The 57,671-nt window shown below is 40.3% G+C and carries 52 protein-coding genes (1 of these 52 running past the window's edge); 17 read left to right on the top strand and 35 right to left on the bottom strand.

The genetic code is table 11. The annotated features are described in order from the left end of the window. The 3 genes from FTV32_RS04620 to FTV32_RS04610 all read left to right on the top strand — a co-directional run. Window positions 1-378, top strand: partial view of an efflux RND transporter periplasmic adaptor subunit gene (locus FTV32_RS04620; protein WP_180028065.1) — the 3' portion only. The gene continues 744 nt to the left of window position 1, outside the view; 378 of the gene's 1,122 nt are visible here — the last part of the coding sequence; the start codon falls outside the window, past its left edge; its stop codon occupies window positions 376-378. Between the two features lie 15 nt (window positions 379-393). Then, window positions 394-3,498 (top strand): efflux RND transporter permease subunit, encoded by a 3,105-nt coding sequence (locus FTV32_RS04615; RefSeq protein WP_180028064.1) that lies wholly within the window; start codon window positions 394-396, stop codon window positions 3,496-3,498. 94 nt (window positions 3,499-3,592) lie between these two features. Further along, window positions 3,593-5,308, top strand: coding sequence for a proline--tRNA ligase (locus tag FTV32_RS04610; protein WP_180028063.1), 1,716 nt, complete (start codon window positions 3,593-3,595; stop codon window positions 5,306-5,308). 36 nt (window positions 5,309-5,344) lie between these two features. On the opposite strand, the gene FTV32_RS04605 is transcribed toward FTV32_RS04610, so the two are convergent. The 8 genes from FTV32_RS04605 to apbC all read right to left on the bottom strand — a co-directional run bounded on the left by FTV32_RS04605 (window position 5,345) and on the right by apbC (window position 14,387). After that, the gene (locus FTV32_RS04605) at window positions 5,345-6,304 is read right to left on the bottom strand and encodes a DUF6160 family protein (RefSeq protein WP_257227583.1); all 960 of its coding nucleotides are present in this window, start codon (window positions 6,302-6,304) and stop codon (window positions 5,345-5,347) included. Window positions 6,305-6,336: 32 nt separating this feature from the next. Then, entirely contained in the window at window positions 6,337-8,805 is a 2,469-nt protein-coding gene (locus FTV32_RS04600) for a DUF6160 family protein (protein ID WP_180028062.1), read from the bottom strand. Window positions 8,806-8,830: 25 nt separating this feature from the next. Continuing rightward, complete coding sequence (locus tag FTV32_RS04595; RefSeq protein WP_179999378.1) at window positions 8,831-9,520, bottom strand: hypothetical protein; 690 nt, start codon at window positions 9,518-9,520, stop codon at window positions 8,831-8,833. Window positions 9,521-9,530: 10 nt separating this feature from the next. Then, window positions 9,531-11,003 (bottom strand): hypothetical protein, encoded by a 1,473-nt coding sequence (locus tag FTV32_RS04590; RefSeq protein WP_180028061.1) that lies wholly within the window; start codon window positions 11,001-11,003, stop codon window positions 9,531-9,533. Between the two features lie 251 nt (window positions 11,004-11,254). Next, window positions 11,255-11,824, bottom strand: a complete 570-nt coding sequence (gene dcd / locus FTV32_RS04585; protein WP_004694514.1) for a dCTP deaminase — start codon at window positions 11,822-11,824, stop codon at window positions 11,255-11,257. A 114-nt stretch (window positions 11,825-11,938) separates the two neighbouring features. Then, entirely contained in the window at window positions 11,939-12,532 is a 594-nt protein-coding gene (locus FTV32_RS04580) for a LysE family translocator (RefSeq protein WP_180028060.1), read from the bottom strand. Between the two features lie 272 nt (window positions 12,533-12,804). Further along, window positions 12,805-12,960 (bottom strand): hypothetical protein, encoded by a 156-nt coding sequence (locus tag FTV32_RS04575; protein ID WP_155756999.1) that lies wholly within the window; start codon window positions 12,958-12,960, stop codon window positions 12,805-12,807. A gap of 143 nt (window positions 12,961-13,103) precedes the next feature. Next, on the bottom strand, window positions 13,104-14,387 hold the full coding sequence (gene apbC, locus FTV32_RS04570) for an iron-sulfur cluster carrier protein ApbC (protein WP_180028059.1): 1,284 nt from the start codon (window positions 14,385-14,387) through the stop codon (window positions 13,104-13,106). 376 nt (window positions 14,388-14,763) lie between these two features. On the opposite strand from apbC, the gene FTV32_RS04565 reads away from it, so the two are divergent. Next, window positions 14,764-15,042 carry a hypothetical protein gene (locus FTV32_RS04565; RefSeq protein WP_180028058.1) on the top strand — a complete coding sequence of 93 codons (279 nt, stop codon included), beginning with the start codon at window positions 14,764-14,766 and terminating at the stop codon, window positions 15,040-15,042. Window positions 15,043-15,082: 40 nt separating this feature from the next. Here the strand turns inward: FTV32_RS04565 and FTV32_RS04560 are convergent, their stop codons facing one another. After that, entirely contained in the window at window positions 15,083-15,433 is a 351-nt protein-coding gene (locus tag FTV32_RS04560) for a hypothetical protein (RefSeq protein WP_180028057.1), read from the bottom strand. Window positions 15,434-15,582: 149 nt separating this feature from the next. Beyond that, window positions 15,583-16,389, bottom strand: coding sequence for a hypothetical protein (locus tag FTV32_RS04555; protein WP_180028056.1), 807 nt, complete (start codon window positions 16,387-16,389; stop codon window positions 15,583-15,585). A gap of 184 nt (window positions 16,390-16,573) precedes the next feature. Between FTV32_RS04555 and metG the strand changes: the two genes are divergently transcribed. Further along, window positions 16,574-18,631, top strand: coding sequence for a methionine--tRNA ligase (metG, locus tag FTV32_RS04550; protein ID WP_180028055.1), 2,058 nt, complete (start codon window positions 16,574-16,576; stop codon window positions 18,629-18,631). Between the two features lie 55 nt (window positions 18,632-18,686). Here the strand turns inward: metG and FTV32_RS04545 are convergent, their stop codons facing one another. Then, window positions 18,687-20,279: a DUF6119 family protein gene (locus FTV32_RS04545; protein WP_180028054.1), complete on the bottom strand. Its 1,593-nt coding sequence runs from the start codon at window positions 20,277-20,279 to the stop codon at window positions 18,687-18,689. Window positions 20,280-20,446: 167 nt separating this feature from the next. Here FTV32_RS04545 and FTV32_RS04540 point away from each other — a divergent pair, with 167 nt between their 5' ends. Beyond that, complete coding sequence (locus tag FTV32_RS04540) at window positions 20,447-21,415, top strand: MBL fold metallo-hydrolase (RefSeq protein WP_180028053.1); 969 nt, start codon at window positions 20,447-20,449, stop codon at window positions 21,413-21,415. 75 nt (window positions 21,416-21,490) lie between these two features. Further along, the gene (locus tag FTV32_RS04535; RefSeq protein WP_035267298.1) at window positions 21,491-21,847 is read left to right on the top strand and encodes a hypothetical protein; all 357 of its coding nucleotides are present in this window, start codon (window positions 21,491-21,493) and stop codon (window positions 21,845-21,847) included. Between the two features lie 61 nt (window positions 21,848-21,908). Here FTV32_RS04535 and FTV32_RS04530 read toward each other — a convergent pair whose 3' ends face one another. The 3 genes from FTV32_RS04530 to FTV32_RS04520 all read right to left on the bottom strand — a co-directional run bounded on the left by FTV32_RS04530 (window position 21,909) and on the right by FTV32_RS04520 (window position 24,166). Beyond that, a complete protein-coding gene (locus tag FTV32_RS04530) occupies window positions 21,909-23,027 on the bottom strand; it encodes a DUF6670 family protein (RefSeq protein WP_180028052.1) in 1,119 nt (372 codons plus the stop codon). Window positions 23,028-23,160: 133 nt separating this feature from the next. Continuing rightward, window positions 23,161-23,784 carry a LysE family translocator gene (locus FTV32_RS04525; RefSeq protein WP_180028051.1) on the bottom strand — a complete coding sequence of 208 codons (624 nt, stop codon included), beginning with the start codon at window positions 23,782-23,784 and terminating at the stop codon, window positions 23,161-23,163. Window positions 23,785-23,971: 187 nt separating this feature from the next. After that, window positions 23,972-24,166, bottom strand: a complete 195-nt coding sequence (locus tag FTV32_RS04520) for an NF038215 family lipoprotein (RefSeq protein WP_035267295.1) — start codon at window positions 24,164-24,166, stop codon at window positions 23,972-23,974. A 143-nt stretch (window positions 24,167-24,309) separates the two neighbouring features. On the opposite strand from FTV32_RS04520, the gene FTV32_RS04515 reads away from it, so the two are divergent. Together FTV32_RS04515 and FTV32_RS04510 are read left to right on the top strand one after the other, a co-directional pair. Continuing rightward, the gene (locus FTV32_RS04515) at window positions 24,310-25,170 is read left to right on the top strand and encodes a 1-aminocyclopropane-1-carboxylate deaminase/D-cysteine desulfhydrase (protein WP_180028050.1); all 861 of its coding nucleotides are present in this window, start codon (window positions 24,310-24,312) and stop codon (window positions 25,168-25,170) included. A gap of 102 nt (window positions 25,171-25,272) precedes the next feature. Continuing rightward, the gene (locus FTV32_RS04510) at window positions 25,273-26,472 is read left to right on the top strand and encodes an NAD(P)/FAD-dependent oxidoreductase (protein ID WP_180028049.1); all 1,200 of its coding nucleotides are present in this window, start codon (window positions 25,273-25,275) and stop codon (window positions 26,470-26,472) included. A gap of 120 nt (window positions 26,473-26,592) precedes the next feature. Here the strand turns inward: FTV32_RS04510 and FTV32_RS04505 are convergent, their stop codons facing one another. The 3 genes from FTV32_RS04505 to FTV32_RS04495 all read right to left on the bottom strand — a co-directional run bounded on the left by FTV32_RS04505 (window position 26,593) and on the right by FTV32_RS04495 (window position 29,001). After that, complete coding sequence (locus FTV32_RS04505) at window positions 26,593-26,802, bottom strand: hypothetical protein (RefSeq protein ID WP_035267292.1); 210 nt, start codon at window positions 26,800-26,802, stop codon at window positions 26,593-26,595. A gap of 66 nt (window positions 26,803-26,868) precedes the next feature. Further along, window positions 26,869-28,548, bottom strand: a complete 1,680-nt coding sequence (locus tag FTV32_RS04500; protein ID WP_035267290.1) for a mechanosensitive ion channel — start codon at window positions 28,546-28,548, stop codon at window positions 26,869-26,871. Window positions 28,549-28,749: 201 nt separating this feature from the next. Further along, the gene (locus tag FTV32_RS04495) at window positions 28,750-29,001 is read right to left on the bottom strand and encodes a hypothetical protein (RefSeq protein WP_035267289.1); all 252 of its coding nucleotides are present in this window, start codon (window positions 28,999-29,001) and stop codon (window positions 28,750-28,752) included. A 158-nt stretch (window positions 29,002-29,159) separates the two neighbouring features. Here FTV32_RS04495 and FTV32_RS04490 point away from each other — a divergent pair, with 158 nt between their 5' ends. Next, the gene (locus FTV32_RS04490) at window positions 29,160-29,582 is read left to right on the top strand and encodes a hypothetical protein (RefSeq protein ID WP_035267287.1); all 423 of its coding nucleotides are present in this window, start codon (window positions 29,160-29,162) and stop codon (window positions 29,580-29,582) included. 102 nt (window positions 29,583-29,684) lie between these two features. Here the strand turns inward: FTV32_RS04490 and FTV32_RS04485 are convergent, their stop codons facing one another. Next, window positions 29,685-30,446, bottom strand: a complete 762-nt coding sequence (locus FTV32_RS04485) for a ferredoxin--NADP reductase (protein WP_035267285.1) — start codon at window positions 30,444-30,446, stop codon at window positions 29,685-29,687. A gap of 84 nt (window positions 30,447-30,530) precedes the next feature. Between FTV32_RS04485 and gigC the strand changes: the two genes are divergently transcribed. Next, the gene (gigC, locus tag FTV32_RS04480; RefSeq protein WP_180028048.1) at window positions 30,531-31,409 is read left to right on the top strand and encodes a LysR family transcriptional regulator GigC; all 879 of its coding nucleotides are present in this window, start codon (window positions 30,531-30,533) and stop codon (window positions 31,407-31,409) included. A 28-nt stretch (window positions 31,410-31,437) separates the two neighbouring features. Here the strand turns inward: gigC and FTV32_RS04475 are convergent, their stop codons facing one another. The 15 genes from FTV32_RS04475 to ndhC form a co-directional block, all read right to left on the bottom strand. Further along, window positions 31,438-32,427, bottom strand: coding sequence for a hypothetical protein (locus FTV32_RS04475; protein ID WP_035267282.1), 990 nt, complete (start codon window positions 32,425-32,427; stop codon window positions 31,438-31,440). Window positions 32,428-32,545: 118 nt separating this feature from the next. Continuing rightward, window positions 32,546-33,181: a uracil phosphoribosyltransferase gene (upp, locus tag FTV32_RS04470; RefSeq protein WP_035267277.1), complete on the bottom strand. Its 636-nt coding sequence runs from the start codon at window positions 33,179-33,181 to the stop codon at window positions 32,546-32,548. A gap of 132 nt (window positions 33,182-33,313) precedes the next feature. Then, the gene (gene nuoN / locus FTV32_RS04465) at window positions 33,314-34,870 is read right to left on the bottom strand and encodes an NADH-quinone oxidoreductase subunit NuoN (protein ID WP_180028047.1); all 1,557 of its coding nucleotides are present in this window, start codon (window positions 34,868-34,870) and stop codon (window positions 33,314-33,316) included. Window positions 34,871-34,873: 3 nt separating this feature from the next. Continuing rightward, window positions 34,874-36,493: an NADH-quinone oxidoreductase subunit M gene (gene nuoM / locus FTV32_RS04460; protein WP_180028046.1), complete on the bottom strand. Its 1,620-nt coding sequence runs from the start codon at window positions 36,491-36,493 to the stop codon at window positions 34,874-34,876. 1 nt (window position 36,494) lies between these two features. Next, entirely contained in the window at window positions 36,495-38,390 is a 1,896-nt protein-coding gene (gene nuoL / locus FTV32_RS04455) for an NADH-quinone oxidoreductase subunit L (RefSeq protein ID WP_092766949.1), read from the bottom strand. Beyond that, a complete protein-coding gene (gene nuoK / locus FTV32_RS04450; protein WP_004695395.1) occupies window positions 38,387-38,695 on the bottom strand; it encodes an NADH-quinone oxidoreductase subunit NuoK in 309 nt (102 codons plus the stop codon). The genes nuoL and nuoK overlap by 4 nt, the downstream gene beginning before the upstream one ends. After that, window positions 38,695-39,213: an NADH-quinone oxidoreductase subunit J gene (nuoJ, locus tag FTV32_RS04445; RefSeq protein ID WP_171076777.1), complete on the bottom strand. Its 519-nt coding sequence runs from the start codon at window positions 39,211-39,213 to the stop codon at window positions 38,695-38,697. The genes nuoK and nuoJ overlap by 1 nt, the downstream gene beginning before the upstream one ends. Beyond that, the gene (nuoI, locus tag FTV32_RS04440) at window positions 39,213-39,755 is read right to left on the bottom strand and encodes an NADH-quinone oxidoreductase subunit NuoI (RefSeq protein WP_035267267.1); all 543 of its coding nucleotides are present in this window, start codon (window positions 39,753-39,755) and stop codon (window positions 39,213-39,215) included. The genes nuoJ and nuoI overlap by 1 nt, the downstream gene beginning before the upstream one ends. 18 nt (window positions 39,756-39,773) lie before the next feature. Further along, window positions 39,774-40,784, bottom strand: a complete 1,011-nt coding sequence (gene nuoH / locus FTV32_RS04435; protein ID WP_035267266.1) for an NADH-quinone oxidoreductase subunit NuoH — start codon at window positions 40,782-40,784, stop codon at window positions 39,774-39,776. A gap of 3 nt (window positions 40,785-40,787) precedes the next feature. Then, a complete protein-coding gene (gene nuoG / locus FTV32_RS04430) occupies window positions 40,788-43,466 on the bottom strand; it encodes an NADH-quinone oxidoreductase subunit NuoG (RefSeq protein ID WP_035267264.1) in 2,679 nt (892 codons plus the stop codon). Between the two features lie 11 nt (window positions 43,467-43,477). Continuing rightward, complete coding sequence (gene nuoF, locus FTV32_RS04425; RefSeq protein WP_180028045.1) at window positions 43,478-44,809, bottom strand: NADH-quinone oxidoreductase subunit NuoF; 1,332 nt, start codon at window positions 44,807-44,809, stop codon at window positions 43,478-43,480. Next, complete coding sequence (gene nuoE, locus FTV32_RS04420; RefSeq protein WP_035267260.1) at window positions 44,806-45,315, bottom strand: NADH-quinone oxidoreductase subunit NuoE; 510 nt, start codon at window positions 45,313-45,315, stop codon at window positions 44,806-44,808. Before nuoE ends, nuoF begins: the two co-directional genes overlap by 4 nt. 12 nt (window positions 45,316-45,327) lie before the next feature. Beyond that, window positions 45,328-47,115 carry an NADH-quinone oxidoreductase subunit C/D gene (gene nuoC, locus FTV32_RS04415; protein WP_180028044.1) on the bottom strand — a complete coding sequence of 596 codons (1,788 nt, stop codon included), beginning with the start codon at window positions 47,113-47,115 and terminating at the stop codon, window positions 45,328-45,330. Window positions 47,116-47,203: 88 nt separating this feature from the next. After that, the gene (locus FTV32_RS04410; protein ID WP_035267257.1) at window positions 47,204-47,884 is read right to left on the bottom strand and encodes an NADH-quinone oxidoreductase subunit B family protein; all 681 of its coding nucleotides are present in this window, start codon (window positions 47,882-47,884) and stop codon (window positions 47,204-47,206) included. A 6-nt stretch (window positions 47,885-47,890) separates the two neighbouring features. Beyond that, the gene (ndhC, locus tag FTV32_RS04405; protein WP_035267255.1) at window positions 47,891-48,439 is read right to left on the bottom strand and encodes an NADH-quinone oxidoreductase subunit A; all 549 of its coding nucleotides are present in this window, start codon (window positions 48,437-48,439) and stop codon (window positions 47,891-47,893) included. A gap of 469 nt (window positions 48,440-48,908) precedes the next feature. Between ndhC and FTV32_RS04400 the strand changes: the two genes are divergently transcribed. Continuing rightward, entirely contained in the window at window positions 48,909-49,265 is a 357-nt protein-coding gene (locus FTV32_RS04400; RefSeq protein ID WP_035267254.1) for a hypothetical protein, read from the top strand. Window positions 49,266-49,321: 56 nt separating this feature from the next. Here the strand turns inward: FTV32_RS04400 and bfmS are convergent, their stop codons facing one another. Beyond that, entirely contained in the window at window positions 49,322-50,971 is a 1,650-nt protein-coding gene (bfmS, locus tag FTV32_RS04395) for a sensor histidine kinase BfmS (protein ID WP_373683296.1), read from the bottom strand. Window positions 50,972-51,018: 47 nt separating this feature from the next. Next, window positions 51,019-51,735 carry a response regulator transcription factor BfmR gene (bfmR, locus tag FTV32_RS04390; protein ID WP_035267251.1) on the bottom strand — a complete coding sequence of 239 codons (717 nt, stop codon included), beginning with the start codon at window positions 51,733-51,735 and terminating at the stop codon, window positions 51,019-51,021. A gap of 602 nt (window positions 51,736-52,337) precedes the next feature. Here bfmR and FTV32_RS04385 point away from each other — a divergent pair. From FTV32_RS04385 to FTV32_RS04365, 5 genes are all read left to right on the top strand, one after another. After that, entirely contained in the window at window positions 52,338-55,163 is a 2,826-nt protein-coding gene (locus tag FTV32_RS04385; RefSeq protein ID WP_179999432.1) for a ribonucleoside-diphosphate reductase subunit alpha, read from the top strand. Between the two features lie 348 nt (window positions 55,164-55,511). Beyond that, window positions 55,512-55,778, top strand: a complete 267-nt coding sequence (locus tag FTV32_RS04380; RefSeq protein WP_179999435.1) for a hypothetical protein — start codon at window positions 55,512-55,514, stop codon at window positions 55,776-55,778. 29 nt (window positions 55,779-55,807) lie between these two features. Then, a complete protein-coding gene (locus tag FTV32_RS04375) occupies window positions 55,808-55,939 on the top strand; it encodes a preprotein translocase subunit YajC (RefSeq protein ID WP_179999438.1) in 132 nt (43 codons plus the stop codon). Window positions 55,940-56,084: 145 nt separating this feature from the next. After that, on the top strand, window positions 56,085-57,368 hold the full coding sequence (locus FTV32_RS04370; RefSeq protein WP_035267248.1) for a ribonucleotide-diphosphate reductase subunit beta: 1,284 nt from the start codon (window positions 56,085-56,087) through the stop codon (window positions 57,366-57,368). A 153-nt stretch (window positions 57,369-57,521) separates the two neighbouring features. Beyond that, the coding region (locus FTV32_RS04365; RefSeq protein ID WP_149959308.1) for an IS1 family transposase at window positions 57,522-57,671 on the top strand (150 nt) is incomplete at its 3' end.

Genomic DNA, 57,671 nt, shown 5'->3' with positions numbered 1-57,671 from the left:
ACCCAAAATTATACTGCCAAGTTAACACGCATTTCCCCTATGGCCGATCAAATCAGTCGTCAGGTTGAGTTTTTTGCTCAACCGAATGAATCAATCAATTCACTGAGTATTGGTGCTTTTGTCGAAGGTTTCATTTTAGATGACAAACAAATTCAGGGGCAAAAAATTCCTCTTGATACTATTCAAGATGCAGATGGCAAACCTTATCTGTGGATCATCCGTGATCAGAAAATTCAGAAAGCCAATATTCGAATTCTGGATCGACAACCCAACGAGAATATTGCAATGATCAGTGGTCTTCAGCCAACGGATTACATCAGTAGAATTAAGTTTAATAATGATGACTTAAATAAAACAGTCTCAATTGCTTCAAAGTAAGACAGGATCTGAACTATGTGGTTAACTCGAATCAGTGTGAAATATCCTGTCTTTACGATCATGATGATGCTATGCCTGATGGTATTGGGCTTATCATCATGGCAACGAATGGGAGTTGAAGAATTCCCTGATGTCGATTTCCCATTTGTGGTCGTGTATACCACTTACCCAGGTGCTTCTCCTGAAACTGTTGAATCTGAAATTACCAAAAAGATGGAAGATCAGATCAATACGATCTCAGGTGTTAAACAAGTGATATCGCAGTCGAGTGAAGGACTCTCTACAATTATCACTGAGTTTAATTTGGATGTTCCTTCAACCGTTGCAGCTCAAGATATTCGAGACAAAATTGCGCCAGTGACAGCTGAATTTCGTGATGAAATTACTGATCCTATTGTTGAGCGCTATGACCCTTCCGCAGGTGCCATCATGTCGGTGGTATTTGAGTCTGAGAATATGTCACTCCGAGAGCTCAGCTCTTATTTAGATCAAAAAATTGTTCCTCAATTGAGAACTGTTCGTGGGGTAGGTACAGTTAATCTGCTAGGTGACTCGCAGCGTCAAATTCGTATTGAAGTTAATCCACAAAAATTACAAAGTCTTGGTGTTGGCGTTGATCAAGTCATTAACACACTAAAAGGCGAAAACATTGAAGTCCCTGGGGGCACACTCAAACAGTCAAATTCAGAGCTGGTTGTTGAAATTAAATCAAGAGTAATTCATCCCCAATCCTTTGGGGATCTCATCGTCGCGAGTAAAAATGGCACGCCAATCTACTTAAAACAAGTAGCTGAAATTTACGACAGCCAAGCTGAACTCGAGTCGAGTGCATTCATTAACGGTCAAAATGCTGTCGCGTTGGATATTCTCAGAAGCTCTGATTCAAATGTAATTGATGTTGTAGATGCGGCTTATAAAACACTAAACCGTATAGAACAACAACTCCCGAAAGGGACAACATTGAAAGTAGTTGTCGATACATCTCGAGGCATACGAGCAAGTATTGGTGATGTTGCCCGTACAATTATTGAAGGTGGTGTACTTGCGGTTGTCATCGTTCTACTGTTTTTAGGTTCATTTAGATCGACGATTATTACAGGCCTTACCCTGCCAATCGCCTTACTTGGTACATTAACGTTCATTTGGGCTTTTGGTTTTACCATCAATATGATGACTCTTCTTGCCCTGTCTTTAAGTATTGGTCTTCTTATTGATGATGCAATTGTGGTACGTGAAAATATTGTCCGCCATGCTGATATGGGGAAAGATCATGTGACTGCTGCTTTAGATGGAACCAAAGAAATTGGGCTGGCAGTTCTCGCAACCACTTTGACTATTGTTGCGGTGTTCTTACCAGTTGCATTCATGGGCGGTATTATCGGTCGTTTCTTCTACCAATTTGGCGTGACAGTGAGTACCGCCGTACTGATCTCAATGTTTGTCAGTTTTACGCTCGATCCAATGCTCTCAGCTCACTGGGCTGAACGTCATCATCCAAATAAAAAACCGAACGCATTGAAACGCTTCTTCAATGGGATCTCAAATAAACTTGATTCATTAAATGAAGTGTACGAGAAGCTGCTAAAACTGGCACTAAGATTCCGCTTTCTAACAATTGTCGTTGCTGTTGCTTCACTGTTTGGCGCGCTCGCGCTATCGAAAATGGTGGGAACAGAGTTTGTACCTGTTCCAGACAAAGGTGAAATTCGGATCAAATTTGAAACACCCGTAGATGCTTCACTCGAATACTCTCAGGCAAAGTTAAAACAAGTTGAATCTATTATTCGACAGCATCCAGAAGTTAAAGGAACGTACGGCGTTATTAATGGGGTGACTGATCGCGGGAAAAACCACGTAAGCATCCGAGTCAGTTTGAGTCCTCGCCAAGAGCGCTCTCAGACACTGACTGATTTAACCAATGAGTTTCGTGATCGACTACAAACAGTGGCGGGTATTACCCTCACCTCTATTGCTTCAGCAGATGAAACTGTGTCTGGTGGTCAAAAGCCTGTCATGATTTCCATCAAAGGACCTGAGCTAGATGAATTACAAAAAATTTCTGATCGCTTCATGGTGGAAATGGCAAAAATTGATGGTGTCGTCGATTTAGAAAGCTCGCTCAAGGAGCCTAAACCTACCCTTGAAGTGCATGTCAATCGTGTACTTGCAAACGATTTAGGATTATCAGTCAGCCAAATTGCCAATGTGATCCGCCCTCTCCTTGCTGGTGATGATGTAACGACGTGGAAAGACGAAAAAGGTGAAACCTATGATGTCAATTTGCGCCTCTCTGAAGATCAACGTACGCTTCCAAGTGACATCAATAATTTATATTTAAAATCGCAAAAAGTGGATGCGAATAATCAACCTATCTTGGTTCCGCTCTCAAGCGTAACAAGCACACAAGAAAGTTATGGTGCATCTCAAATCAACCGTCGTGATTTAGCACGCGAAGTCATGGTTGAAGCCAATACTTCAGGTCGACCTGCAGGTGATATTGGTCGAGATATTAAAGCATTGCAAGATAACTTCGAGATGCCTGCCGGCTATGGTTTTGAAACACAAGGTGCAAACGCAGATATGGAAGAATCGATTGGGTACGCTGTTACAGCCGTTACACTTTCTATTGTATTTATCTATATTGTTTTAGGCTCTCAATTCAATAGTTTTATTCATCCTGCGGCGATCATGGCCTCATTACCATTGTCATTGGTCGGGGTATTCCTTGCATTATTCTTATTTAACTCAACAATGAATTTATTTTCCATTATTGGCATCATCATGTTAATGGGATTAGTAACCAAGAATGCGATTCTCCTCATTGACTTTATTAAGAAAGCTATTGATCGCGGTGAGACACGTTTTGATGCCATTATTGCTGCAGGTAAAACACGACTTAGACCTATTCTGATGACCACGAGTGCGATGGTCATGGGGATGGTGCCATTGGCATTAGGCTTGGGTGAAGGAGGTGAACAAAGTGCTCCGATGGCGCATGCTGTCATTGGGGGCGTCATTACCTCTACCCTGCTGACCTTAGTTGTCGTTCCCGTTATCTTTACCTACTTAGATGACTTTAAGAATTTTATGGTACGTCAAACACGAAAATTCATGTCATAATGTAGAGAATTGTCATGAGGTGTCATTCAAAATGCTCACCTCATTTTTTATCGTATAATCTTATGCTTTAACGCTCATTATTAGGACAAATTCCATGCGCGCGAGTCGCTTTTTATTTGCAACGTTAAGAGAAACCCCAAGTGATGCTGAAGTAATCTCTCATCAGCTGATGCTTCGTGCGGGTATGATTCGTAAATTGGCTTCAGGATTATATTCTTGGTTGCCAATGGGCGTACGTGTGTTAAATAAAGTCGAAGCGATTGTTCGCGAAGAAATGGACCGTGCTGGTTCACTACAAGTATTGATGCCTGTGACCCAACCAGCAAGTTTATGGGAAGAATCTGGTCGCTATGTGCAATATGGTCCAGAACTTTTACGCTTTAATGACCGTCACAACAACCCATTTGTTCTCGGCCCTACACATGAAGAAGTCATTACTGATTTAGCGCGTAACGAACTCAAAAGTTATAAACAATTACCCGCTAATTTCTACCAAGTTCAAACTAAATTCCGTGATGAAGTTCGTCCTCGTTTTGGCGTTATGCGCTCTCGTGAATTCGTGATGAAAGATGCTTACTCATTCCATGCAGATCAAGCTTCATTACAAGAAACTTACGACACGATGTACGATGCCTATTGCCGTATTTTTACTCGTTTAGGTTTAGACTTCCGTCCAGTTCAGGCGGATACAGGTTCAATTGGCGGTTCAGGTTCGCATGAATTCCATGTATTGGCATCAAGCGGTGAAGACGATATTGCATTCTCAACTGAATCAGATTATGCAGCCAATATTGAAATGGCTGAAGCGATTCTTGTAGGTGAACGTGCTGCACCAACTCAAGAATTAAAAATTGTTGAAACTCCAAATCAAAAGACTATAGCTGATGTATCTGCTTTCTTAGGTACTGATGCAAAACAGTCTGTCAAAGCTTTGTTGGTACAAGGAGTCGCTGATGAAGGTAAAACTGCGCCTGTCGTGGCACTGTTCCTTCGTGGTGACCATGAGCTAAACGAAATCAAAGCTGAGAAACATCCGCTGATTGCATCACCACTTGCATTTGCAACTGAAGAACAACTGAGTGCTTTAGGCTTAACCGCTGGTTTTGTTGGTCCTCAAGGTTTAGTCGAAAAAGGGATTAATGTCATCGTTGACCGAGCAGCATCAGTTTTGTCTGATTTTGTTGCAGGTGCAAACGAAGCAGGCAAACATGCGACGGGTGTGAACTGGGAGCGTGATGCTCAATTCACTGAAGTTTATGATCTTCGCAATGTTGTTGAGGGAGATCCATCTCCAGATGGGAAAGGTGTACTTCAAATTAAACGTGGTATTGAAGTTGGTCATATTTTCCAATTAGGTCAAAAATACTCTGAAGCTCTGGGCTGCAAAGTATTAGGTAAGGATGGTAAACCATTCACTGTAACAATGGGTTGTTATGGTATTGGGGTGACTCGCGTAGTCGCGGCTGCCATTGAACAAAATTACGATGAAAAAGGAATTATTTGGCCTGCTGCTATTGCACCTTTCCATGTCGCAATCGTTCCGATGAATGCTCATAAATCACCTCGTACTGTAGAGGCTGCTGAAGCACTTTATACAGAACTTCAAGCTGCTGGTTATGACGTGCTTTTAGATGACCGTGATGAACGACCAGGCGTTAAATTCTCTGATATCGAAATTACAGGTATTCCGCACCGTATTGTTATCGGTGAAAAAGGTTTAGATGCTGGTACTTTTGAGTACAAAGGTCGTTCTGATACTGAATCAAGCAACCTGAGTAAAGAAGAAATACTCGCTAAAATCGCCCAATAATTTGAGCATAAAAAATCCCGCGATTCGCGGGATTTTTTATAGACCGTTGATATTCACTTTCAAATCTTTCACAGATGTACCAATAGCCCCAAAGCTTCCCATTGAGCCATTCGCTAAACCATTAAAGACCGTCGAACTACTCGCCCCCTCACGTCCCAACATCACATTGTTGAGACCAACATTCATTTTACTAGATTGTCCTGTATTTCCGATGTAAATACCTGAAGGTGCAACACCTGCATGGAAACCAGATAATGAAAAACCATTGTTTTGATCAGTAGCTTTAGCCTGAAAATCGAATTTTGCAGAAGAATTACCAGATACAAATGCAATAGGACAGCCTGAGCCTGTGCCACAGATTGATTGAATTGTGCCTCCAAACTGGACCATGTAGCCTTGTGGCACATTGCCTAATTGAACATTGATTTGAGGTCGTTGGGATTGATTTAATGTAATTTCAAAGTTTCGATCAGTACTGCCTATTTCTAAAATTTTAGCGACGCCAGGCACCAATTGCTTCAGATCATTATAAATCGATTTAGTTTGCGTAGTACTAGACACCTGATTACTGCTGGCGATATAGAGTGCGAATGGACTCAATTTAAACCCAGTAATTTGCTCCGCAAAAGTGATACCTATATTGGCATATGGCGTGCCATTGCCTCCGTCTGTATCAATTTTTGCATTGATTGTAGACGAACCAGGGGTATGACCTAAAAATTGAACCTGAATTGGATTACCAGTTGGACCTGCGACCACTAAGCCAGCAGCTTGTGAATAATTTTTTCCTAATATTGGATCTTTAATTCCGTCTTGATCAATGATCGCAGCCTGTGTGAACTGGATCTTATCCATTCCAATACCAATGCTGATCCCATCTTGACCAGTAGTAGATGAAAGAGACTGATCATCTAATGGTTGCATAGCAAAACACGGGAATCCCACCGCAGTGGTCAAAATAAGCAAACTGAATCGTTTTGTTTTTATCATATTCATGAGTCTATCCCTCAACTTTCCATATTTACTTATTAATTTCGAGGTGTAATGCGCAATTCACTATTCAAGCGACCGCCAGTAATAGCCAATTCGCCTAAACGAGCGCCAGCACCTACAGTTGGAGGATAGAAGTTGATGTCTCTTGCTCTAAAAACACCCGAAGTTGTCTTTTGAGGATTGAACATCAAGGCAGCATTCACACCTAATTGTCCCGCACCATTTTGATCTTTACTAACAACCAATGCATTATTAAATGCAATTTTACCTGTCAAACGGTCTAAACCAAGTGTTGAACCATTATGAGGATCGGTAATTTGGAAGGTGTTATTGTCACCTTTCAATTCTAATTCACCTACAAAAGATAAGTTCTGACCATCTTCAGCAGCATTATTTGGAATTAAAGAAAAATCAACATCACCACCAAGACGTGATTTCACCACAAACATCACATCATCAGCTAAAGCAAAATTGTTATCTGGTGATGAACTTCGCGTAGCACATCCTGCTGCTCCACTATTTAATTTACAGGTTTTATAAATGGTACCTGGCAGATATCCCGCAGCAACTTCTGTTGATAGAACAATCAACATATCGCGCAAGCTGACATTTACACTACCATTTTCTACGCCCATATTTCCTGTACCCTTCGCGTACAGATCAATATTACGTAAACCCATATAGTAATCGGTTGATGTTGCCGTATCTCCACTGCCTACCTTACCTCCATCAACCACTAAAATTGACGTGGTTTTATTGCCTAGCGCTTGACCATTAGCTCGATCTACCCCAGAGGTACTCATTGCAAAAGACAAACCAATTCTTGAGGTATTACCCGCTGTAGCAATCATGTTTTTAACAACATTGGAGCCTGCTAATGTGTAATAAAAAGCTTGATCTGCACGAACTGATGTTCCATATAGAGCGAGATTGGCATTCAGATTATAAAAAGGCAGTGCCAAGCCCCACTCATTTTTAACATTTGTATTCGCAAACAAGTTAGCTGCTGGTGTTCCTGCACTATTGGTAAAACGTCCACGGCGGGAAATAGACTGAAATTCAGCACCACGAATCGCAGCAATCAAGCTGTATGGATTATCACCTGTCACTGCATTATGAATTTGGTGCTGATAATCAGTTGCTAAGGTTAAATAACTTCCATTACCAAAACGACTTTTTTGGAACACTTCGTTTTCAGGTAAGCGCAGTGTTTTTGTATCGGCTAAATTGAAATACACATTACCACTGTCAAAAGATGCTCGAGTATTTGGTCTTAACCCTGTTAAGTTACTAAACTCAAAACCGTATGCATTTAGACCTGCCCCACCAATTTCTAAAGTCGTTGCTTGTCCATCACTTCCGAGCATTGAATCATTGTCTTTGGTAAAGTCAGCTTTCATACGGAATCCGATTCCAGAATCACCAATTACACTATTACTAGATGAAGCCGTTGGACTATTGGCATTTCCTAGAACACTTTCATTGCCTTTTGTACCACGAAATTGCAACGATGAATTGACCATTCGCCCGCTGGCACCTACACGTATGAGACCTTTAGCTCCTTGAGGATTATTCGTATTGCTATTTAAAGCATATGGGTCATTTGAACTCACGTTCTTATTCAACATTACTTCAATATTTAGACCTGAGTTTGTTGTTTCACCCTCAGCACCTGACTTACCATTGCCATAGGTTCCTGTGTTAATAAATCCTGCTTTTTTTGAAGCCGAATTTGCAACACGGTTTAAATCCACATAACCCAAATTATCATTAGGCGTACTACTCATACCGGCAACATTATCTGTCGACCCTGTACGTGTATTCGATTGCATTCTCAATCCCTCAACTTCATCCACAAACATGGCACCACGTGCTTTGAAGTTGAAATTGAAGTTGTTTAAAACAAGTTTGTTGAGTTGGTTTCGTGCGTCAGTCTGCCCTAAATAGATATTGGCATTTTTAATCCCTAGTGCGATTTCGCTAAGATTCTCTTTGCTGAATAATCCGTGAATCGTTCTAAGTGATAAATCAGTATTCGAAGTAGTTTGTAAAGCCAATTGACCCATTGAAAAACTACAACGGCTTGAACTCTCGTTATCACAAATTCTGAGATTATTCATGGTCACTAAAGCAGGTGTCACACTGGCATTGAAGTCTAAACCTGCTTGGTTCGCATTGCTTCCAGCATTAATTTTAATATCTGCCCCTAATGTTTGATTAGAGACATTACTTTTTCGAATAGAGACATTATCTGCTGTTGCCTGCAATGTATTATTGGTTGCTCCACTACTGCCACGACCAGCTTGATCTTGCCAATAGACCTGATCCATGTTGGCTTCAGTCAATGTTGTCGAGATATGCACACCATCTTGACCATTTACATTTCGCAAAGCTTCGTCATGCATCACTTCTAAAGCCATGGCATGACCACTTGCAAGCAAGATACTCAGGCTTAATGCATTCATAACCAGCAATGAGCTGTGATTATATTTTTTATTGTTCATCACATTTCCTTATGCATGTTTAATTTCAACAACGCTGGTGACTGCCGTCACAACCAAACATCATGACTTTACCCTGAACAGCTAAATTACCATTCATTTTTAAACCCATAAAACCAGTTTCTCGCCCATGGTCATATGCAGAACGAGGAGCATTAGATGAATCATAACGTGTCACTTGCAGGTAACCATAGTCAGCAGGACTTGTTCCTACACCCTCAGTGGTGGCATTACTGGTAAATTTATCCTGACCAAAAGCCAAAGCATCAAAACCAAAATTACGAATTTGAATTGGCTTAGATGCATCAAAGCTCAGTTGCATCGCTGCTTTAAGCTGATCAGTACCAGAATCATTTTTATAGCTGAGATCCACACCATCCAAGCCAATCTTTTGAATATTTAGAGTGCCCTGAATCCCTTTAAAAACAAGCCATAATTTAAAACCATCTGTACTACTTGCTTGACCATCTTTGATATAGCGATTATTAACAGCAAGCGCGAGACGACAATATTCCACATCCTTACACAGTGCATCATCAAACACATAACGTTGAACATTATTCTCAGTCACTAACTTTTGGTTTAAAGAAAGTTTTAAAGAGAGATCAGCTCCAGCTTGTCCTTCAACATTTTTTAAAGCTTCATCTGACATGGGCTCAAGTGCATAAGTCATTGATGCTATAACACTGAATAGGACAGCGACTAATGAATTTTTCATGAATACTCTCCTATAGTCCTTTTGTGGTGATTTTCATATGCTGAATAAGAACACCATCAATGACCGCAGAACCCATATTTTTAAAATTTGATGCTGGCAATGCGGCATTAGGCGTTTGGGGAATTGGATTGACTGCACCAAAACTTATACCTACTGCATCTGATCCTTTATAAGCACTTAAAGTATTATTCGCAGCGTTATAAGAAGTACTTCCAATAGTGATACTGCTATGTGTTGCATTCGTCCCTTGATAGCCATTCAAACCATTGTTACCACATTTATAAAAGTTACAGGTTGAGCCTGCATATTCTGTCGAGTTTGGATTGCTATAATCTGTGTATATTTTTTTATAAATTTCAGGTTTATTTGGAATACGCGTGAGTTCCAAACTAAAGTTTTTACCATCAGAGCCTAGAATCAAAGGCTGATAGAGTGAACCCAATACGATATTGGCATTCAAATTATGAATAAAGATACCCTCATTGGCATCAAATACTGGTGCCAGAGTATTGTTGATGGCAGGGGTTTGTAAATTAGGAGTGTCTGATGTTTCACGCGTACTCAGTCTAAGAATATTGGCTGTTTTATTCCCCGTCGTCAGATTTTGACCATCACCTGAGTTCAAACGCACAAGTCCAGCAACACCCAAGGTGTTGTTATAAAATGCACTCATGCCTGCTTGGTTACTTGCACCATTTAAAGTTTGAAAGATTTTTATATTACTTCCATTAATGGAAAAATTATTCCAAATGGCCTGTAAACGAAGTCGATTAGCACGATCCGCATTACTCGTTCCTGCTTTTTCACCCAATTGGTAAAGTAGTGGATCCCCTTCTTTACGAGAAGGATCAAGCACAAAAGCATCCGCCCACATGGCCATCTTCAATTTGTAAGCATCAAGACCATTGGCAGCATCCGTAGGACGAACTGTGTCCATTAATGGAGCTTCAAGCGTCAAGAATGGAACCTGACAGCTAGGATCATTACTTATACATGTTTTATTTAAATCAAAATTTGGAACCTGATTTTCAGTACCGACTCGAAGTAGCCATGGATTGGTTGCTGTTCCCCATGATCCTATACGTGCATCTTTATCTGTCGCAGCTAAGCGCGTATTGTGATTATTATCAGATTTAGATAATGCGAGACCATACACGAACAAATCAGCCTTACCCACGGAATGATCTTCTGACCCTACTGTTCCATTTTTATTGGTATCCAATGCCGCATCCGTTAAAGGACCCACTGGAATGAGATGAATATATCCGGTATCTTTTTGGCGATTCATTAAATCTGCCGCAGTTGAATTTTCCCCTTGAAAAACAAAATAAGCATCTTGAGGAATCATGGCGACACCCTCACCAGTCGTCGCACTTAAATTTTCATCCGAAAGAGGCTGCAATGCATAGACCGAAACCGTAGTAAGCGTCATTAAACTTGCAAGTAAAGTCTGATTAAATATGTTCGTATAATTAAGTGCCATCTCGACCTTCCCGTATACGATGCCTTGCACCATATTTATATTTTTAATTGTTCAGAGAAGAATTCCATGCTTCTCTTTTAATATTAAGATTACATCACAGTTTATAGTATATAAATGAAGTGAAATTTGCAAAAAATTGCGATTGGGTTGGCATTTTTTCCGATAAATGAATAAATTCAATTTTTCAAATACTTATAAAAAAAGCAAACTCATTGAGTTTGCTTTTTGCATGAAGTCTTACAATTCAATACTTAGGTTTTAGGTAAAGTTACACCTGTTTGACCTTGGTATTTTCCACCACGATCTTTATAAGATGTTTCGCACACTTCATCAGACTCAAAGAACAACATTTGAGCAACACCTTCACCAGCATAAATACGTGCAGGTAAATTGGTTGTATTTGAAAATTCCAAGGTCACATGACCTTCCCACTCTGGCTCAAGTGGCGTCACGTTTACAATAATACCGCAACGTGCATAGGTTGATTTCCCTAAACACACCGTCAAGACATTACGTGGGATACGGAAGTATTCTACTGTACGAGCAAGTGCAAATGAGTTAGGTGGAATAATACACACGTCAGCTTCGATATCGATAAAACTTTTATCATCGAAATTTTTTGGGTCAACAATAGCAGAGTGAACGTTTGTGAACACTTTGAACTCACGCGCACAACGAACATCATAACCATAGCTTGAAACGCCATATGAAATGAGTTTTTGACCATTTTCATCTAAACGAACTTGGTTTTCTGCATACGGTTCAATCATGCCGTGTTTTTCGCTCATTTCGCGAATCCAACGATCAGACTTAATAGCCATTTATTTATTCCCAGAATACATATTCAATTACTGCGCTGTACTTTAACTGAAAACCCCGTCAATGGAAATAACCCACGATTTGTATTCCTGTTCAGTCTGCTGCGGTGAATCATCTTAAAGACTTAACAATGCCGAATAACTCATTGGAATTGAGAAACTCATCAGGACTAAGGATGCAGTTTTTTGCATATTGGACTGGTTTACCCATTTAATTTTATTATTGGCTAACAGCGACCCAATGAGTGTCCAAATAAAAGCGATGGGTAGGATCAATAAAATAAACATCAACATGTGCGCAATATAATAATCTACACTCACCCAAACAATTGCAGGGAAAATAGCCGAGGCAAAAAGCAAAGCTTTAGGATTGAGTAAAGTTGCACAGAATAATTCAGAAGCCTTGATGGTGGGCTGATTCAACTGATGTTCTACGTTGGCAGTGCGCCATAATTTGATGGCCAGATAGATAATATAGAATGAACTAAATAATTTTAATATCACTGGCAAAATTGGCAAATGAGTGGTGACACGACCAATTAAAAATCCCCATGCAGTGATGGCAATAAGATAACCTAATGCTTCCGCGGGTATTAAGCGAAATGACTTTTTAATACCTACCTGTATGCCTGAAGATGCAAGTAAAGTATTGGTTGGTCCGGGTGTGAATAAAATCGTGGTAACCAACGCAATAAAGAGCCATGAAATCATAGGATGACCTCGCTGATAATGCGCTCAGATTAATCAGGATTATTTCAATTGGCAAAATATTATTTGTGTGAAAATTTCTCAAGAATGAAACACAATTTTTTTTGTAATATTTTTCATCAGGTTAGTTTGTCATTTAAATTATAACTCTGAAGTCACACAATGTAATCGAAACGAAAAACATGATGTACTCTTGCAAAAATGCTTATAGCACGTTCTTCATCGATGAAATTCAGCATCACAGTCCATTCACGCTGTGATGCTGAGTTCAAGCATTAATTTGACTGTTGTTCAGCTTCTTGAACCTGAATATTTAAAGATTTCTTTTGGAATTCTTTAGGATAATCAACATAAGGAATAATGGCAGCAGAAGCTGTCGTTGACAGAATGAGAGAAATCATAACCATCTTCATTGCAGTGATTGAACGCATTTCTATACCCATATAACGTGAAATTTCACAAAATATTTTAGGTAGAAAAATTAGAGTAAATAATCCTAAAACGACGAACGGTCAACAAAAAAACTTGCCTAAGTCAGACTTAGACAGGTTTAACATTGGGTCTTTTCAAATACTTAGAAAATCCGACTTTGATCTCTTTCAGCTTTAGGCAATGCAGCTGCAATCTTCTGTGCAATTTCAATATAACTATCTGCTGCATCATCACCAATCAATACAGATGGTTTACCTTCATCGGCATGCTCTCGGATTTTCGCATTCAATGGTAAACGTCCAAGTAATGGAATATCGTATTGTTCCGATAACTTATCGCCACCACCAGTACCAAAGATTTGCTCTTCATGGCCACAGTTTGAACAAATATATGTCGACATATTTTCCACCACGCCCATCACAGGAATTTGAACACGGTTAAACAATTCAATACCTTTGGTCGCATCCATCAATGCGACATTTTGTGGTGTCGTCACGATCACTGCACCGGTCACTGGAATACGTTGTGCCAGAGTTAATTGAATATCCCCTGTTCCTGGTGGCATGTCGATCATTAATACATCAAGATCAGGCCAAAGGGTTTGGTTGAACAGTTGCATCAATGCGCCTGTTGCTTTTGGACCACGCCAAGCCACAGGAGTATTGTGATCTCCTGTCAGATGACCAATTGACAACACCGCCATACCAAAAGCATCCAACGGTACAAAATGTTCTGCCTCGATCATTGGGGTTTTACCGGCATTGCCAAGCATCGTTGGGATACTTGGACCATAGATATCTGCATCCAACACACCTACTTTCAGCCCGAGCTTTTGTAATGCCAGAGCTAAATTTACCGTAGTGGTTGATTTCCCTACACCACCCTTACCTGACGAAACTAAAATCACGTTCTGGATACGTGGATGCTTAGGTACATCACGTTGCTGTGGTGCAGCTTTTTGAATCGGTGCTTCTTCTTGTTGAGGTTGGTAATTCGCATTCGCTTGTTTTACCGCATCTTGGCTTGCAGATGCATCTACAACAGGAGGCAGATTGGATTTTGGGGCTTCGGCTTTTTTGCTTGAACAGCTTTCACCTGCTGCATGGTTGTGCCCACAACCACCTTGTTGTTGAGCATGACTGCCTGTTTTTTGCTGAATGACATGCATATTCAGCTCTTTAATCCCACACTTTTCCAAAGCATCAGCAAGTTCATCGTGAATTTGCTGTAACTGATCTTTTTCACTTGGCACGGTATTAATGGTAATTTGCAGTACATCACCTTCAACATTGACCTGTGTGATTCGATCTTTCAAAAAATTGTCAGAATTCGGCAAAACGTAGTGTTGTAATACGTGTTGTACAGCCTCTTCATTCACCTCCTTTGAGGGTGAAAAAACAGATTTGAGTGAAGAAAGCCACGACATACCGTACTCCAAGTCTGGACAGAAACTGATAAAGGAATAGTTTAACGAGAAATATCAACAAGGTTAAGCAACAATATATTGATCCCCGTTTGATTAGAAATATGTTAGTCGAATTCCAACTAAATTAGTCAGCTTTTTTATTATTTTTATTGGCGTATTGCGAATGCTGTCATTGATACAGGCTATAAACTTGATTTCACTGTTAAACGCCTTGATTCATGTTGCAAGTGATTCATGCTTTGAACAAATAGCAACACAATAGCGAATTTTTCACATTAAAATTGAAAAGAATATAAAACCAAGATAACACTTCGATATGCCTTTAAAACAAAGAAATCTGAAACTTAAATTAAAAACACGCTCAATAACTGCCTTAATGAGCACAATACTCCTTCTACCAACTTTAGGCTATGCCGCCAATGAATCCCGAAGTTTTCGTACTCCTTCAGGACAAATCATCAGCTTAGGTGACTCTTATGCAAAACTAAGATCACACATGAAGCAGACGCCGACTTCAACTCAACATTATGAATGGAAAGAAGGAAAAAATCGTTTTACGGCTTATAGCTATACCTACGAATTTCATGATCTGATTTACACGTTTACTGTGGTGAATAATGAAATTAGAAAAATCGAATGGATTAGAAAAGATTAAAAAAAAAGCTCATCTGATGATGAGCTTTTTTGTGATCAATTTACTTTTTCAGTTGATCAATTTTCTCTGATGCTTTTGCTTTAAGATCCGCAAATTTATCACTCGCCTGATCTTTCAGGTCATGCAATTTATCTGCTGCTTGCTCTTTCAAATCTACCGCTTTATGTTTTAAATCATCTAAAGTTGAATGCGCTTCAGAAGAATGTTGCTCCGTATCATGTTTTAGATCATTCAGTTTTTTTTCACCTTCAAGCTTGGCTTCTGCTGCACCATGCTTCACTTGATCCAATGCTTTCTCGCCTTTCAGCTCAGCTTCCTTCGCCTTCAATTTCAGATCATCGCCGAGTTCTGAAGCTTTGTTTTTTAAGTCATCAATTTTATTATTCGACATCTTCAATCCTCTTTATCGCTTTGATAGTGAATCTTAGTTATATCGAAGATTTGCTGTGCTCATCGTAAATGTTTCGAATCACTACAATTTCTCACATGATGATGTAGAACACCACTACGCTGTAACTTTTTGAGTTGAAAATGATGAATTTAGGAGCGAATACTCGACATAAAGTTCAATGCAGAAAACAACCAAATAAATAAAATAAAGCTTCGTGCTTGTGTGAAATGCTCGACATCTGTGCCATGCAAAATATTATGACGTGTCGCAGTCACATTCGAGCTTGAATCCATTTTATAAGCCGCGAGTTCTGCAAAGTATGGATTAAGCTCAATGGCAATCTTAGATTTATGCCAAAGGCTCTTAATTTCATTGCCTTTTAAACCCGGTACAATTTTATAAACATCGACTAACTTCGTGCCATTTTGCTTTAAGAAACCTTGTTGAATCAGCACATCTGTCAGTAAACCTTCAAGTTGGGCATAAAGTAATGGTACGCAACCTGCATAACAGCCGAGTTTATACATTTTAAAAGCTTCGATAATCACAGGACGACGCAAGGCTTTATTCTGCTCATCGATCTGTATAGCATCGAAAGCGGTCAACACATCTTTTTGAAAAGCTTCAGTGTTAATAACATCAAGTAAGTTAAAACTTTGCACATCTTCATAAGCATGAATTTGTTGCCAAAAATGCATCAGGTTTAACGCATCATTGGCAACTTTCGAACCGACAGGTTGATCCAACTGATCGGCAAGCACATTAAAATATTCATCTTGCTGGGCAAGTTCACGTAAATGATTGACTAAAAGTGTATGTTCGTCTTGTGAGATTTGATCAAGATAATCCTGTGCCTGATTAAGAATTTGCTTACCCAGAGTTGGTAAGCCCTGCACATTCGATTTGATGCGTTTTACAGGTTGCTCATCTTCATAATCATCAAAATCGTCATACATGGTCAAACACTCAGGTGAATAGCAGGATATCTATTATCCCTGATAAGTCTGTAACAAAGTAGCCTTTCCACGTGCTCTAACTTTGTTAATAAATAAGAATTCATCAAAAGGCTCATGCAAGTCTCGCCTATCTCATGTAAAATTATCGCCCATTGCATAAAATACGAATGAGAGAGTCAGATCCGTGCGTAATATCTTAGTCACTAACGCCCTTCCATACGCCAATGGCCCGATCCATATGGGTCACTTACTCGGTTATATCCAAGCAGATATTTGGGTACGTGCGATGCGTGCAATGGGTCATAACGTGACTTATGTCTGCGCGGACGATGCTCACGGCACAGCAATTATGCTACGTGCTGAAGCCAACGGTATTACTCCAGAACAGCAAATTGCCAATGTACAAAAAGAACATGAGCGTGACTTTGCCGGCTTCAAGGTTGATTTCGATCACTACGACTCAACCAACAGCGCTGAAAACCAAGCACGTGCTTCTGAGATTTATATTAAGAACCGTGAAGCAGGAAATATTGCAGTTCGTCCTGTAACCCAGTTATTCGACCCTGAAAAAGGCATGTTCTTGTCTGACCGTTTTATTAAAGGCACATGCCCGAAATGTAAAGCGGAAGATCAATACGGCGATTCATGCGAAGTATGTGGTACAACGTATAACGCAACTGAATTGTTAAATCCTAAATCAACTTTGAGCGGTGCGACTCCTGTCGAGAAATCTTCAGATCATTACTTCTTTAAACTACCTAACTTTGGTGAATACCTACAAAAATGGACACGTGACGAAGGTCGTTTACCTGTGTCGATTGCCAACAAGTTAGATGAATGGTTTGAAGCAGGTTTATCGGATTGGGATATTTCTCGTGATGCGCCTTACTTCGGTTTTGAAATCCCTGATGCTCCAAATAAATACTTCTATGTTTGGGTGGATGCGCCAATCGGCTATATGTCGAGCTTTGAAAATTACATCAAAACTAAACGTCCTGACTTAAGCTTTGATGACTATTGGAAAAAAGATTCTAAAAATGAGGTGTATCACTTCATTGGTAAAGACATCGTGTATTTCCACGCATTGTTCTGGCCTGCAATGCTTGAAGGTGCCAACTACCGTACACCGACAAGCCTATTCGTAAACGGTTTCTTGACTGTAAACGGTCAGAAGATGTCAAAATCTCGTGGTACGTTCATTAAAGCGGAAACGTATTTAGAGCATTTAAACCCTGAATATTTACGTTACTACTTTGCGTCTAAACTTTCTGACAAAGTTGAAGATTCTGACTTGAACCTTGATGATTTCGTTCAAAAAGTGAATTCTGACCTTGTTGGTAAAGTGGTGAACATCGCAAGTCGTTGTGCGAAATTCATTAACACGAAATTTGACAATAAATTGTCTGCGACTTGTGCAGAGCCTGAATTGGTTCAAAGCTTTATTGATGCTGGTGATTCAATTGCGCAAGCATACGAATCACGTGAATTCTCAACTGCCATTCGTGAAATCATGGCGCTTGCAGATAAAGCCAACCAATACATCGATGAGAAAAAGCCTTGGGCTTTAGCGAAGATTGAAGGTGAAGAACAACAAGTTCATGATGTGTGTTCAGTGGGTATTAACCTATTCCGTCAATTGGCGGTGTACCTTGCGCCTGTATTGCCAACTTTGGCAGAGCAAGTTCAAGCGTTCTTACAATTAGACAGCTTTAACTTTGAATCTCGTAAGCAAATTTTGGTTGCACACGAAATCGCATTGTTCCAACCATTGATGCAACGTGTAGATCCAAAAGCTGTGGCTGCGATGGTGGATGCATCTAAAGATTCTTTAGCTGCACCTGCGGAAGCACCAAAAGCTGAAAAGAAAAAAGAGAAAGCCAAAGAGAAGAAAGCTGAGCCAAAAGTCGGTGAAGCTGAAATTATCGGTATCGAAGACTTTATGAAAGTTGACTTACGTGTGGCTGAAGTTTTAGAAGCAGCTCACGTTGAAGGTTCTGACAAGCTTTTACAACTCACTTTAAACGTCGGTGAAGCTGAACCACGTAACGTGTTTAGCGGTATTCGTGAGTTCTACAAACCTGAAGACTTAAAAGGCAAATTGGTGGTGATGGTAGCAAACCTTGCTCCACGTAAGATGCGTTTTGGGATCTCTAACGGTATGGTATTGGCTGCGGGTAATGGCGAAGGTGTTTGGGTGATTTCACCTGAAACTGGTGCGAAGCCGGGTGATAAAGTGTCTTAATTTTTAGATTAAGATGAGAGAAAGCCTCTACTGATGTAGGGGCTTTTTTTATAAATCAATTTTTTATATGTTTAGAAATATATATTTGTGGTTTTAAGCCAAAAAATTCTACTCTTTTTTTCCATGAATCGACGGCTAATAAAAACTGTATAGAATTTATTTCAAGTAAAGATGAAACAGGTTTTTCTAATACAAGCCAAAGGGCAGCTGACTCAAGTTTACCTTCAAATTGAATTATTCCTTGTTTAATTAGTTCTACAGCCCCTTTCGACTGCTCTATGTTATAGATTAAATCTTGAGGTTTTTCCGAAATTTTAACTGATATAATTTCATTATTTTTAAATAAATCAGCCACTTCCACTTTATAATTCTTCCCTTTAGCATCTAAAGATTGTATGGCTTTCAACTGTCGATCAAGCAATGTATAACCATGATTAATACTAAGATTCTCATTAAAATAATATTCACGGTAGGTTAATTTATTAGCGACATCTTCATCATTTTCAATTTGACTTTCTTTACTTATTTTCCAAGCTGAATAGTCTTCTTCAATTAAATCCTGCCCAGTTATTAGCGGTATTTGTTCTAATGATTTTTTTAAATATGCTGTGAATGTTTCATTAAATTTAAACCATTTTCCACATTTAAGAAAATATTGGGCTTCTTCAAATGAAGTACAAAAATCTAGAATTTCTTTTAATGGTTGTGTGAAACGACCACTTTCTTCTATCTTAAATTTCACATGCAAATCATCAATATTTTGAACATCATGTTCTTTGATAAAACTAGAAATTATAGAAGTATCGAATGAATTTCCTAGTTGAAGTTTTGCAAGTTGCTTACGCTCTTTTCTGTAAATTAGTTCATAGTTATATTCATTAAATCTAAAAGAAATATTAATTCCAGATACATGTATTTCTTCAATCCCTACAGATACATCCTCTTGCAAATAATCCATAATTTGAGAATCTAACTCTGTTATTAACTTCGGATCAGTAACTGGCTCTAATTTTGGTAGTTTTATTACTTCTTCAATGACCAAAGTATCAGAAATTTCATTTAGGATTTGTGCTAACTCACTTGGTGATTTATTTACATTCAATTGCACTGAATCAGCGAAAATAATATTTTTGTCGCCCCATATGTCACAGTTTGAAGCTTTAATTTTTAGATGTTCAACTGATTCGCCTGATTCATAGCTATTTATATTAAAGTTCTCATACGAAGAAACCTCGTGCCTTTTAGTACCTGTAAAGTATCTACTTTTCTTAAGAATTGTAGTTTTCTCGTCCCCCATCCTTACAGCTAGATTTATCCCAAAATTTGGTTCAATAAATTTTGCAAGATAGAAGTGAGATTTACCTAAACTCACAGCATATATTTCTTCAGGATCATCTTCATTTTTACAAATCAACAAACCAAAATGGAAAATGTTTTTTGGAGAGTTATTTTGAGACGTCAAAAAATCTTTATACGTCTCATACCACCAAACGTCATTACCTTCTACTTTTTCTGAAAAATAAAAAGTCATTTCATAATTGTCATAAATTTGAGTTTTTTGCTCTACAAGACCAACTGACTCTAGTTTTTCAAGCAATTGCTTCATTTCAGAAAATTTTAATTTATATATATTGTATGTATTGATCATTTTTTCATCTAATTGTATTAATTACTGATCCTATAAATTTGTACAAAAAATGTAAAGTGGTTTATCACGTTCGTCTTTAGAAAAGATAATCTAATTTATCTCTTTCAAAATTTCATAAAAAAAATATGATAAAAAGGAAGTAACCCTTCAAAACTTATAAAAATCCTATGAAAACTCTAAGACCCCTATTCCTCACATTCGCTTTAAGCACCACAACCCTCACCACTTACGCGACTGAACCGACTATTGCCCAACAAAAACAAGTTTCGGGCTACTATCATCACCAAATCGGCAACACCCAAATCACCGCCCTACTCGATGGTACAAACTACCTCAATCCATCTATGTTTAAAGGCTTAAGCGACAGTGAAAAAACTGAGATTCTTAAAAAATACGCAGCGGTGAACGACAAAGGCATCCAAACCTCAGTCAATGCCTTTCTCATCAATACAGGCAACCAACTATTGATGGTCGACAGCGGTGCTGCAAGCTGCTTTGGCGCACACTTAGGTTCAATCTATAACAACCTCAAAGCATCAGGCTATGAGCATACGCAAGTGTATGGTATCTTCCTCACTCACTTACACCCTGACCATGTGTGTGGTATTTCAAACAACGGCGTAGCGAATTATCCAAATGCAACGCTGCATATTTCAAAAACCGAATATGACTATTGGCTGAGTCCAAATACCGTAAAAAAACTGCCAAAAGACAAACAAGCAGGCTTTTTAGGAACAGTTGAAAAAATCAAAGCAGCACTTGCGCCATATGAAAAAGCTAAAAAGATTAAAGTCTTTTCAGACAAATCTTTACGCTTCGGCGATGTCGAATTTAAACCATCCTTTGGTCATACCCCAGGACATTACAGTTTTAAACTGAAAGCTGATGATCAAGACGTTGTGTTTATTGGCGACATTGTGCATTCACATACCTTGCAATTCGACAAACCTGAAACAGCAATTGAATTCGATATTGATCCACAAACTGCAATTCAAACTCGCTTAAAGCACTTTGCTGAATATGCCAAAGATGGGCAGTTGATTGCAGCACCGCATTTACCTTTTCCGGGTATTGGACATATTTATTCCAAAGACGGACAAAGCTATCAGTGGATGCCAGTTCACTTTAAAGATTAAACTAAAGTCACGCAATGGTTGAAATTTCAAGTATTTTTATTTAAAGTTCCCTCGCTTAAAAACGGGGGTAAACTAATGAAAAAATTATTAATTTCAATTATCGCAGCAACTTCAGTATTGGCGACAGGCTGTTCAGTTCGTATGGCGGATATGACAGTTGCTTCAACTAAAAACTACAATCTTAACTCTAATCAGTTCGTGAAAGGTGAACGTGTAACAGGTGAAGATAAGGTCCCAGTTGTCTTGTTCCCTTTAGGGGTTCCAAACTTTAAAACTGCTGTAGATCGTGCTATTGAAAAAAATCGTTGCGCTGTGGCTCTTTCTGATGTGGTGATCACTCAATTGAATCAAGCATTCATTGTTGGTCAAATTGGTTATCGTGTAGAAGGTACACAAGTAATTGACCGTTCACAGCCTGAATGTAAGAAATAAGATTTTAAAAAAGCCTCTAATACGTTTAGAGGCTTTTTTATGGGCGTATTTAAATCAAAAATTAGGTGTCTAAATTTACGTTCTGTCTTCGGTCGATATATTCAACATAACCTCGCCCCTTACATTCAGTTCCATTCAGCAAACCACTCCACTGATAAGAACTCACATAACCTGCGGCTAAACCATAACAATATTCCGTATCTGCCACCGCAAGAATATCTAACACTTTCTCACCTTGATGATGTGCAATCCATCTAAAAGACTGAGGCACCTCCATCTCAAAACCGTCAGGTGTTATTTTCGGATCAGGCTTTAATGCAATCACTTGAAAAGCAACCTCACCATCATATTGAATAGAAGTACCATCAATATGGCGATAAGACACGGCGGTATAAGTAGGTTCACCTGCAAAACCGATATAGGCCAAGACCAATTGTGACTCATCATCTATGTTGATGACTTGATAACTAAAACTGTCTAAAGGCACCAATCCTGTGGTCGGTTTAATGGGACTCGGCAACATTGAGCTAGAGACTGCTTTCCAATGTTCCAGTGTACACAATCCTTTAACTTCAACACGTTTTCCAAGTTGGGTGAGATGACCGTCATATTGCATCAATACACTAAAGTGCTGATATAACATGCTATGTGCAAACCACGTAATGGCAGGCGTTGGGGTTAACCAAAGATCAACTTGCAGATCATCACGTTCAGATACTAGATGATAACTCCCTTCAATTTCAGCAAGGAAAGATTCTCGACCAAACTCAACCTTAAATGGCTTTTGATGAAATACAATGTCGTCTTGAATATTATAAATGCGAAAGGCTTCTTCATCTGTCGATAAGGCTGTTCCATGGACCAAAGTAGCGGTATTTTCAGGACTAAGACCCGAAATCGACTTGGGTAAATGCGTTATCTTCGCACCAACATCACCAATGACAGAAGCATAGGACAAATATCGAAAAGGCTCAGGCAAATCTGGAATCATAATTCCATAATGCGTACTCGCGAATTGACGATGAAAAACATGCGCATCTAAATTATATTCGCGCGGTAAAAGTGCTTGTTCTTCTGGCTCTACTGCACCCAAAAGGTTTTTGGCCATTTGACCCAATTGATAGTAGAACTTTTGTTGTAGACTTTTATTTTTGGAAGGACTACTGAGGAGAGAATACATAACAAACTCACAAACAATGAGAGATATTTACACCCTAAACAACCTCTCCTCAGTTCTTTATAGCTGATCAGGACTGGCAAATGTGAATTCAGGTCAGATCATAAAAATTGTTAGACAAGATTAAAAATGTGATCTACTTCACACCAAAAATCAATTTCAATCCGAGCACAGACATCACAATGCCCGCACCACGATCAAATACTTTCTTAAATTTTAAATATACCGCACGCGGCTTTTCCGCTGATAATGCAACCGCCACCAACGAGCACCAACCAGCATCGATAAAAAAGCACAGCATTGGTAACACAAAGTAAAAATACAACGGAATCTCTTTGGGTAATAAAGCTGTGAAAATACTGGCAAGTACAATCGCAATTTTAGGATTCGACAATTGAGTAATTAAGCCTGTGGTAAATGCACGTCGTAAACTCATCGGATGCGATGCAGAATGATCAGCTTCGATTGGATCTTTGGCATGTTTAATGATTTTATAAGCCAAAAACAATAAATATAATCCACCGCAGATTTTCAAAGCCAAATATGCTGAAGGCACTGCAAGTAAGAATGCCTGTAAACCTAATACTGCCAATAAACCAAAAATCGCAGCACCGAGACCAGTTCCCAGTGCAGTAAATAAACCATGTTTACGCGAAATAGCGATTGAATTTTTAGCGACATAGATTGAAGTCGGCCCCGGACTCATTGCGCCCAGTAAAAGTGCTGCTGCAATCGAACCTAAAATCCAAATTGATTCCACATTAATTCCATAGTAGATGATTGATTTATAGCGTTATTCTACTTGGAAGCCTTATGAATATTTCCCTAATTATTTGAGTGATTTTTTTAAATATTAAAATTATTCACTATTTATTTTATTATTTTTAGCGAATTAGTTTACTGTATAAATTAAATACAATTGATTTTATAAAAATAGACAAGTCATGCTAATCATCATCTGACAGTGCTTCATTATATGCAGTTTCGTGCGGTGACAGACGATAGTCCCTTTCCTGTACAGGTACACCAGCAATAATCATACTTCGTGCTTCAGTTTTTGGTTTGTTTAGAAAATCCTGCTCACAGCCTAAGGCCGTTAAAACAAACAAACCCAATAATAAAATGGATAGAGATTGCTTCATGCCACCCTCCCAAAATTCCGTTTTCTTTCAGATTAGCACTTTTGATTATTTTTTAAACATATTTTTCACTGTTTTTCAATTTCTCCGAGTAAGAGCTAAGATTCGAAATCCGCTATACTCTTAAAAAACCAAATGCTCGCACTATGTTTGATACGATTGCCCAACAGGTTCAAGATCAGGAAATTTCTTTAAATGGTTTAAACATCACCGTTCGCCGTTTAGACCAAATTCATCCACATATCTCTGGAAATAAGTTTTATAAACTGAAATACAATTTTATTGAGGCAAAACGTCAAGGCTTTGAGAATGTAATGACCTTTGGTGGGGCTTATTCAAATCATATTGCCGCCACAGCGTTTGCTGCACATCAATTTGGGTTTCAGTCTATTGGGATCATTCGTGGTGAAGAACTCAAAAACTCAGCACGCAATCACACCCTCGCCACCGCAGAACGTTTTGGTATGGCGCTGCATTTTATCTCACGAGAAGCATATCGACACAAACATGATCCTGAGTTTTTAGCTCACTTAGCGCAACGCTTTCCTGAAAGTTATTTAATTCCAGAAGGTGGCACCAACTCGCTTGCCATTCAGGGCACTCAAGAAATTTTAAAAGATGCTGATCAGACCTTTGACTTCATTTGTTGTGCTGTCGGAACAGGCGGTACGATTTCAGGATTGATTGAACGCAGTTTAAGCCATCAAAGAATTATTGGATTTTCTGCGTTAAAAGGAAATTTTCTGAATGATGAAGTAAAACTACTGACGGGTAAACACAACTGGCATATCACTGATGATTATTGCTTCGGAGGCTATGCCAAAACCCGACCTGAACTGATTCAATTTATTGAAAAGTTTGAATATGAATACCGTATTCCACTTGAACAAGTCTATACCGGAAAAATGATGTTTGGCATTCATGATCTTATACAACAAAACTATTTCCCCAAAAACGCTAAAGTTTTAGTCATTCATTCGGGCGGGCTTCAAGGTCGAACGATTTAGTTGATCTTGCTTCTGCTTCTGTTCGCTTGAATTAATCCGATAATGCTCAGTTCATCTTAATTTACCGTTATAATTGCGCTGTTTCGTTTTTTGATTATTTTCATGTCTTCCAAGCAATACGATGTTTTAGTAATAGGTGCGGGTGCATCTGGTTTAATGACCGCATATATGGCTGCTCAACGTGGGCGTCGTGTCGTGGTGGTTGAAAAAGCCAATAAAGTGGGGAAAAAAATTCTCATGTCAGGTGGCGGTAAATGTAACTTTACCAATCTGTATGTTGAGCCTGATAACTATATGTCACATAACACGCATTTTGTTATCTCAGCACTCACTCGTTATACCAATTGGGATTTCATTGCCTTGGTCTGCGAATATGGCATTGAATACGAAGAACGTAAACACGGTCAGCTCTTTACCCTCAACGGCGCGAAAGAAATCTTAGCCATGTTACTTGCTGAATGTGACAAAACTGGTCTAGTCGACATCAAAACCAGTTGCGAGGTGAAAGCCGTCAACGCCCTTGAGGAGCACGGTTTTCAAGTAGCAACCAATTTAGGTTATTTTGAAGTTGAATCTGTCGTGGTCGCATCTGGTGGTCTCTCAATTCCGACGCTTGGAGGCTCAGGCATTGGCTATGAGATTGCTAAACAATTTGGACACTATGTTTATCCGACTCGTGCAGGTCTAGTCCCCTTTACTTTTTCTGATGGTTTCAAAGAAGTGACGACACGACTCAGTGGCAATGCTGTTGAAGCGACATTAAGCAATCATCTCAATAGCTTTACTGAAGCACTCTTGTTTACGCACCGTGGTTTAAGTGGTCCAAGTTCTTTACAGCTCTCAAACTATTGGGATGTGGGTCAAAGTTTTAAAGTCGACTTTTTACCGAGTCTTGATCTCTTGGATTTTTTTAAAACTAGAAAACAAAATCAACCTAAAGTGTTACTCCGCACCTTACTCGCTGAACACTTACCCAAGAGTGTCGTAGTTGAATTGCAACAGTTGATTTGGATGGATCAAGCTGAAATATCAATCGGTAATATCAGTGATGAGAAGTTAGAGACGATTGCCCAGCGCCTTCATGCATTTGAAGTTAAACCTTCTGGGACTGAAGGATACCGTACGGCTGAGGTGACTTTAGGTGGAGTTGATACCACTGAAGTTTCCTCAAAAACAATGGAAAGTAAAAAGCAAAAAGGACTTTTCTTCGTCGGTGAAATACTCGATGTAACTGGCCATTTAGGTGGATTTAACTTTCAATGGGCTTGGTCATCTGCACATGCCGCATCTGAGTATGTCTAATTAACAACGAGTATTATTCATTTTTTCATTAAAGGGGGCATCCTTTGCCCTCTTTGAATATCGTCCCTATTGATCAATCGAATGCTTCATTATTGATTTATCTTTTCTAAAGGAAGTAATTTATGAGGGTCTTTGGGCGTTGGTATCAGTTGAATCAATCATTTGTGTGGTTGGATCTGTTACTGCATCATCAATAGATGGTGTATTGAGTCTGTTGTTTTCAGTAGCTTTTGAATTTGCAAAAACAAAGCGGTAAGCGCTTGCTAAAAAACCCACGGTGATACCCGCAATCACTATTGGGGCGAATAATTTATTAAATTTCTTACTCATAATTTTTACTCTTTTTCATGAGGATCAGCCAAACCATGCTGACTGATCCCGACACAAAATTACATGTTATTTAGGGTCATTTTTAGGCGGCGTATTTTGATCTGACTCCCCTGTAGACCCATAAGGATTATTCAATGGTTGAGTTGGTGCCTCTACATCAATTTGCGTGGGTGGAATGTCTTCGTCTTGATATTCTTCCGCAACAGTTGAAGCATCCATTTGCTCAGTAAGTGGTGGCGTGACTTGTTCAGGCTGATTTGGTCTTGGCTTATTCGCGTCAGATTTCGCTTTATCGATTAAGTCAGTCAACAATCGCTCTGCAGGTTGGCGACCACCTAGACCAAATGCAAGTGCAAAAGCGACAGCAACCGCTCCAAGTGTTAATCCAAAGGCTAAATTTACGATCGAGTCAGCGATTCCCATTGCACGCAAGCCCATTGCAACGACTAAACCAATGATCAGTACTCGGACAAGATTCGCTAACCAATGTGCGCTATTGGTCTCACCGCGCTTCACCACATCGGCAACAAGATTTGCTAACCAGAAACCAATGACGAGGATAACTGCTCCTAAAAGTACATTCGCTCCGAAATAAATGAACATCGCAATCAAATCACTAATTTGATCAAAGCCCAAACGATTCGCAGCTTCAGACACCGCAAAGAGCATGGTGAAGAATACAATCAAATGACCGACAACTTTTGATATTTTGGTTTGACCCAAAAATCGTTGCATATCGAGCTTTTGAGGAATGTTATCAACACCTGTCCCAGCGATCACTTCAACCACAAGATTAGATACGAAACGTGAGACCACATAAGCAATGATCAGGATTAAACCTGCTGCGATGATATGTGGAATTGCATTCATGATTTCATACAACATAGCCGTTGCTGGTTGTGAAATCGCGTCTACACCCAAAGCCTCAAACGCAATAATCAGTGAAGTAATGATTACTAAGGCAAATACAAATGATCCTAATAGCTTAGGCAGATTAGAATTTTTAAAAACTCCGACTTTTTCAGCTTGCTGTTGGACATTCAAACTTGAAAGTAGGCCTTCGACAATACCTCGTACAATTTTTGCCAAAATGTAACCAACAAATAAAATCACACCTGCCATAAAGATATTCGGCAAGTAGGCAACGGCTTCAGTCACCATATTCTGAACTGGATATAACAAACCATTTAAGCCCAAAATAGACAGCACGATCGGTAAGAACAGCAATAAAATGAGCCAATAAACAATTTCACTGATATTTTGGCTAAATGAGCTCACACCAACGTCTTGACTGAGCTTTTCATCCAATTGTGTACGACTGAGTAGTCGAGTTAATCCAACTTTGACCAAATTGGCTACGATCCATCCAATAAAACCAACTGCTACTGCAGCCAATAATTGTGGGATAAATAGTAAGAATTGTTGAACCATATTACTAAAAGGACCACTCACACTGGTCAGGTTTAAAACGTTGAGTGAACCGATAACAGCAATAATGAGGATCAGCCAGAAAACGACTCTGGAGATGATATTTTCTATATTTGAGCGATGTCCTGTCGCGCTACTTAATTTTTGATTGGTATTTAATTTTGCAAGTACCTTCTTAACCCCTGCGGCAACGATTAAAGCGATGATCCATCCTATGAGTAAAATGGCCACTGCAGCAATAATTGGTTGGAATTGCTCCCAATAATACATTGCATCAAAGCCCCCAGTTCGAGTGAAGCCGTTATATTCATCATTCATTGGTTACGCCTCTTCTTATGTTAAGTGTTCTGAATTACGATTGATTTAATTCTTTTCCCTAGATCATTTTTCGATCGCGTCATCACACCATAAATTTCGAATATTTTTTAATCAACTCAAAGCATCATAAATACAACACATTGTTGCAAATCAAGAAAAAACCCAGCCGAAGCTGGGTTTAAACGTGAAAAGTGTAGTGGTTTATTGATCGTTTGCGACCGCAGTAACGGTATTATCCACTGCTGAATCTGTTGCCGTTGCTGTATCTGCATTATCTTGAGTTGCAGGAATAGTCGTATCAGCAGGAATTTGACCTGGTGTTGGTTCACGATCAGCGAGCATATAGAAAATGAAGGCTGCTAAAAAAATACCAACGATAATCAGAATATACACTGGGATCTTACTTTTCTTCTTTTGATCATTATGGGTCGGATGATTGGATTGATCTACCATGATGCCCCTCTTATGTATTTTGATGATTTTTTATACTAGCAATCTATCATGTTGTTTTGTGTGAAAAAACATTATCAATTCGTACTGATCAAAGCACATGAGCTGTGATGCAAAATAGAGTATAATATGCACCCTCCTCATTTTTATTGTCGATCTGTATGACCTATCGCCGACAAAGTGTCTCTTTAGATTTAGACACAGATGTCACTCATGCCTGTTCTTTGCATCATACCCGTGATGGGCATTTGATTGGAATTATTGAGTTTACGAAACCAAGCTATGTGCTGAAGTGGGGTGACTTAGAGTATTTCCGCCGTCGCACTGAAGAATTTTCGGTGATGCCCTTTCCTGAATGTGTCAACGGCATGATCATCGACATTCGTAACATCGCTTGCTTCTTAGATAATGAAGTGCCCATTATTCCTTGGCGTTTACTCGAGGAAGAATGCCCAATTCGTTTAGTGGTTCCACACGATCGTTTGGAACATTATGCAGGTTTATTTGAACCGACTTGGCTCACGAGCGATGTCGATACTGCGATTCAAGAGATTCGTCAATTTATGGATATGTTTGTCCATTAAGTATGTCGCATAGTATTCCTATGTAATTTAGAAAAAAACCTCCGAGATGGAGGTTTTTTTGTGCCTCAATTCCCTCTCCTCGTAGGATAGGGTGATTTGGACTTACCAATAGTTCTCTACCGCAATATTTCCTTCACCACGACGATTCATGGTCAGGCCACGTGCTTTCAGAGCCTCTTTTGTATCTTCAACCATTTGGGGATTCCCACACAGCATGATATGTGACGTTTGCGGATTAAAATCGACACCTACGGTTTTCTCTAACGCTCTATTTTCGATTAATACTGGCAATCGATCATGCAATGGTGCATTTGGATCACGTGTAATAATTGGCACAAATTTAAATCCTGTATGACCTTCACCAAAGGTATCCGCGACTTCCTGAATTCGGTCTACGTAAGCCAATTCGCTTGCTGTCCTCACACTGTAAACCAAATGAATATTTTTATATTTTTGCCATACTTCAAAGTCTTGCAACATAGAAATAAATGGTGCTAGCCCCGTGCCTGTCGCCAATAACCACAGGTCATTTGGCATAGGTAACTGGTAACGTGCTAACGTCAAAAATCCATAAGGAATCTTTTCCAAATAAAGTTCATCACCAACTTTGAGATGTTGTAAATTTGATGTAAAAGCACCATCTGGTACAACAATTGAAAAGAATTCTAAGGTTTCATCAAAAGGCGATGAAACGACAGAATACGCACGTACCACCAAATCATCGCCAACTTTCAAACCAATACGCGCGAACTGCCCTGCGGTAAATTTAAAATGTGCGGGACGCGTCATGGTAAAGCTAAATAAAGTGTTGGTCCAACGATGTACAGAAAGGACTTTTTCTACGCTAAATTTTTCAATTGACATAATTTCTACGTGGCATGACAGACTGCGCTCATGGTAGCATGACAATATAATTTATTAATATTTTTTCACATTAAGGCTTCATTCATGCGCATGACATTACGCCAACTGGCTGTTTTCGTAGCTGTCGCTCAAGAGGGTACGGTAACTAAAGCAAGTGATGCTGTACGACTCACACAAAGTGCTGCAAGTATGGCGTTAGCAGATCTTGAAGATGGTCTCGGTGCACCATTATTTGATCGCTTAGGAAAACGATTACAACTGAATGACTTGGGTCGTTTTTTACTTCCACAGGCGCTTGAAATTTTAGGTCGATGTGAATCATTTGAACAAGCGGCAAAAGGCGAGCTTCAAAGTATTGATCTCCGTATTGGGGCGACTTTGACCATTAGTGATTATTTGATGCCTGATTTAATGGCTGATTTTCTTCAATTACAACCACAAGCACATTTGCAACTTCAAGTGGGCAATACGCGTCAAATGATTGAAGCTGTTAATCAATTCCAACTTGATTTAGCCCTTATTGAAGGTTCATGTCACTTACCTCAATTACAATCGATCCACTGGCGTGATGATGAGCTTGCAGTGTGTTGCTCACCAGACCATCCTTTGGCGAAATTAGACCGCCCTCTGACCATTGAAGACTTTAAACAGGCTGAATGGATTTTACGTGAAGAAGGTTCAGGGACTCGTGAAGTCTTTGACAACGCAATCCTGCAAGACTTACCGAATGCCAATATTCGTTTAACTTTGGGTCATAATGAAGCTATTTTGAAAATTGTTGCTGGTGGTTTAGGCATGTCATGTATTTCAAAATTAGCTATTGAACCATTAAGAGAAAAAGAGCAACTGGTGATTTTAGAAACGCCGTTCTGGCAACTCACACGTCCTTTATTTATGTTAGTACACCGTCAAAAATATCAGGGACCTGGTTTAAAAGCCTTTATGAAATTCTGTGATGCTTAATAAAAAAAGCTCCTCATTGGAGCTTTTTTTATTTCTCAGCTTCTTTCTTTTGTTCTTTGATAATGTGTTCTTGTTCTACCGCATAAATTTTTGCTTTTGCGTCTTGCTCTTCTCTGTATTGCTCATATTTTTGAAATCCCCAAACACCCAGATTAATAAACACTAAAATAGGGACAATACTTGCAAATATCCATGGATTAAATTGCTTGTTTGGATCTTTTATCTTCTTGGCTTTTTTCTTTGATTTTTTATCAGCTCCGAATTCATCAACACGCGAACTCGTAATGAATTTTTGCGCATTAAATTTTAATTGAAAATGCGTTTTAACATCAGGGATTTCTTTACGTACAACTTTTGGTGGGCGCCCTTTTGCATGGGTTGGCTCGGGTAGATGATCATCTACGTTCTCTTCAGGCGCACTCTCATTCAAAGGTTGAACTTTCGTAAGTGGTACGACAGCTGACTCATCTAAGACTGGCACACGGCGACTTGGCTTTGATTCGAGCATTTCTTTAATTTGCTCTTCCTCAAGAGGTTCACCTAAGGAAATTTTAGATACTGGATCTGAAACTTGATCTGCATGATGTTCAGCACCAGAACCATCCAACACGATTGATTCTTTACTCAGTGTATTAAAATTTAGTTCAAAATCTTGGATTTGTGTTTGTGAGTCAAGCGTACTTTCCTGATCTGCAAGACGCTTTTCGATCAGCTCATCTAGCTCTTGTTCAAACTTCTTAGACTCACCTTCTAAATCTTCGTGCGCACGATAAAAAAGTTGATTCAAGGGTTGTTCGACGCGTGCATGTTTATTGTCTAACCGCACGATAAATTTTGCATGACGCTGGTCGTCTTTATCGACCACGATACATTTCACACGCTCACCAATTTGAGGCGCGATACTGGAATTTGCCATGTCATTCAATACGAAATGTACATCAAAATCATGATCATTGATTTTGATAATTCCTGCTTTCAATGCAGGGTCGTACGAATGTAAAACACCCCTGTAAAACATGTTATTTCCCCAGCATAAAAAAGATTGATTCTTAGTAATTAGTTTTTTTAAATTTATCGTTGAATCAAAATCTTAATAAAAAAGGAGGCCTTAGCCTCCTCTATAATTTAATCAAATTTTAATCTTTTTGTACAGAACCAAAAATTTTATCGCCAGCGTCCCCAAGACCCGGAACGATATAACCATTCTCGTTTAAACCGTTATCCACAGCTGCGGTAAAAATGACAACATCAGGATGTGCTTCTTCCACACGTTTAATACCTTCTGGTGCTGCAACCAAAACCATCACTCGGATATCTTTACAACCACTCGCTTTAAGGACATCAATAGCAGCAACCAATGATGATCCAGTCGCAAGCATTGGATCAATAATCATCGCTATACGGTTTTGTACGTCAGGTACCAATTTCTTATAGTATGTACGTGCTTCTAATGTTTCCTCATCACGCTCTAAACCAAGAACAGAAACTTTTGCACTTGGAATAAGATTTAAGAAACCATCAAGCATACCAATGCCAGCACGTAAAATTGGTACAACAGTAATTTTTTTACCTGCAATACGCTGTGTTGTCACCGGGCCATTCCAGCCATTAATTTCGTGATCTACAACAGGTAAATCTTTGGTTGCTTCGTAAGTCAGTAACATTGTGACTTCTTGCGCTAACTCACGGAAGTTCTTCGTGCTGATATCTGCACGGCGTAATAAACCTAATTTATGACGAATGAGCGGATGACGAATTTCTTGGATTGGCACGGGAGAACACCTGAAGTATAAATGTAAATTCTGTCTATTATAAATGTTTTTAATATAAGAAATAAGAAAAGCCCTCAATGAATGAGGGCTTTTTTTGTTAACAAAAATAGTTTTTTTAGATTAATCGATCAACTATTGAAGAACGATATGTAATGGCGCGATCAATTGTGCTTGATTTGCCATCGCAATGACTGGATCTGGATATACACCGATTACAAGCACTGCAAGCGCAGCAAGCAATACCATAATACCACCCACTTTTTGACCCCAATGTTTATCAGCATCAATACGTGGTGTGTCTGGTGGCGTCATATACATGACGATCATGACACGTAGGTAATAGTATAGACCAATACCAGAACCCACAATGATCATCGCAGCGAAGAACCAATGTGCTTCAGACACAACTGTCATGATCAGCATGAATTTACCGATGAAGCCTGCAGTTAACGGAATACCTGCAAGAGATAGCATCATCACAGTCAGTGTTGCCGTCAATACTGGACGACGCCAGAATAGACCACGGTAGTCTGCAAGTGATTCTGCTTCGTCATTGTTGTTGTATGGGCTAGACATCAACGCTACAGCACCAAACGCACCAATCGTCGTTAATACATACGTTAATACATATAAACTTACTGACGTTAAGCTTAAGAAAGATGTCGTAACAACAGCAAGGAATAAGTAACCAAAATGCGCAATTGACGAGTATGCCAAAATACGTTTTAAGTTCACTTGTTTCACTGCAAGCATGTTACCAATCAAGATTGATAACACTGCAATGACGATCAAAATCGTTTTGATCGATTCGATACCAATTACACCTGAAGACAGTAAGTAACGTACGAATAAACCAATCATTGCAACTTTAGCTACAGTAGCAAGGAATGTTGCAATTGGTGCTGGAGCACCTGCATACACATCTGGCGTCCATTTATGGAATGGCGCTAAAGACAATTTAAATGCAACAGCTGTGATGATTAAACCAAGACCTAAGATTCCAAATACAGTGGTAAGTTTCTCACCAAATTGAGGAATATAAGCTTGCAGCGCCATCATCAATTGAGGATCTTGAGACTTAGTTAACGCCCAGAACATATCATCCACTTGACCCGCAAATGATAATGAACCTAGAACTGAGTAAACATAAGCCATACCCATCAACAACATTGCAGAAGCAGTTGCTGAAAGTACAAGATATTTAATACCCGCTTCGAGTGACTTACCGCGTTGGTAGGTATAAGCAATCAGACCGTACACTGGAATCGACATTAACTCTAAGCTAATGAAGAATGATGCAAAGTGTGAACTTGTTACCATTAACATTGCCCCTGAAACAGAGATCAACATTAATAGATAAAGTTCTTCACGATTATCTTTATAGGTTTCGATATATGCATGTGACAGTGTGCAACAAGCCAATGCAGCAATCAAAATAATCACTTGATAGAACAGACCAAAAGCATCAACCATAAATAGGTTCATGACATTTGGTGAGATCTGAGAACCTGTAAACAACGTGAATAGAATATTCAACAATGCAAGGTTAAGACCGATAACAGATACTGTCGCAATCAAATTATGATTACGTTTGATTGCAGTCAAAATCATTACGATGATTGCTGTTAAAGCAACAATCATCACAGGAGCTAATGGCATTAGCTCAGAAAATGATAGTGTGAAGTTCATGACTTATTGCATCTCCACATTTTCGAGTTGAGTTGTGGCTTGTTCAACCACTTCAACTACTTCTTGTACTGGAATGTAGCTATTCGCAATCCAAGCCAAACTTGATTCTGAAATATCAAGGAAGCTTTGTGGATACAAACCAAGCCATAACAGACCGAACGCACAAATTAACAAAATACCAAGCTCACGCGCATTAAGATCTTTTAATGGGTTCGCATAGTGTTGTTTTTGCTCTTCGTTTGGCACACCAAATAACGCTTTATGAATCAGGATTAAACCATATAGACCCGCAAATACTAAGCTGATCGCAGCAATAATCGTGAATGTAGGGAATTGAGCAAATGCACCCATCAAGATGAGGAACTCACCAATGAAGTTACCTAAGCCAGGGATACCTACAAGCGCAGCAATAAAGAACATCAAGAAGAATGGTAAATACTGGAATTGACCACGAATACCACCCATCAAGCGTAAATCACGTGTGTGAAGACGCTCATACACTTGACCACACATAATGAATAATGCTGCTGACGATAAACCGTGAGCCAACATCATGACCATCAGACCTTGGAAGGTCAGGATGTTACCTGCGTAGATTGCAAGTAAAACAAAGCCCATGTGTGAAATCGACGTATACGCCAACAAACGTTTCATATCGGTTTGCTGGAAAGCACACCAAGCACCGTAGAAGATACCGATTAAACCGAAAATGATTGCTACATCAGCAAACTGCGCTGAAGCAACTGGGAAGAATGGAATGACGAAACGAAGTAAACCGTAAGCCGCTGTCTTAATTAAGATACCCGCAAGGTCTACAGAACCTGCTGTAGGTGCTTGTGCGTGCGCGTCTGGTAACCAACCATGCAATGGGAAAACAGGAAGTTTGACTGCAAAACCAATAAACAAACAAATCATAAATGCAAAGGCAATTGATGACGTTTGTGGGTTAGCATCCAATGTATTCGCAACAGCGAGTAAATGGTTATAACTGAAGCTGATTGTATCTGTCATCATGAAACCGTAGATCACAAGACCTAAGATACCAATCAACATGATCAGACCAGCCACCTGCGTGTAAATAAAGAATTTAGTCGCAGCGTAAACACGAGATTTACCAGAAGCACCTTTGTGGCCCCAGAGTGCAATCAAGAAGTAGATTGGAACGAGCATCATCTCCCAGAAGAAGAAGAACAAGAACAAATCAACAGCCAAGAATACACCGATCACGCCACCTAAAGACCATAAAAGGTTTAAGTGGAAGAAACCAACGTTCTTCTGAATTTCACCCCAAGAACAGCCAACCGCCAATACACCTAGTAAAGCAGTTAAACCGACCATGAGAAGTGAAAGACCATCCACCGCTAAGTGGATGTTAATGCCAAGGGTTTGAATCCAAGGTACATAGAACTCTGCAGACCAAGTCGGTACAGTTTCACCAATTTGGTAGCTGTAGGTACCAAATTGCCATAAAGCAACGGTCATGCCCAAAGTAATGAGCATACCCACAAGTGCGATATAACGTGGTAGGTGTTGATCTAATTTATCAACGACCCAACAAATAAAACCAGCAATGAACGGAATGAGGATCAGCGCGGGTAAATACCAGTTATTGATGTTTTCCATCTTATTTCCCCACGATCTGAGTCACGATCAGAATCATGATAATCACCACGATACCGAACGCCATGCTCGATGCGTACTCACGCAAAGAACCTGTTTGACGTGAACTAGTGAAGCTATGACCACCTTTAACAATCGCTGGCAATACAAGCCATACGCCATCAATCGGGTCACGACCAATCATTTTTGCAATAAATAAGTAAGGTTTTACAAACACGAGGTCATATAACGCATCGAAACCAAGCGCATTACGACAGATATTTGCAAGTCCAGCACCCAATGAAGTGCGAGCAAAACCTTGAACTGCTTTATAAGCAAAAGCAAATAAGACAACACCAACCGCTAAACCAGCAAGTGCGATTGCAATAGCGACATATTCTGCACCATGCGCACCAGCTTCTAGCGCTTCAGGAATAACAAATGCAGGGATTTGTGCTGCATCAAGAATACTCATGACTGGCGCTTTAAGTACGATTGCCAAACCTGTAGAAAGGACAGCGAGAATCGCTAAAGGAGCCCAGTAAGTTGCACCTTTGATTTCGTGATAAGGCGTTTTCTCTTCGCCAAAGAACACAATCCAAATTAAACGGAAAGTATAGATTGATGTTAAGAATGCACCAGCAACTCCGACCCAATACAATGTATTGAATACAGGTAAGCCTGCGATATGGCTTTGTGTCCACACAGCCGCCAAGATTGCGTCTTTTGAGAAGAAACCAATCGTTAAGAATGGAATCGCTGCTAAGGCACCGCCACCGATCGCGAAACAAGCAAATAAGAATTTATTACGCTTGAACAAACCACCCATTTTGAAAATGTTTTGTTCGTGATGGTATGCAAGAATCACCGCACCTGATGACAAGAACAACAACGCTTTGAAAAATGCGTGAGTCAACATGTGGAACAAGCCTGCTTGGTATGCTTCAGCACCTACAGCCATAAACATATAACCGAGCTGACTCATTGTAGAGTAAGCAAGAATACGTTTGATGTCTGTTTGAACCAGTGCAGCAAAACCTGCAACTAATAATGTTACCGCACCTGTGATTGAGATAAACACCATGACTTCTGGTGCCATTTCAAATACAGAGAACATACGGCAGCATAGGTAAACACCTGCTGTTACCATTGTTGCAGCATGGATTAATGCAGATACTGGTGTAGGACCCGCCATCGCGTCTGCTAACCATGTTTGTAATGGGATTTGCGCAGATTTACCTGCAGCACCCAAGAACAACATTAATGCAGTCCAAATGGTTAACGATGAGCTTTGTGTCATTACCACAGGCGCAGCAGCAACGATTTCAGCAATATTCAATGTTCCAAATTGTTGGAAAATTAAGAACAATGCGATGAGTAAAAAAACGTCACCTATACGTGTCACGGTGAATGCTTTAATTGCAGCAGCACCATTTGCTGGATTTTGGTAGTAATAACCAATCAGCAAGTATGAGCACAGACCAACACCTTCCCAACCTAAGAATAACAACGCAAGGTTATCACCCAACACAAGCAATAACATGCTTGCTACGAATAAGTTGAAGTAAGAAAAGAAACGTGCAAAGTCTTCTTCACCACGCATATACCATGATGCAAAGATATGAATTAAGAAACCCACACCCGTAATCATGCCAAGCATAAGTAAAGATAAACCATCTAAGTGCAAGCTAATGCCTGGTTCAAAACCACCCACACTGAACCAAGTCCAAAGGTGAGTCACTTGAGATGTTTCACCGCTGTTGATGAAATTCATACCAGCCAATAATGCACATAGTGCAGAAAGACCAACTGAACCCACACCAATAATGGCAGCTACAATTTCAGGAAGCTTATTACGCCCTGCCGCTAAAAGGATAAAACCAATGAGCGGAAATAATATGGTTAATGCTAATAAACTCATCCGCGCATCTCACTAGCAGCATCTACATCCAAATGATGGAAGCGATGATAGAACTGAAGGACGATCGCAAGCCCGATACACGCTTCTGCCGCAGCAAGCGTTAAGATCAAGATAAACATGATCTGACCATCTGGTTGCACCCATGCACTACCAGCAAGGACGAATGCAAGCGCTGCTGCATTCATCATGATCTCAAGGCTCATTAACATAAATAAAAGGTTGCGTCGCACCATTACACCGTAGAAACCGAGTGCAAAAAGAATGGTTGCAACAATCAAACCATGCTCTAAAGGGATATTACCCATTATTCTTTTTCCTCTTCTGCACTTGGTTCACGTTTGCCTAAGTGGAATGCAGCAACTAACGCAGCAAGCAATAACATTGCGGCAACTTCAACCAATAATAAATATTGTGTAAAGAGTGCTTGACCAACTTCTTTAGGGCCTACAACTTCTGTACCCATTAAAGGACCAGAAATGCTGTGCTCTGAAGTCATTGTCCAAACTAAAACCAGACCCATTAAAAAGCTCATCAATGCAGGGTAAGCCCAAGCATCAGATGTTAACCATTTACGTTCTTGTTCAACAGTTTGAGAACCAAGATTCAACATCATCACAACGAAGACGAAAAGAACCATAATTGCACCAGCGTAAACAATAATCTCAAGTGCACCTGCAAATGGTGCACCAACGATCATGAACATACCAGCAACTGCAAGTAACGAAACGATTAAGCTTAAAAGTGCATGTACTGGATTCGCATTAGTCACAACACGAACCGTAGAAACGATGGCCACAAGTGCCATCAAATAAAATGGCCACATCATGGTAATAAGCTCCGTACATCGACAGGTGCGCTTTCACGCTGAGCCTGACCTTTGTCTTTACCAGCTACAGCCATACCCGTTACACGGTAGAAGTTATAGTCTGGATATTTACCAGGACCAGAAATGAGCAAGTTTTCTTTCTCATAAACTAAGTCTTGACGAACGTATTCACTGAGTTCGAAATCAGGTGTCATCTGAATAGCAGTTGTAGGACATGCTTCTTCACACATACCGCAGAAAATACAACGAGAGAAGTTGATACGGAAAAATTCCGGATACCAACGACCATCTTCTTTCTCAGCTTTCTGTAATGAAATACAGCCAACAGGGCAAGCTACAGCACACAAGTTACAAGCTACACAGCGCTCTTCACCATCTGGGTCACGTGTCAATACGATACGGCCACGGAATCGTGGTGGAACGATTTCTTCTGCTTTAACTTCAGGGTATAAAATAGTGTCACGTTTACGTGTTGCGTGGCTGAATACCATCCACAACGAACGTACAATTGACCCAAACCCAGCTAGAATTTTATACATAATGTTCTCCCTGCTGTCCTAGGCCTGATTCATCAGAATCACAGCACCAGTCACCAACAAGTTGACCAACGCTAAAGGCAAACAAATCTTCCAACCAAAGTTCATCACTTGGTCATAACGTGGACGCATTAATGAACCACGTGCCAAGACAAACATCATCACAAAGAATGCTGTTTTAATCATGAACCAGAATGCTGGAGGTAGGAAATCTAGACCAAATGGTGCTAACCAACCACCGAAAAATAAGGTTACGATCAAAGCTGAGATCAGGACAACGTTGACGTATTCCGCAACGAAGAACATCCCCCATTTCATACCACCATATTCGACATGGTAACCTTCCGCCAATTCTTGTTCCGCTTCTGGTTGGTCAAATGGGTGACGATGCGTTACCGCAACACCTGCAACCACGAAGATGAGGAAACCTAAGAATTGTGGAATGACAAACCATACATCTTTTTGAGCTTCTACGATTTCACGCATGTTGAATGAGCCTGCAATTGCAACCACACCCATCAAGGAAATACCTAAGAAGACCTCATAAGAAATCGTTTGCGCTGCTGAACGAAGACCACCGAGTAATGCATATTTATTGTTTGATGACCAACCACCAAATAAAACTGCATACACTGCAATACCCGCCATTGCCATAAAGAACAATAGACCGATACTCATGTCTGCAACACCTAAATAAGGTGATACAGGGATAACCATGAACGATAACACCGCAGTTGCCATTGCAACTGCTGGAGCTAAACGGAAAGTCAATTTATCTGCAAACTTTGGTGTCCAGTCTTCTTTGAACATGATTTTCAGCATGTCGGCAACAATCTGGAACATCCCCCCAGGACCTACACGGTTTGGACCGTAACGGTCTTGCCATAAGCCAAGTAAACGACGCTCAATGAAAGACATCAACGCAGCAATCAAAACTACAACGAGCAAGATCACAATCGCTTGAACTACAGAGTAGGCAATTGGCCAGTTCTCAGCCCAAAGCGGCGTTTGACGGATTAATTCTTGTTCCATGAATTATGCTCCTACCGCGACTGATACAGGCTCAGCTAACGATACCGTTGGCGCGAGACCAATTGGGTAACCAATATAACCTGTAGGTAAATATTCAATGACTTGAACAGGAAGAACGATCGAAGCCTCACCTGCTTTCACAGTAATGTTTTGGCCATCTTTCACATTCAAGCGCGCTGCATCTTGCTCACCCACTGCAAATACCGCTTCTGGAATACGAGACTCCATTGCAGGTGTTTTCACTGTGAATTCACCAGATCCAAAAATATGATGCATTGGAACAAGGCGGAAACTCTCAGCATTTACAAGAACTGGTGCTGGTGCAACGTATGTGCGTGCTGGTAATTTCGCAAGGCGATCAAATAAACGAATACCTGAATCACCACCTTTTAAAGAACCGCCCACTGATTCTTGGAACTTATTCCAAGCTTGTGGTGAGTTCCAACCTGCTGACCATGCAAATGGAACTAACGCTGACGGCGTTTGGTTCCCGACATAACCTTCCATAGAGAATGTTAATGCAGAGTCTTGATCAGTTGGTTGTTTAGGCTCATGGACAGATAACGGCGCACGAAGTGAAGTACGACCAGAGTAACGACGTGGTTCACGTGCCACTTTAAGACCATGGACACGGAATCCTGCATCTGGTGCTACATCTTGAATCGCTTCAAGCGCAGGTACATTCTTAGCAACTGATTCGATGACATCATCAAGCACAGTCCAAGAAATTGCTTTGCCTTTCACGCCAGTTTCAATGGCATGTAACCAACGCCAAGATTCTTTGATCGCAAGTTCTGGTTTGTAGTAACTTGGGTCATATACTTGATAGAAACGTTGTGCACGACCTTCTTGAGATACCACAGTACCATCACCTTCAGCAAAGCTCGCTGCAGAAAGAACGATATTCGCTCTTTTCACCGTTTCAGTTTCTGAATGGTCAAGCACGATCACGTCTTTACCAGACAAAGCAGCATCTACTTGCACTGCAGGTAAACGACGATAAAGGTCGTTTTCTACAATCACGACAGTGTCATAGTCTTGTGCAAATGCTTGCTCAAGGCTGTTACCGCCAAAGATTGCTAAGCCCATTGAGTTCACTTCAGGAACAGTCAAAGTTAGACCCGCATTACCCAGATTCTGTGCAACTTGTGCAGCAGCTTCCATAATTGCAGCTTCTTGCAAGCTTGTACCAGAGATAATCAATGGTTTTTTTGCAGCTTTTAAAGTGTCAGCAATGGTTTGAGCAAATGCTTTTGCATCTTCTTCTAAACCGGTAATACTTTCACCTTTCACCGCCGCAGCAACAGCAAAACCTAAACGTGCGATATCATTTGGAGAAGCAACGACTTCACCAGTAGCTACGTCAGATAAACGTGTTTGAGTCGCAGCCAAGATATAAATTGGTGATTTTTCGTCTTGAGCAATACGTTGTACTGGCTCAGCCAACCATTCTTGTGTACGGCGTTCTGCAGCCATTTCTTTGGCTTTGTTCTTCGCAGCTTGACGTACTGACAATGCCATACGTGGTGCAGTTTGTGTTAAATCTTCACCGAGAATTAAGACAGCATCGTAGCTTTCAATTTCACGCATACCTGGGTTATATACACCCTCGGTTTGCATAATTGATGCAGCAAGTTCAACCAAGTTTTGCTCTTTTTGAGACATACCTGTTGAATAGTTTGCTTGTCCAACCAATTCACGAAGCGCAAAGTTAGACTCAAGAGATGCACGTGGAGAACCAATACCCAATACTTTTTTGCCTTGGATTTTCTCAATCACGGTGTCTAACGCTGTATCAACTGAAACAGTCTCTACATTGCTACCTGAACGGAATTGCGGTTGACGTGGACGGTCTTCACGGTTCACATAACCCGTACCGAAACGGCCTTTATCGCACAGGAAGTATTGGTTGACTTCACCGTTAAAACGGTTTTCTACACGACGTAATTCACCATAACGCTCACCCGGAGAGATGTTACAACCTGAAGAACAGCCTTGGCAGACGCTTGGCGCATACTGCATGTCCCATTTACGGTTATAACGTGCAGAGTGTGTTTTGTCTGTGAATACGCCCGTCGGACATACTTCAGTTAAGTTACCCGAGAACTCAGACTCTAAAGTACCTGATTCTGGACGACCAAAATAAACACGTGAAGCGTTTGCATACACACCGAAGTCTGTGCCACCTGCGTAGTCTTTATAGTAACGAACACAACGGTAACATGCGATACAACGGTTCATCTCGTGCGCAATAAACGAACCAAGTTCTTGGTTGTAATGCGTACGTTTCGTGAAACGGTAACGACGACGGTCATGTTGTGTCATCACAGTCATATCTTGAAGGTGACAATGACCACCTTCCTCACAGACTGGACAGTCATGTGGGTGGTTCGTCATCAAGAATTCAACAATAGATGCACGGAAATCTTTTGCTTCTTTGTCTTCAATCGAGATGTAGGTATTGTCAGCTGCAGGTGTCATACATGACATAACTAAACGACCGCGAGTATCTTCTGGATTCGCGTATTGAGTTACAGCACATTGACGGCAAGAACCGACAGAACCTAAGGATGGATGCCAACAAAAGTACGGGATATCAATACCCAAAGACAAGCATGCTTGTAGCAAGTTCTCTGAGCCATTGACTTCATACGATTTGCCATCGACATGAATTGTAGCCATAGTCGAATTCCTTAAGCTTGTTCTACGTTGCTAACTTGAGCAGCGGCATTCACCACTTTTGCTTCAAATTCGCCACGGAAATATTTGAGTGCACCCATGAGTGGTTCCATAGCACCAGGAGCGTGAGCACAGAAAGTCTTACCAATCCAAAGCTTACGTGTAAGCTCTTGCAAATGATCGATGTCTTCTTTCTTGCCTGTACCATCTTCAAGTGCTTTAAGCGCTTTCACCGCCCAAGGTAAACCATCACGACATGGTGTACAGAAACCACATGATTCACGCGCAAAGAATTCTTCTAAGTTACGTGTTGCTGAAACCATACATTGAGTTTCATCAACCACCATAAGCAAACACGTACCTAAACGCGAACCTGCTTTCATGATGCTTTCCGCATCCATTGGAAGATCGATGTGTTCAGCTGCCAAAAAGTCAGTTGATGCACCACCTGGTAACCATGCTTTAAGCTTTAAGCCATCACGCATACCACCCGCATGTTCTTCAATCACTTCACGTGCAGTTGTACCAAATGGAAGCTCCCAAAGACCAGGGAATTTCACTTTACCTGATGCACCATAAATTTTTGTGCCAGGATCTTTCGACTTACCTGCAGATAAATTGATATACCACTCAGGACCACGCAGCATAATTGCTGGTAAGTTATTGTAAGTCTCTACGTTGTTCACAATCGTAGGACGACCCCAAGCACCTGCAACTTGCGGGAATGGTGGTTTTGTACGTGGATTTGCACGGCGACCTTCAAGCGAGTTAATCAATGCAGTTTCTTCACCACAGATATAACGACCCGCACCAGTGTGCACATGTAGTTCAAAGTTCCAGCCAGAACCGAGGATGTTTTCACCCAAGTAACCTTTGGCACGAATTTGCTCTAAAGCTTGGTTCAAATACTTCGCAGCTTCGATGTATTCACCACGGATAAAAATATAACCATGGGTTGCTTCAAGTGTATAACCTGCAATTAACATCCCTTCGATCAATTGATGAGGAAGTTTTTCCATCAACAAACGGTCTTTGAATGTACCTGGTTCCATCTCATCGGCATTACAAATCAAGTAACGAGGACCTGAATTGTCATTTGGCGCCATGAGCGACCATTTAATCCCTGCAGGGAAACCAGCACCACCACGACCTTTAACAGTCGCTGCTTTAATGATTTCCAATACATCTTTAGGCGGCATTGTGAGTGCTTTCTTGAAACCCTCATACCCTTCAAAAGATTCATAGTCTTCTACACTATGAACAAATTCTTGCTTGCTCAAACGCCATGTTAATGGGTGAGTTTCTGGGTTACCGTCGCCATAAATCGGTTTTGGTTCAGTATTCATACATACTTCTCCAATAACTGTTTCACTGAAGAAACTTCTACTAGACCGTGAGTATCTTCATTAATCATCAAGGTTGGACCCTTATCACAGTTTCCTAAACAGCAAATCGGGAGCAAAGTAAAACGACCATCAGCAGTCGTTTGACCAAATGAAATCCCGAGTTCGCGTTGGAATGCTTCTGCTAAAGTTTCTGCACCCATCAAGAAGCAAGCTATAGAATCACAAAGCAAAATTACGTTGCGACCTACTGGCTGGCGGTAAATACGGTTATAGAATGTTGCCACACCTTCCAAATCAGCAAGGCTCATTGACAACATCTGCGCAATCGCATTCATTTGCGCATCATCCACCCAACCATTACGACGTTGAACGCATTTAAGCGCATCTAAACATGCCGCACGTGGGTATGGGTAATGACCAATGTGATGCTCGATTTCGTGGATTTCTTCCGCAGTTAAAATCCCTTCGACATTCACACGTGGCTTTTTATCAGTCAAAATCATCATAATGCGTACCCCTTAGCGATCCACGTCAGCCATTACGACATCAATCGTCGCTAAATAAATGATTAAGTCAGATACAAGACTGCCGTTAATTACAGAAGGAATTTGCTGTAAGTGCGTGAAGGTTGGTGTACGAATACGGGTACGGTAACTCATCGTTGACTTGTCTGAAGTCAAGTAGTAGTTCGATGCACCTTTTACCACTTCCGCCATAACAGATGCTTCACCTGCTGGCATGACAGGACCCCATGACACGCTTAAGAAGTGCGTAATCAAAGTTTCAATGTCTTGTAGTGTCTTATCTTTCGGTGGTGGAACAGCCAATGGGTGATCCGCTTTATAAGGACCAGATGGCATGTTATCCAAGCACTGTTTGATGATTTTTAAAGATTGTTCGATTTCACGGTAGTGAACGATCACACGTGCATATGCATCGCCTTCGTATTCTACAGGCACTTCGAAGTCGTAATTTTCATAACCGCTATATGGACGATATTTACGTACGTCAAAATCAATACCTGTTGCACGTAAACCTGTACCTGTTACACCCCATGCCAATGCAGATTTTGCATCGTATTGCGCAACATTACGGGTACGACCTTCAAATACCGAGTTTTTAAGTGCTGCAGTATGATATTCCTTCAAACGTTTAGGCATCCAATCCAAAATTTCACGGATCAAATGTTGCCAGTTGTTTGGAAGATCGTGTGCAGTACCACCGATACGGAACCATGCTGGGTGCATACGGTAACCAGTGATTGCTTCAATCGCGTCATAGATCTTTTGACGATCGGCGAACATATAGAATACAGGGGTCATACCGCCGGCATCCTGAATCGCTGTACCGATGTAAAGCAAGTGGTTATTAATACGGAATAGTTCCGACATCATGACACGAATACATTGTGCACGTTCTGGCACAGTGATCCCAGCCATCTGCTCCACACCCATCACATAAGGCATGTTTTGCGCACAACCACCTAAGTAGTCAACACGGTCAGTATACGGAATGAATGAATGCCAAGTTTGACGTTCAGCCATCTTTTCCACACCACGGTGGTGATAACCGATATCAGGCACACAGTCTTTCACTTCTTCGCCATCTAACTGCAAGATCACACGGAATGCACCATGCGCAGATGGATGGTTAGGACCCAAGTTCAAGAACATGAAGTCTTCATCAGCATTACCGCGTTTTAGACCCCAATCTTCAGGTACAAAACGTAAATGCTCTTGTTCGAAATCTTGTTTCGCTTGGTTCTGACGATAAGGTGTGTATTCAGTCGCACGTGCAGAATATTCTTTACGCAACGGATGACCTTCCCAATACGTTGGCAATAAAATACGACGGAGCATTGGATGCCCTTCGAAGTTAATGCCGAACATATCGTAAGCTTCACGTTCGTACCAGTTGGCATTTGGCCAAATGTTGGTTGCTGTTGGAATATTGAGATCAGACTCATTCAACGCAACTTTAATACGAATATCCGTATTACGCTCTAGTGACAACAAGTGATAGAACACAGTGAAGTCAGACGCAGGTAACCCATCGCGGTGAGTACGTAAACGCTCATCTACCGCTGACAAGTCAAACAACATCACGTAAGGACGTGACACTGTACGCAAGAACATTAATACGTCTTGTACACGTGAGCGCTCAACCCAGACTGTTGGAAAGTCTTCAAAAGTCGTTTGCACGTAGAAATTCTCACCAAACTTGGTTTTGAGCTCTTCTACAATTGCAAATGCTGGGCGTGAATCAACTGAAGTTGATTCTGGCATAGCAATGTCAGTTTCAGCCATTGGCTTGGCTTCCTATTTAATACAAATTCATTCAACCAAAACGACAATTACACCCAAGCGGGTGCATCAATATTATTTGCCGTTAAGATTATTTAATTTCATCCATAGAGCGTAAGTGTTTTACTGCAATACGTTCAGCATTCTTACGGTCACGTTCAGGCTGCATCTTTGGCTTATAAACTGGCTTAAGATCATCACCGATCACCGCAGAAAGCGGACGACGCTCTAATTGAATTTGGTCTTGCAATAACATCAACGCTTGGATTAATGCTTCAGGACGCGGTGGGCAACCTGGAATATACACATCCACTGGAATGATTTTATCGACACCTTGTACAACCGAGTAAATGTCATACATACCGCCAGAGTTTGCGCATGCACCCATTGAGATCACCCATTTAGGTTCTAACATTTGCTCATAAAGGCGTTGAATTACAGGTGCCATCTTGACGAAGCATGTACCCGCAACAATCATCAAGTCCGCTTGACGTGGTGAAGCACGAATTACTTCGGCACCAAAACGTGACAAGTCATGCACGCCTGTTAAAGTCGTTGCATACTCTACGTAGCAGCAAGATGTACCAAAGTTGAACGGCCAAACTGAGTTTTTACGACCCCAGTTTACTGCTGTATGCGCCAAATCCTCTAAACGAGTCATGAACACATTCTTATTCACTTCTTCTTGTAGAAGCGGATCTTCTACAACGATACGCTCTTGAAGTGGATACTGATCAGCATCCGGATTCGCACGGGTTAATGTATATTTCATCCCGTATTACTCCTTATCAGATGATGTAGTCGTTGGCGAAGCTTTTACACGACCAGATGATTGCGCTGGAATTTGACCTGTAGGGTCAACCACCAACTCCTCAATTGAGTTGAAGCGAGTAATTTCTGCGAGATCCATATTTGGCGAACCAATTTTAGGTTTAATCCCTGCTGCTTTACGCTTATCAGATGGCGCCCAATTTAATGCACCAGTAGACAACTCATAAATCAAGCCAACGAGTAAAACTAAAATAAATACAGCTGCTGCTGCAAAACCGATCCAACCCACTTCACGAACTGACGCAGCCCATGCATAGAGATAGAGCGCTTCTAAGTCAAACACAACGAAGAAGATTGCAACCAAATAGAATTTTGCAGATAGACGAATTCGTGCTCCACCAGCACTAACTACGCCTGACTCGAACTGCTCTTGCTTAGCACGTCCCCACGATTTACCCCCTAGGAGTAGCGGGACAGTGAGCATAAAGACGCATAAAAATGTAACGCCGATCACGAAGGCAATTATTGCCCAATCGTATGGAGTAATGGCACTCATGCGGGGATAACTCCTGGCAGGCCTATTTATTAACAAAGAATGTATGTATTGGCCTTCAAATACACCAAACACAAAATTAATCCCGCCAATTGTACCTGATTTATGATTTCTGTTGCTAGCCAATCCCTCTAAGTCTTTAGGATGAATTTTGCCCTTTTTCCAGATTTCATGGTGATTAAAGTCAATAAAACCTTATTTAATCGTAGAAAGTTATTAAGGTGATACAACTGATTATTTTTTCCGAATAATCATTCAAAAAATTCAAGAGGCGTCAATCCAGACACTATCACTTTTTTAGTTTTACCATTCGTGTTAGGTCAGCTTTTTTTGCACCAATATGGCTCAATTATTTTTGATTTATTCTATTTTAAAAGTTTTAAATTTTAATTGCTTACAATGTTTTAATTAACTTTATACAAATCGTGCTGATTTTCGTTATATGCTCAATTAAATAATAAGGAGAAGATCTATGAGTCTAGAATTCACACACAAACCTAACTATTTTTTATTTGCTCAGTTGATCGTCCATCATTTAGACAGCTATATCAAAAAACATCCTGATGCAACGAATGCTATTTTTGATTTACGCGATATTTATCAAATTTTCCGCCAAGACCTCGCCTCTACAACCACTAATCTTGATGCTATTCTCAACATCGCAGATGAATATACAGTTGAGACCATTCACGGCGATCAAAAACTGATAAGCAATTATCATGTTGATGCAACCAATAACAGTTTACTGATCGATTTCAATGCCGATGCCTTAAATGCACTTAAGGAAGGAAAACGCATTATTGAACCCAATGCCAATAATTATCAATAAAAGGCAATAAAAATTATAAGAAAAGCGCTTAATCGCGCTTTTTTTTAATTCTCGCTTTACTCTGACGTTTGACTGGTTTGAACAATCTTCTTCTTTTTAAATCTTTTGGCTGGCCACTGCATGGTGAATCGTGCACCACCCATTTTAGGACTTTGATCTACTTGAATCGTACCGCCAAACCAATAAGCGATTCGACTTACAATAGACAAGCCTAAACCATATCCACCTGAAGCACGTGTACGACTATCATCCAAGCGAGCAAAAGCTTCAAACACTCGCTTACGATCCTCTTCTGGAATCCCCGGACCATCATCTTCAACTGAAATATACGCCATTCCCTGAGCATCAATTCCACCAGTGATCAGCACTGTATCATCGCAGTATCGGATCGCATTTCCGACTAAGTTTTGTACTACACGATGCAAATAACGGCGTTCCGCATCCACCACCAAAGCTTGTGATGGCAAGTGTAATTGAATATTTTTATTGGTTTTTAATGCTTTAGTTTCAATAGCGACTTGCTCAAGCACTTCGTATAGTCGAATTTCCTTAAAATCAATAGAGGGCATGCCTTGCTCAAGTTTAGCATAGGTCATAATTTCATCAATGAGCGTGTTTAAAGCCTCAATGTCTTTATCAATCATTTCTACTTGTTGCTGACGATACTCATAATCCTCTTCATCAACCAACATTTCCATACCAAAGCGAATACGTGCGACTGGCGTTCGCAGCTCATGTGATACAGCTCTCATTAACTCTCGCTGAGCTTCGATCAAACGCTGTATATGATCTGACATACTGTTATAGCTGGCTGCCAAATGTGCTAACTCATCATATCCTTCGACAGGAACGCGAACGGACATATCCCCTTTTTGCATAACATTTAAGGCTGAGTTAACTTGCTTCAACTTGCGTTGCATTGGGACAATCAGACCATACACACCAAGCGACAAAATAAACATACTCAGCAAAGTAATCCCTGCCGCCAATTGGAATGGCATCCAATTGAACATTGGCACTGGTCCCATCACCAAGACATCACCAGACGAATTCGTCATTGGAGAAATGACAGAAATCGTAGTACCACGAATGCTAGCGCTATCCTGATACAGGATAACCCCTTGATCCGCACGTAAACGACCAATTTGCTCGGAATCTAAATTGAGATCAGACAGATTTTGAATGCTTAAATCATAAGAAAAGTGTTGCTTAATTTTTGCAAGATATTCCCTTTCCTGCCCTGGATAATAAACCAAGTATTCCCATACAAAGATTGGTAAGGCCTTCATTTGACGCTCACCAATACTATCCACTTTCACATAAAGTAAATGCTCAGGGTCATCTATTAAACCAATAATGACATAAGCAATACTTTCTTTGGCGTCATACCGCACCACTGCTTTGCGCTTTTCTAAACGGTATTTTTCGGTGCGTGAAAGTTCGACTTTATCAGATTCTAGATAATAGATGGGAAGTTCGAGCAAATCAGATGCATCTGATATCCAATCCATTCTTTGTTGCATGGTTTGTTGTCTTGAAACACCCTCGCTAATGACGTACGAAATCCCATCAGTCAATGACTCACGGTATTCCTGCGCGCGTTGATAGTTGATGATTTGCACAAGCAAATAACCAAATATGGCAACCAGCACCACCAAAATGACGAGACCTGCGTAGATGCGCAGGAATATACTGTGTTTAGACACTAAGGTATGACCTTCTGAGGAGTGAGGGCATTACCGCGGGGATGTGATTACATCCCGTTGGTTTCTTTAACGAATAAATATCCTTTACTACGCACTGTTTTAATACGTTTAGGATTTTCAGGATCATCACCAATTTTTGGACGGATACGAGAAATACGAACATCAATTGAGCGGTCTTGACCATCATATTCAATACCACGTAGACGCTCAAAAATGTCTTCACGTGAAAGGATACGACCAGCATTAGATGCCAACAACCATAATAAGTCATATTCTGCACTTGTGAAATCTACAAGCTCACCGTTTAAGGTTACAGAACGACCACCATTATCAATCACTAAATCATCAAATTCGATACGTTGAGCAACTTCATCCTCTGGTGTTTTGTCTGTACGACGAAGCAAAGCACGAATACGCGCTAATAGAACACGTGGCTGAACTGGTTTCGCAACATAATCGTCTGCACCCATTTCAAGACCCAATACTTGATCCATGTCTTCAGTACGAGCAGTCAACATTAAAATCGGTTGATGATAATGTGGCCGAACCTCACGACATACGGTGAGACCATCAGCACCAGGAAGCATAACATCCAGCACCACCATATCCGGTTGCTCTGCGATAATACGACGGATTGCACGATTACCGTCTGGTTCTACCCCAACTTCTAATCCATTACGAATTAAATACTCTTGCGTTAAACGCGCAAGACGCTCGTCATCTTCAACGATCAAAATCTTTGGTAACTTTTCTTCTTGGCTCATAGAATGCCCCTATATTGTTACGATATCTGCTGATTAAACTTCACAGATTTACATCGATATGTTTTGCAATATACACACGTTTACATTGTAAACAAGAGCCTGTTCACGAAACTGATACACGAGCGTAGTCTTTTGTTATCTTTTTATTAACTATTGATAAATAGATAGTTTTGCCAAGTCGATCAATATTTTCAATCAACTTTAAACTTTCAAACACAAATCAATTTGATGATATTTTAAACAAAATATTTCAAAAAAATTATTTTCGAGAAGCAATATGCACTTTCAGAGTTATCCACAAACTTATCTATAAGCACTCTAAAAAGTCTCTGTTATGCTTAGCACCCTGTGACGCTGACTACATAACAAAAATGGCGGAACATGGAAAAGTTAGGGAAATTTGAGTGTTAAACTCAGAAAAAAAATTATCAAAATGTCAATATTGATCTACCCTGAAATTTACCGTATCTTGTGTCTTAATTTACATTAAACCACTAAGTCTTGTGTTTACCCTCAAATATCGCGATAGCTCATTTTTTGAGTTTGTATCCGATTCAAATGGTCCATAAGCATAAAAATGATGAGAATGGAGCGACGCTGAAATGAGCGCTAATACAACCCCTGGTCAACTTCAAGTGATTAAACGCACTGGTGATGTTGCCACTTTTGATGCAGATAAAATCTCTGTAGCAATTGGTAAAGCATTTTTGGCTGTTGAAGGTCAACCAAGTGCAGATTCGAGCAGAATTCACGATCGTATTACTCAGCTGACTGAGATGGTGATGAACACGTTTAAGCGTCGTTTACCTTCAGGTGGCACGATTCATATTGAAGAAATTCAAGATCAAGTTGAATTAGCTTTAATGCGCACAGGTGAACAAAAAGTGGCGCGTGCATACGTGATCTATCGTGAACAACGTGCTGAAGCGCGTAAAGAGTTAGGTGCTCATCATCACCCTACTCTTCAGATCACAGGTCAAAATGGTCAGCTCCAACCATTAGATTTGAGTCGTTTACAAGCGAAGATTGAAAAAGCTAGCGAAGGCTTAGAAGGCATTGATGTTCAAGCGATCATCGATGAAACTGTAAAAAACCTATACAACGGTGTTAAAGCATCAGACATCTCTACAACGATGATGATGGCGACACGTACACGTATTGAACAAGAACCAAACTATACGTATGTCACTGCACGTTTGTTGCGTGACAACTTAGTTGCAACCGGTCTTGAGTTTCTTGGCCTATCTAAAGACACGCTTGAAAATGATGCGCTTGAAACCTTCTTGAAAAAAGGTGTTGAGCTAGAGCTTCTTTCTCCAGAATTATTAAATTTTGATCTTGTAAAATTAGCGGCTGCGATTAAACCAGAACGCTCTAATCAATTTACATATTTAGGTCTTCAAACATTATTTGATCGTTACTTCATCCACTCTGATGGCGTACGTTTCGAATTACCACAATTATTCTTCATGCGTGTTTCTATGGGCTTGTCGCTCAATGAAGACAACCGTGAAGATCGTGCAATCGAATTCTATAACTTACTTTCTAGCTTCGATTACATGGCATCTACGCCAACTCTATTTAACTCAGGTACATTACGTCCTCAGTTATCAAGCTGTTATTTAACAACGATTGATGATGACTTGTTCGATATTTATGGCGCTATGCGTGATAACGCAATGTTGTCTAAATGGGCAGGCGGTTTAGGTAATGACTGGACACCAGTTCGTGCCTTGAACTCATACATCAAAGGTACTAACGGAAAATCGCAAGGTGTTGTTCCATTCCTTAAAGTAGCGAACGATACAGCCGTTGCAGTTAACCAAGGTGGTAAGCGTAAAGGTGCGGTATGTGCATATCTTGAAACTTGGCACTTGGATATCGAAGAATTCCTAGAGCTTCGTAAAAACACGGGTGATGACCGCCGTCGTACACACGATATGAACACTGCAAACTGGGTTCCAGATTTGTTCATGCAACGTGTATTTGAAGATGCTGAATGGACACTCTTCACCCCGTCTGAAACACCAGATCTTCACGATTTAACGGGTGCTGAATTCGCAGAACGTTATGCTTACTACGAAAGCATTGCGAAAGAAACAGACATGCTTCATAAGAAAGTCCGTGCGAAAGACTTATGGCGCAAAATGTTATCAATGTTATTTGAAACAGGTCACCCGTGGATCACATTCAAAGACGTATGTAACTTACGTTCACCGCAACAACACGTAGGTGTGGTGCACTCTTCTAACTTGTGTACTGAAATTACATTGAACACAAGCAAAGATGAAATTGCGGTATGTAACTTGGGTTCAATCAACCTTGTTCAACACGTTCAAGGTGGTCAATTAGACCGTGAGAAACTTGCTCGCACGATTAAAACTGCAGTTCGTATGCTCGATAACGTCATCGACATTAACTACTATGCAGTTCCACAAGCGCGTAATTCAAACTTGAAACACCGTCCAGTGGGTATGGGTATCATGGGCTTCCAAGATGCACTATACGAAATGAAGATTGCTTACGGTTCTGATGCTGCGGTTGAGTTTGCAGATGAGTCTATGGAAGTGATTTCTTACTACGCGATTCAAACTTCAAGCGATTTGGCGGTTGAACGTGGTACGTATGAAACATTTAAAGGTTCATTGTGGGATCAAGGTATTTTACCAATTGACTCTCTTGAGCTGGTTGCGAAATCTCGCCCAGAACGTATGTTTGAAGTCGATCGCACACAACGTTTGGATTGGGACACGTTACGTGCCAAAGTTCAAAAAGATGGTATGCGTAACTCGAATGTGATGGCAATTGCACCAACTGCAACCATTTCAAATATTTGTGGTGTATCTCAATCTATTGAGCCAACATTCCAAAACTTATATGTGAAATCGAACTTGTCTGGTGAGTTCACTGTCATCAACCCTTACCTCGTTCGTGCATTAAAAGAACGTGGTCTTTGGGATTCTGTAATGGTCAATGACCTGAAACATTTCGAAGGTTCAGTACAAAAAATTGCGCGTATTCCTGAAGAGTTAAAAGCAATTTTCGCGACAGCATTTGAAGTTGAAGCACGCTGGATTGTTGATGCTGCATCACGTCGTCAAAAATGGATCGACCAAGCACAATCTCTTAACCTTTACATCTCTGGTGCAAACGGTAAGAAATTGGACATCACGTATAAGATGGCATGGTTACGTGGTCTTAAGACGACTTATTATCTTCGTGCATTGGGTGCGACATCTGCTGAGAAATCTACGATTAACACAGGTGCATTAAACGCGGTTAAACCTGCGACAGTTGCAGCACCAGTGGCAGCAGTTGCTCAAGAAGCTAAGCCTGAAGCAGCCGCGACAGAAGAAGGTTTCGAACAAGCAGCGCCAGTACCAATGGCATGTTCAATTGACAATCCTGATTGCGAGGCTTGTCAGTAATCTGACAACCTTCCCTACCCCCTCCTAAAAGGAGGGGGATCACATCCGACAATCCAAGGTATGGAAGTCCCTTTTGATTCAAAATTGATTTAGGAAGGTTAAATTTTTGAATTAATTATTTAAATGGTTAATTCAACTCAAAGGTAAAGTAATTCCTACTACTGAACCCAAGAGACAAATTTTAGACATAAAAAAAGGGAATCTTCCTACAGATCCCCTTTCCAGTCTAAGAAGCGAGTTCTTCGACATATTGCTTCGCAAAAAGCAGGTGAATAATCGCCTGATCTCGCAATATCGTCAAGGACTTTTAAGTAACAACTGTCCAACATATATGCGAGGTAAAGCAAAATGACAGTTTATTCTGTAAGTTATGACTTAAATAAGTCTGGACAAAATTATAGTGGTCTAATCAAAGAGCTCGAGAGCTTTGATGGTTGGTGTCACCCAATGAAGTCCTATTGGTTAATTTGTTCAAATCTAACAGCTAACCAAATTCATGAATTACTTAAGAAATATTTAGATCAAAATGACTGGATTATTGTGATGGAAGCTTCTAAAAACCATTCAGGCTGGGTTCTTAAAGATGCTTGTGACTGGATAAATAAACATATTTAAATATGTTTATAAAGATAAAGGAAAAGACCATGCCCCATATGACCCATAACTATATGTTAGGACTTGCGGTATTGGTCTTTGCCTTTATTTTCTTTTACACGCCGATGGTCTATGCATTTTTAGCCATTCGCAAACAACAGAAGCGTAAGCAAAATAAGTAGTGCGGAAATTTAATCTACTCAAACGAACAAATTGAGTACATTCATCGGCAAAACTTAATTTTGCTTACACAATATAAGCGTATAGTAGGATGTCTCACGTTGAGATGTCTGAATAAAAGATATAAGCAACGTAGAGAGAATTGATATGTCTATCCTCAGTTGGGACGATTTCGAAGATGATGAACCGAAACAAACTGCACAAGCACAGCAGTCTGCGCCCATCGAACCGCAAAAAGCGCCTAATCCACAAGTGGTATCTGATGCACGCAACGAACCGACGCGTGTGGCAGCTGCACAACCCGCTCGAACCAGTTCAAACGGAACAACAAATTCAGCCGATCCGTTGGCAAGAGCATCTAACGCCTTAGAACATTTGGACGTTGCTCCAGGTCTTGAAGAGTTAGAAATGGGCGCTCAACGTGTTCAAGTTGATGATAAAGCAATGATCAACTGTCGCGCTGACTTGAACCAACTTGTTCCATTCAAATACGAATGGGCTTGGCAAAAATATCTCGATGGTTGTGCAAACCACTGGATGCCACAAGAAGTTAACATGAACCACGATATCGCACTTTGGAAGTCAGAAGATGGCTTAACTGAAGATGAGCGTACTATCGTGATGCGTTCTTTAGGCTTCTTCTCTACTGCCGATTCGTTGGTTGCGAATAATTTGGTTCTTGCGATTTACCGCCACATTACGAACCCTGAATGCCGTCAGTACATCTTGCGTCAATCATTTGAAGAAGCGATTCACACGCATGCTTACCAATACTGCATCGAATCTTTAGGTATGGATGAAGGCGAAGTCTTCAACATGTACCGCGAAGTTCCATCAGTTGCGCGTAAAGCTGCATGGGGCTTGAAGTACACTCAAGAATTAAGTGATCCAACATTCAAAACAGGCACACCTGAAACAGATCAAATCTTGCTTCGCAACTTGATCGCATTCTACTGTGTTCTTGAAGGTATTTTCTTCTACTGTGGTTTCTCTCAAATCTTGTCAATGGGTCGTCGTAACAAGATGAATGGTGTTGCTGAGCAATTCCAGTACATCTTACGTGATGAGTCAATGCACTTAAACTTTGGTATCGATATGATTAACCAAATCAAGATTGAGAACCCTCATTTGTGGACTGCTGAGTTCCAAGAAGAAATCATTCAGATGATTCTTGAAGGTACAATGCTTGAAATCGAATATGCACGTGACACAATGCCACGCGGTGTGTTAGGTATGAATGCTGCAATGATGGAAGAATACTTGAAGTTCATCGCAAACCGTCGTTTAGCTCAATTAGGTTTACCTGAGCAATTTGCTGGTGTGAACAATCCATTCCAGTGGATGTCAGAAATGATGGACTTACGTAAAGAGAAGAATTTCTTCGAAACTCGCGTAACAGACTATCAAACTGGTGGTGCGTTAAGCTGGTAATAGATCACGCTATTGTATCTAAAAATAAAAGAGCCTTATATGGCTCTTTTATTTTTTAGACTCAAGTAGGTGTAAGGTACAAGAATAAAAAAATAGGTGGTGTTTCAAAAAGTATGCTGAAAAAAACAATATGGCTTTTGATAAAATAGAGGTATGAAAATAACGCTACAAATCAAATGTCCTACCTGTCTAAGTAACAATATAAAGAGAAATGGCATCAAAGTAGATGGGAAACAAAACCATCAATGCAAAGATTGCAAACGTCAGTTTATTGGTGATCATGCATTAAGCTATCAAGGGTGT

Source organism: Acinetobacter sp. YH16032 (genome assembly GCF_013417345.1).
In the GTDB taxonomy this organism is placed as follows: domain Bacteria; phylum Pseudomonadota; class Gammaproteobacteria; order Pseudomonadales; family Moraxellaceae; genus Acinetobacter.
The sequence above is the reverse complement of the archived record's forward strand: the minus strand, read 5'-3'. Positions and strand labels throughout refer to the sequence as shown.

Excerpts from the sequence above, each read along its gene's own strand:
- FTV32_RS04615 (WP_180028064.1), top strand. The coding sequence starts at position 394 with ATGTGGTTAACTCGAATCAGTGTGAAATATCCTGTCTTTACGATCATG.
- FTV32_RS04610 (WP_180028063.1), top strand. The coding sequence starts at position 3,593 with ATGCGCGCGAGTCGCTTTTTATTTGCAACGTTAAGAGAAACCCCAAGT.
- FTV32_RS04605 (WP_257227583.1), bottom strand. The coding sequence starts at position 6,304 with ATGAATATGATAAAAACAAAACGATTCAGTTTGCTTATTTTGACCACT.
- FTV32_RS04600 (WP_180028062.1), bottom strand. The coding sequence starts at position 8,805 with ATGAACAATAAAAAATATAATCACAGCTCATTGCTGGTTATGAATGCA.
- FTV32_RS04595 (WP_179999378.1), bottom strand. The coding sequence starts at position 9,520 with ATGAAAAATTCATTAGTCGCTGTCCTATTCAGTGTTATAGCATCAATG.
- FTV32_RS04590 (WP_180028061.1), bottom strand. The coding sequence starts at position 11,003 with ATGGCACTTAATTATACGAACATATTTAATCAGACTTTACTTGCAAGT.
- dcd (WP_004694514.1), bottom strand. The coding sequence starts at position 11,824 with ATGGCTATTAAGTCTGATCGTTGGATTCGCGAAATGAGCGAAAAACAC.
- FTV32_RS04580 (WP_180028060.1), bottom strand. The coding sequence starts at position 12,532 with ATGATTTCATGGCTCTTTATTGCGTTGGTTACCACGATTTTATTCACA.
- FTV32_RS04575 (WP_155756999.1), bottom strand. The coding sequence starts at position 12,960 with ATGCGTTCAATCACTGCAATGAAGATGGTTATGATTTCTCTCATTCTG.
- apbC (WP_180028059.1), bottom strand. The coding sequence starts at position 14,387 with ATGTCGTGGCTTTCTTCACTCAAATCTGTTTTTTCACCCTCAAAGGAG.
- FTV32_RS04565 (WP_180028058.1), top strand. The coding sequence starts at position 14,764 with ATGAGCACAATACTCCTTCTACCAACTTTAGGCTATGCCGCCAATGAA.
- FTV32_RS04560 (WP_180028057.1), bottom strand. The coding sequence starts at position 15,433 with ATGTCGAATAATAAAATTGATGACTTAAAAAACAAAGCTTCAGAACTC.
- FTV32_RS04555 (WP_180028056.1), bottom strand. The coding sequence starts at position 16,389 with ATGTATGACGATTTTGATGATTATGAAGATGAGCAACCTGTAAAACGC.
- FTV32_RS04545 (WP_180028054.1), bottom strand. The coding sequence starts at position 20,279 with ATGATCAATACATACAATATATATAAATTAAAATTTTCTGAAATGAAG.
- FTV32_RS04540 (WP_180028053.1), top strand. The coding sequence starts at position 20,447 with ATGAAAACTCTAAGACCCCTATTCCTCACATTCGCTTTAAGCACCACA.
- FTV32_RS04535 (WP_035267298.1), top strand. The coding sequence starts at position 21,491 with ATGAAAAAATTATTAATTTCAATTATCGCAGCAACTTCAGTATTGGCG.
- FTV32_RS04530 (WP_180028052.1), bottom strand. The coding sequence starts at position 23,027 with ATGTATTCTCTCCTCAGTAGTCCTTCCAAAAATAAAAGTCTACAACAA.
- FTV32_RS04520 (WP_035267295.1), bottom strand. The coding sequence starts at position 24,166 with ATGAAGCAATCTCTATCCATTTTATTATTGGGTTTGTTTGTTTTAACG.
- FTV32_RS04515 (WP_180028050.1), top strand. The coding sequence starts at position 24,310 with ATGTTTGATACGATTGCCCAACAGGTTCAAGATCAGGAAATTTCTTTA.
- FTV32_RS04510 (WP_180028049.1), top strand. The coding sequence starts at position 25,273 with ATGTCTTCCAAGCAATACGATGTTTTAGTAATAGGTGCGGGTGCATCT.
- FTV32_RS04505 (WP_035267292.1), bottom strand. The coding sequence starts at position 26,802 with ATGAGTAAGAAATTTAATAAATTATTCGCCCCAATAGTGATTGCGGGT.
- FTV32_RS04500 (WP_035267290.1), bottom strand. The coding sequence starts at position 28,548 with ATGAATGATGAATATAACGGCTTCACTCGAACTGGGGGCTTTGATGCA.
- FTV32_RS04495 (WP_035267289.1), bottom strand. The coding sequence starts at position 29,001 with ATGGTAGATCAATCCAATCATCCGACCCATAATGATCAAAAGAAGAAA.
- FTV32_RS04490 (WP_035267287.1), top strand. The coding sequence starts at position 29,160 with ATGACCTATCGCCGACAAAGTGTCTCTTTAGATTTAGACACAGATGTC.
- FTV32_RS04485 (WP_035267285.1), bottom strand. The coding sequence starts at position 30,446 with ATGTCAATTGAAAAATTTAGCGTAGAAAAAGTCCTTTCTGTACATCGT.
- gigC (WP_180028048.1), top strand. The coding sequence starts at position 30,531 with ATGCGCATGACATTACGCCAACTGGCTGTTTTCGTAGCTGTCGCTCAA.
- FTV32_RS04475 (WP_035267282.1), bottom strand. The coding sequence starts at position 32,427 with ATGTTTTACAGGGGTGTTTTACATTCGTACGACCCTGCATTGAAAGCA.
- nuoN (WP_180028047.1), bottom strand. The coding sequence starts at position 34,870 with ATGAACTTCACACTATCATTTTCTGAGCTAATGCCATTAGCTCCTGTG.
- nuoM (WP_180028046.1), bottom strand. The coding sequence starts at position 36,493 with ATGGAAAACATCAATAACTGGTATTTACCCGCGCTGATCCTCATTCCG.
- nuoL (WP_092766949.1), bottom strand. The coding sequence starts at position 38,390 with ATGAGTTTATTAGCATTAACCATATTATTTCCGCTCATTGGTTTTATC.
- nuoK (WP_004695395.1), bottom strand. The coding sequence starts at position 38,695 with ATGGGTAATATCCCTTTAGAGCATGGTTTGATTGTTGCAACCATTCTT.
- nuoJ (WP_171076777.1), bottom strand. The coding sequence starts at position 39,213 with ATGTGGCCATTTTATTTGATGGCACTTGTGGCCATCGTTTCTACGGTT.
- nuoI (WP_035267267.1), bottom strand. The coding sequence starts at position 39,755 with ATGTATAAAATTCTAGCTGGGTTTGGGTCAATTGTACGTTCGTTGTGG.
- nuoH (WP_035267266.1), bottom strand. The coding sequence starts at position 40,784 with ATGGAACAAGAATTAATCCGTCAAACGCCGCTTTGGGCTGAGAACTGG.
- nuoG (WP_035267264.1), bottom strand. The coding sequence starts at position 43,466 with ATGGCTACAATTCATGTCGATGGCAAATCGTATGAAGTCAATGGCTCA.
- nuoF (WP_180028045.1), bottom strand. The coding sequence starts at position 44,809 with ATGAATACTGAACCAAAACCGATTTATGGCGACGGTAACCCAGAAACT.
- nuoE (WP_035267260.1), bottom strand. The coding sequence starts at position 45,315 with ATGATGATTTTGACTGATAAAAAGCCACGTGTGAATGTCGAAGGGATT.
- nuoC (WP_180028044.1), bottom strand. The coding sequence starts at position 47,115 with ATGGCTGAAACTGACATTGCTATGCCAGAATCAACTTCAGTTGATTCA.
- FTV32_RS04410 (WP_035267257.1), bottom strand. The coding sequence starts at position 47,884 with ATGAAATATACATTAACCCGTGCGAATCCGGATGCTGATCAGTATCCA.
- ndhC (WP_035267255.1), bottom strand. The coding sequence starts at position 48,439 with ATGAGTGCCATTACTCCATACGATTGGGCAATAATTGCCTTCGTGATC.
- FTV32_RS04400 (WP_035267254.1), top strand. The coding sequence starts at position 48,909 with ATGAGTCTAGAATTCACACACAAACCTAACTATTTTTTATTTGCTCAG.
- bfmR (WP_035267251.1), bottom strand. The coding sequence starts at position 51,735 with ATGAGCCAAGAAGAAAAGTTACCAAAGATTTTGATCGTTGAAGATGAC.
- FTV32_RS04385 (WP_179999432.1), top strand. The coding sequence starts at position 52,338 with ATGAGCGCTAATACAACCCCTGGTCAACTTCAAGTGATTAAACGCACT.
- FTV32_RS04380 (WP_179999435.1), top strand. The coding sequence starts at position 55,512 with ATGACAGTTTATTCTGTAAGTTATGACTTAAATAAGTCTGGACAAAAT.
- FTV32_RS04375 (WP_179999438.1), top strand. The coding sequence starts at position 55,808 with ATGCCCCATATGACCCATAACTATATGTTAGGACTTGCGGTATTGGTC.
- FTV32_RS04370 (WP_035267248.1), top strand. The coding sequence starts at position 56,085 with ATGTCTATCCTCAGTTGGGACGATTTCGAAGATGATGAACCGAAACAA.